Raw genomic sequence first — 57,671 nt, 5'->3', positions numbered from 1 at the left:
CGGGGGCAAAAACCGCGAGAACTTATTCGACTGGCTACACGACAGGAGAATAACTCCATGGACACCTTTATCCTTAACGCAAATACGGCGTGCGGATGCCCCGCATGTTTTCAGAAAAAGGATCTCGGCCGTTTTCCCAGGATATTTCTTCCTTAAGGCAGATTTCGAATCACAGAAAATAGATATGATTCGGGCGCACTCTGCATTCTGCGACTTTGTGAAATTCGGCAGTAAAATTGCCCCTGTGAATACAAGGGTAGTCGAAGCATTAATGAAGAAATACCCCGACCCGACTCATCACCCTGCTGCAAGAGCTGAACTCGAAGCGGCATCAGATATCTGGCTGACAAAAAGCCAATACAAACGCCTTACGCAGTTAGATAAAACGGATCATCCCATATCCCGGACTGCAATGCTGTTCGATATGATCACCCATGCTGATGCGTGGGGATTTTAAAATGTACTTAACCGAGCCTCTTAAGCTGGTTCAAACCAGTTTTACACCATCCCTTTAGTTTCCCCCGTTCACGGGGGCTTTTTTTCACCGTTTTCCGGCAATGACGTCTGGGCTGGCCCTGCCCAATGAACACCCTCTGTTCCTGTAGCCAGCCTGCTTTCAGGCTTCTTTCATTCTGGCGGAATGAAGGTACAGACGTCATTGCCAGAAACCGGAACCAGAGAGAGACAAACCATGCAATCCACCCAGGAACAGGTCAGCCATCTCTTGTGGTGCATTCTCGTAGCCTTACGTACGGCAGTCGAAAACCATCACATAACCTCAGAGCGTGGCAAACGTAGATTCATCACAGAATGGCTAAGCGGAGCACGAAGAATACCAACATTCAAAGGGATGAGTAGCGAGTTTATGACTATCCGGCAGTTGCTCGAAAACGAACGAAATCGTCCCATTGATGACGTCCTGACTGCGCTCTGGACCAACGCTGTTTCAACCGGGAACTGTGATCTGTTTCGTTTTCGGGCAGTTCTTAATTCACTTCTCGGCCTTGGCTGGAAGCACTGCCTTTGCCCCTGGCCTGAGCAGGTTGTAACTGAAATCATGGAACGCCAGCGAAATCGTAAGAACCACATCCTACAGTTCACCCGTATGGAAGAAGCATTTACCGCGACAGGCTCAATGGCTTCCCCCGTCACGCTTCAACTCCTCCTGAAAAAAAATGAAGATGATGAGGTAGAAAAGTCTTTCTATCTCGATCGTTTCTCTGTTGTCCGTGGCCGCGATATCTCACTACCCAAAGCCACTCTTCGCACACTCTATATCGGACATCACACACTGCCGGAGTCAGCATGGGGTGCCCGTGAAGGCGTCCGCTACGGAGATGTATGGCGCCCTGACCTTCATTAATCTTTTTGCCGAGGCTTAATCATGAAAACGCATACATTGGGCGTGCTATGTTCCCTGCTGGCGTTATATGGCTGCAACGGAGCTACTACTTCAAACCAGGCTCATCACCGTAATGAAATCGGGCAGTATCAGAAAAACGAAACTGCATACATTCCTGTCAGAGCCAGTATTTACGAGCTTTCCACTCCCGTAACGCCTGAACTAAAGGAATTGCTTGAACAGCCAGGTGCAAAAATATCTTTAAGACCGGTCAGCGCTTCACTGGGAGACGAACTCACGGAACTGGTCGCTAAAGGGGACGTCAGACTGCTCTACGATATGTCAGGAGTCACAACCAACAACAAGGCATTACTTTTCTCTGTTTCAAATTACTCCGCTCAACAACACGCAACGACAGGGGAGAAGAAGAAAGAAAATGTCGTGGATGATCTCTCATTAGTGATAACGCCGGCTCTTTCCGCAGACTCTGCATTAATGCAGATGACCGTAGAGCTTTCCCGGACCACTGGCAGCTCAAAAAATGAATATTCCCGTTACGCTATCAACTTCCGACAACTTCTCAGATTAAAAGGTGGACAGAAGCTCAGTGTTGCTCTTCCCCTCAATGACGAAACGAACCGCCTCATTATCATCTCTCAAAAAACATAACCGTCCCGACTCGTCACTTCCTGCTCCCTTTCATACCTGTATTTCACTAACAACTAACTCCGGAGTAAAAAACATGAAACATATTACCCTTGCCGTATTGCCGCTTATCCTGAGCGCCTGCTCATCCTCACAGCCCGATCAGCGTATTGACATTACTCACGGCAAACCAGCCTCTGTCCAAAAAGTGGTTTCTCTCAGGATGGATGCGCCGCTCAGCCAACCTGTTACTTTCGACAACTCAGACAGCGTACGCTATGTAAATTCGGTCACTACGGAAGATGGGAAAATCGTCAGTAAGGAATACCGCACTCTCTCTTATGGAACCACGGTCAGGGCTGTCGTCAGCGATGCAGGGGATGACAAACAACTCGTTTCACTGGCGGTACGACACGCCTGCCATCCCGAATTATCAAAACTCTCAGCTGGCTCAGCCGAGGAAGGGATAGACCTGCCCTCGCAAAATTACATAACTCAACAGCAAAAAATTCTGATAGCGCGCGGAGACGATGTTCTGATCAGCGGTATCGGTTTTGACGCGAACTGTGCTTTTCCACGTATTACCGTTCACCCCACCGAATAACCCCGGGGATCATCATGAAAAAACTTGCCCTGCCCCTGTTAATACCGTCGCTGTTAAGCAGTTGCGCGGGATTTAATAACCGTAACATTGCTCCTGACACACCTGCGCTCGTGTTTGTCGACGGCCAGATCAGCGATAGTGCCGATATCATTACACAGACACAGCGGCGAATTGCGCCTCCGGCGGCCACTCCCGTTCCCGTACGCCAGCCGACATCTGTAGCGGTAACATCGCAGACCTCCCCGCTGCCGCAACCAACAATGATGGCCTCCTCCGCAAAACAAGTCAGCTCAGTGAGCCCCATCATGAATCCAGCGCTGCCGGCACTCACATTTACCGGCACACCAGGTCCCGTTGCCGTTCTGTCATTATCACAGGTGCGTAACCTCACTTTCGAACAGTGGGTCAGGCGCATCATTCCGACTGGCTGGACGCTGAACTATGAGAATGCCCTGCGACCTGTACTGAATACCCGTATCGTCTCGGTCGACACCAATGACCAGTGGACCAGGGTGCTCAACCGTCTGCTGACAGAGCAATCCATCCAGGGTCAGCTGGACTGGGATCGTCATGCCGTCACATTGCAGCGAAAGGGGCAAACCGCTCAGATGACCGTCCCTGCACTGTCCACTGGAAACCTCCCTGCGCCGCCACAGGCGTCTGGCGCGCCGAGAAATCCGTTCAGCGGACCGGAGGTGACCCAACCCATACCGACGGCAGCGGTTAAAACCAGCACATCCTCTGTAACAACAAAACCGATGAAGGCACCAACAGCGGTAGTTAAAGCACAACCAGCCACCGGGGAACCAGTCGCACCTGTGGTTCAGGGTAAAACCTGGCTGGCGCCATCGGGAACGACTCTTCGGGAAATGTTGATGAAATGGGCGCAGGATACCCGCTGTGAATCAGGCGCATCATCGCACTGGACGGTTATCTGGCCAGTATCCGTGACGGATTATCGGCTTGACGCACCACTGACCTTCCGCGGCTCATTTGAAACCATGCTCGGTCAGATGTTCGACCTTTACCGTTCAGCACAGAAACCGCTTTATGCTGAAGCTTCCCGCATGCAGTGCGTGGTATCTGTCACAGACACTCCGGCAGGTCGGTGATGGGCTGGGTCATACTGGCAATCAGCATGATATTTTTCCTGATTGTCGGTGATATAGATTCGCAACAAAATCAGACCAGCCGGACTGCAATACAGACGCAGAGCGGCCAGCTTTATGCCTCCCAGATCCTGACTATCGCCAACCGCGTTAACGACTGGCGTTACAAAACTGGCCAAACGAATGGCACAGTTCCAGTTGACCAGCTGGGTCTTCCCTTTACTCCCGACGCCCGGATCCAGTACCGGTTACTTCAGAGTAGATTGTGGGTCTGGATGCCGGAACAAGCTGGACTCGTTGATGCCTTACGGGCACAGAGTCGCGGTTCGGCACTCATCGGCACCATGAGAAGCGGCCAGTTAATCTGGCTTTCCGGTCTGGCCACCGGGCTCACGGCTCCACAGGGCGTTCCTGAAGGCGCTGTGGTTTACCTCAACTAATCCGGATTTCCCCCATGAAGAAAACCCTTTTGCGGCGCCTGCTGATGGCGTCCTGCTTTGCCATGCTCGCAGGTTGTACCTTCTCTGAAATCAACAAAATGCAGACTAAGGCACAATCTGACGCCACGGTAGCCCGCGCACAGGCACAGCTCCCGCGAACACAACATCAACAACCACTGACCTGGACGGAGCGTCAGTGGATTAATCCGAGTCCTATCCCGGTCGCCGTTCGTGAACGGAACCACCAGGCTCCGTCATGTAATATCACCCAGGCAAAAAATACTATTACGCTACAGGAACTGGCACAACGCATCACCGCGCTGTGTGGAACCCCCGTTATTTTTACTCCTGACGCCCTTGATATCAGCCAGAGCAGCGTCAGTACCGGCGTCACACGCCAGATGAGTGGCACACTACCACCACCTGATGACAGCGGTCGGACGCCACTGGCCAGTCTGGGGGGCGTAACTTCTTTGCCGACTGGAGGAACCAGCCAGCCCCTGAACCTTACCGGACTGATGTGGCAGGGAGACCTGGGCGGACTTCTGGATCTGATGGCCAGCCGTAGCGGTCTCTACTGGCGAATGGATAATGGAACTATCGTGTTCTATCTGATGGAAACCCGGACCTATTCGCTGGCCATGCTGAACACTAAAACGTCCAGCACGTCGAGCGTCAGCTCAGGGACGACCAGCAGTATGGGAGCCACCAGTGGTACAGATAACTCCGCCTCCGGCGAATCCACAACCTCCCAGAGCACAACCACGGGGCAGGAATACGATTTGTATGCTGATCTGCGAAAAGCTGTGGAGTCGATGCTGACCCCGAACAAAGGTCGCTACTGGCTGTCCTCCTCCAGCTCATCACTGATTGTGACAGACACGCCGTCAGTACAGGCCGCTGTGGCCCGTTATGTGAACGAGCAAAATCTCATCATGAACAGACAGGTAGCCCTGAATGTTGAAGTCCTGAGCGTCGGTAACTCACGAAACGAAGATTTCCGGATTGACTGGAACCTGGTGTACAAGTCACTGCACTCTGCTGGCGCCACGCTTAACAACGCGACAGGGGATCTCACTGGTGGTATTTCTGCCGGCGCGTCCATTCTTGATACCGCTACTGGTAATGCCGCGAAGTTTGCTGGCTCCAGCCTTCTGCTGAAAGCATTGTCAGAACAGGGCGATGTCAGCGTCGTCACTTCTCAGTCCAGTACCGTGACTAACCTGACGCCCGTGCCTATTCAGATGGCAGATCAGACGGTCTATGTAGCGCAGTCGGCTACAACGACAACCACCGATGTCGGCGCCACCACAACGCTGACGCCTGGGATGATCACCACCGGTTTCAACATGACCCTGTTACCGTTGATTCAGGAAACAGGTAACGTTCAGCTACAGGTAAACTTCAACCTGTCAGATCCACCGACCATCCGTAACTTCACGTCAAAAGACGGGAACTCTTACATCGAGATGCCATATACCAAACTGCGCTCTCTGAGCCAGAAGGCAAATCTCCGGGCCGGGCAATCGCTGATCCTCACTGGTTTTGATCAGAACAATACCTCCGTCAATAAATCCGGCACCTTTACGCCAGGGAACCCGCTCCTGGGCGGAAGTCAGTCAGGTAAAAACGAACGGACCACTCTGGTCATCGTGATCACACCGACATTCCCGCAAAGTTCCGGAGGCTGAAATGAAGGATGAGGATTACCTGTTTACAATCCGGGATGGAAAATCCCGCAGCCGTTACTGGCTGGCGGGGATGGACTGGGCGCCAACGGAAAGACAAAAATTTCGGCTGCCGCCATTTCAACCAATAAAATCACGTTCCGGAAGAACAGACGGCATCGGCGTCCACACCTCAACAGGACAGTTCAATAAACGGGACACAGGGCAATCAGTCGCTGGGAGTGGCAGATTGCCCGTCCGTCATCGCCGTCACCAGCTCTTTTCGCTGGCACTCGCGTTCTGTGCCAGCACACGAAATGGATACGGCATTTATCGGTTGAGTAGTACCGACTTCGTGTTTCTGGCCAGTATTAATGGTGTGCCTGCCGTCACTGCCGATAAAACAGGGAGTGCGGACAAAATGCAGGGGCTGCTGACACTGTTCCTGAGCATGAACGAACCGCCCCCAGAAGGCTGGGTCTGTCTGGCATCAGTGGAAAACCCCCTTGATGCTAACAGCCTCTTTGCCGGACTATCTGCACGCAGGCGACAGCAATGCCGTGTGCATGTAGATGGACTCCGGAGGCAGCGCTGGTTACTGGCTTGCGCGATACTGCTGCTCAGCACAGGCGCCATTGCCTGGTGGCAGACGGCCACACCACCGGAGGAACCGGTACTCACCGCTGAAGAAATACAGGCCAGGGCGCGCGCAATGTTCGCCAGTCAGGCAAAACCTAAGGTTTTGCCTCATCCCTGGGCACGCGAGGTAACAGCCCAGGCTCTGATTGATGATTGTCAGAGAAAGACCGATCCGGCGCTACATGTTCTGGGGAGCTGGAAACTGGCATCCGGGACCTGTTCTCCTGACGGTATAACCCTTTTGTACCAGATTATGCCCGGTGGCACAGTCGAGGGGTTTCTCGCTCGCAGTCAGGAAGTCTTCGGTGTCACGCCAGTATTCAATCTTAAGGAGGGGGGGCGGGAAGCCCGAATTTCATTACCGCCCCCGGACAGACCACTCAGGGATGAAGCAGTGCCTGACAGTTCATTGCAGCTCATCCGCATCCTATCCTGGTTCCAGCGTCAGCAAATCACACTCAACATCACCGATGTAGCCATGCCTCCAGTCCTGCCGGGGTCGAACGGAGAACCGCCTCCTGTGCAGGACTGGCAGGAATACGCGTTTAGTTTTTCCGCGCCCCTCCCCGCCATCATCTTATTCGACGGTCTGGATGAAACTGGTATCCGACTTACCCGTTTAACATTCGAGCTGAACGGAAGTGCGTTCAGCTATACCACTGAAGGTAAAATTTATGCGTCAGCAAAGTAAATTTCTTCGGCAGGCGACACTCTGGCTCCTGCTGCCAATATTCGGGCCTTTACCCGTTCAGGCCTCTCAGTCCACGAACCAGCAGGTATCACCGCCAGCAGGGAACGTGATACCCGGTGTGACAAAGGGACAGCTTGAACAGCTGCATATCCGAAACGTCATTCTTCAGGCAGAAGTTCAGGGCGCGCAACTGCAGCGCCAGCTTGAGGAAAATCAATCCAGCGTCGGCACTCCTGCCACCGCTCTTCCCGGTGCCTCCTTCGGCGATACTTCACTGCCTGGCCAGCCTGCACGTCCGGTTACTGTGAGTAATCGCCCTGTCGTGCTGGAGATTAACGGCCGCGATAAAAACCTCCGCGCCACACTACAACTGCAATCAGGACTGTCATTGGTCGTATCACCCGGAAGCCGTATTCCAGGAATGGAGAGCACAGTCAAAAGCATTACCTTAGCCGGAGTCACACTCAGCGATGGCACACTGCTTGCCTTTGGGGACTAACCATGAGCGCTATTACTGCAGAATCTCTTCTGCTGTTTGATGACGGTGACAGGAAAGAAATCCTCATTGATACCAACCAGCGAGTCGACCCAGGTGTACAGGCCGCGCTGATGGACTTAATGAACAAACATCCGGGGATCAAACATCGGTTTGTCACTCTCTCAGACTTACGAGAGGCGCGAAAAAAGCAGGAAGCTCAACCTCAGGCCAGCGATAAGACAGGATTAACTCTGGCAGACCTGGATGGAGACAGCAGCCAAAGTGAACAACGGATCCTGAACTATTTTTCAGTGGCCAAAAAGCTCGGTTCCTCAGATATTCACTTTCTCATTTCAGATTCACTCTTCCAGGTCAAAATGCGCGTCCACGGCTATTTGCATGTGGTGGATGAACGTCGGCGGGAGGAAGGTATATCCCTCTGTGCCACCTGTATTCTCTCGATGTCGGATGTGTCAGAAACCAGCTTCTACCCACACCGGGAACAGGATGCACGACTCTCCCCGGCAATGATGCGGAAAATAGGTCTGTTTGGTGCCCGCTACAGTCACCGCCCAACTGGCGATGGGCTGATTGCGGTTATGCGACTTATTCCGGATGACGGTAACAACGTACCTGACTTCCTGCAACTGGGTTATCTACCCGAACAAATCAAGCTGCTTAAACGCATGATTGACCGACCTGAAGGTAAGATCATCCTCTCGGGGCCAACTGGTTCCGGTAAATCCACCACGCTCCGTACCGCCTGCCGTGAATATCTGGATACCAACCCCGGGCAACACCTTCTGACCATCGAAGACCCACTTGAGGGGCAGGTCGTGGGAGCTGTTCAGACGCCAATCATCTGCGACAAATCAGATGAGGAAGCAGTACGTATCGCCTGGGGAAAAGCTATCTCGTCAGCGCTGCGACTGGATCCGGACGCCATTATGGAGGGTGAAATGCGTGACCTTGTCTCGATGCTGGCCACCATTTATGCCGCCCAGACCGGACACCTGGTGATGACAACCCTGCACACAAACTCAGCACTCGGCATCCCGGAGCGTATGGTTACGCTCGGTGTTAACGAAAATCTGTTGTGTGATGCCCAGCTTTTAATCGGATTAATCAGTCAGCGTCTGGTACCCACACTATGTCCGGAATGCCGTATATCCTGGCAGGATAAGGTCAACACCTTAAGTGACGAGGAAAAGAACTGGCTGGAGAAATACTGCAATATTGAAGGCGTCTGCTCGACCGACAGGCTCTATTTCCATAACCCGGACGGGTGTGAAGCATGCACACAGGTAGTGGAGATCAACGGCCAGGTGCGTGGCAAAGTCGGTCAGGGTATCAGGGGACGTACCGTCATTGCCGAGGTTATCGAGACCAATAACCGTCTTTTTAAGCTGCTGAAAACTGACGGCAAGGTTGCGGCTCGCCAGTTCTGGATAAACAACATGCAGGGGATCAGCCGTGTCCGGCACGTTCTGCATAAAATCAACGAGGGGCTGGTCGACCCGCTGATGGCCAACCGGATCATTCCACTCGATGAAGATGAACGTCTGGAGGTGGATGATGCGTGAAATGCACTTCCTGAAACGACTCCGATATAACCTGGTCCGTAAGACGTTCAGCGGTCAGTATCGTGTTCAGTTCTATGATGCGCTGCGGTTTCTGATTGAAAACCGACAGAAACTAAAGCCTTCACTGGAGAAAATGCGCAATGCATGGACGAACTTCGGCCAGAACTGGCATCCCTACGTTGAGCTGACGGACGACTGTATTGATGCGTTAAGGGAAAACAGCGGCGAAAAAACGCTGGAGCGCACCCTCACCCGGTGGCTACCTGCCGCAGAAGCTTCCGTTATAAGCGCCGGCATACGCAGTGAGTCACTTCCACGCTCACTAAGATACGCCTGTGCCCTGACCCACGCGGGTAAGCGTATTCGCGCAGCTGTATGGCAGATGGCCATCTATCCGATTGGTTTTGCCATCATGTTGTCCAGTTCCATCTATGTACTGAATGCCGAACTACTTCCTACGCTGACAGAAATCAGCCCGCCAGAGAACTGGACCGGGGCGCTAGGGTTTCTTTACGGGATCTCAGTGTATTTCAGTGAGTATGGAGTGATAACCGGCATCGCCGCCACCGCTTTAATTATCTGGACGGTCTGGTCACTCCCGCGCTGGCATCGCCCTGACAGGCTTCGTCGTATATTCGACGGGCTGATGCCATGGTCGGTTTATAAGGATATTCAGGGCGCGACCTTCCTGTTGAATATCGGTGCACTGCTACAGTCCGGCGTAAGAACCAAAGACGCGCTGGAGATCCTGCTGGAAACGGCATCCCCCTGGCTTGCTGTGCGTATTGATGCGATTACCGAACATGTGCGTGAAGGTAAACATTTCGGACTGGCCCTGAAGGACTGTGGTTACGATTTTCCGTCGCAGGAAGCGGCCAACTTCCTCTCCCTTTTGCAGGGTGATGGAGACGATGAAATCATCATTAACTACGGACAGCGCTGGCTTGAACAAACCCTGGAGCGCGTAGCAAAGCGCGCTGTTGTAATCCGCGGACTCATGTTCCTGGCAATGATCCTGATGCTTCTGCTTCTGGTCCTTGTCGTTATGGATATTAATGCCCTTAACAGCTCGTCGGGCTCTTTTTAAATGAGGAAACATCATGCAATTTAATTCTGAACCAACTTCTCAGCCATACAAACCAACTAAGGCGCTTTCGCAACACCGCGGCTGGGGCTTCCTGGAGCAGGGCAGCATCGCGCTAATCGTACTGGTCGTCATCGGGATCGTCCTGGCGGGATACTTCGCCCTCAAAAATAACGTCAACGTAGGTAAGGAGTCGTCGAACATTCAGTCGCTCATCACAAGCACCCAGAACATGATGAAAGGAGGAGATGGATACACATTCACTTCCGGTGCCAAAATGATGGGCTCGCTTATCCAGATGAAACTTCAGCCTAAAAGTATGACTGTACGTGGTACCCCCTCTTCCGGCACCGCCACGCTTTATAATGGATGGGGTGGAGCCGTGACACTGTCACCTGTCACAGTCTCCGGGTTCTCAAATGGATTCTCTTTGACCTACGAAATGGTTCCTCAGGGTGCCTGCGTCTCGCTCGTCACAGCACTCAGTCGCGCCAAAATTGCTGATGCGATCACCATCAACTCCACGGCGCACAGTGATGGGGTTGTGACAACTGAAGAAGCCAGCGCGCAATGCACAGCTGACAATGGCAGCACAGGTACCAACAAGCTGATCTTCACGATGAACAGCTAAGGAGACAACATGCGGAGAGAACGCATTCTCTCCTGCCGCCTGGTAATGACGCTGCTCATTCTGTCCTTTTCCTCCGGCCCATTGATGGCCAGCACGAACTCCCCGCCTGCGACTTTTGATGCCTGCTTTAACAATGCCGGTGCCCGATACCAGATCGAGCCACTGCTGCTTAAGGCAGTGGCCAAAGGGGAGTCTTCGTTCCGTCCATGGGTCACAAACACCAACCGGGATAAAAAGGGTAATCCGGTCAGCACGGACTATGGGTTGATGCAGATTAACTCAACCCATGTTCCTAAGCTCGTCCGGATGGGTGTCATCCAGGGGGCAGAAGACCTGCTGAAGCGCCCCTGTCTGAACATTCAGATAGGGGCGTGGATCCTGGCCAGCCACTTTCAGGTATGTGGTGTGACCTGGAATTGCCTCGGGTCTTACAACGCTGGATTCCGTAAGGATCGGCACGAAACCCGTGAGCAATATGCCAACCGTATCTGGGGGTTCTATCTGGAGCTGAAAGGTCTTCGAGTCTGTCGACAGGTGAAAGGAAAGCGAATATGCGAACCATCATAGTTACGAGTCTGACGACAGCATGGAGTCTGCCGTTACTACTGGGGTTCGCAATCATTGGCAGAGTCCTGATGTGCCGCGTGCTCGAATTTCTGGAGGAGCACCCGATAAACGTTAAGGAACAGAAAACAACCTTGACGGCAGGGATTTGGTTCTTCGCTACTTTCAGTATGATCGCTGCCCTTGCACCGGTTCCTGTTGCTGATCGGGCAGCTGCCATAGTGATGATGGCCTTCCTTCTTCAGGCCGGGAGCACAGACGCAGTCAGTGGATATCTGCCACGAACCTTCACAGTACGGCTGTTACTTGGGGGATTGCTCTGGGGAGCAGCATCAGACGTTTCAGTTGAAAGTATATCTACACAACTGGCGGAGATCGCAGCAACAGTCAGTCTGATGGCACTACTGAGTGTCCTGGTAAACCGGGGCACTCAGCGTCTGGGTCAGGGGGATTTATGGCTGATAACTGGCCTGACTGCCTGGATGGGTGGGAAAGATGCTGCACTGGTCACTCTGTTTGGAGCAGCAGCCTTTGTTCTCTGGCTGCTAACCTGGAATGTATCGGGGAAAAAAGAGGGACCGCTGGGACCCTGGCTTTGTCTTAGCGGGAGTATTTTCCAGCTCACTCTTCTGTATCAACCTGTATGGATATCGATTCTATGAAAAAGCATGATCGTGGCTGGGCAAATCTTGATGTCGCTCTGTCGCTCCTTGTTGTGATGGCAATGGCCGTCTTTGGACTCACTAAATACAAGGACTGGCAACAGGAGAAAAACTGGCAGGTTGAAGCAGCCCATATCAGTACCTACGCAGCAGCTGCGCGTGGCTACGTCGGGCGAAACTATGCCACGCTGTTAAGTGCAACCAGCACTACCGCGCCGACAGTGATCACCACAGCCATGCTTAAAAATACCGGTTTTCTGCCGTCCGGTTTTACCGAAACAAACAGCCAGGGTCAGCGTATGAACACGTACCTGGTCAGAAACGGGCAAAACACGGAATTGTTGCAGGGAATGGTGGTATCAAGCGGTGGAAGTGTATATCCGGCCAAAGCATTGAGGCTGATATCGAGGGACATCAAAACCGGATTCGGAGGATACATCGATGACGGTAAAACTGCCACCGGTGCCTTGCGGACTTGGAAAATCCCGCTGAGTAGCTACGGAGCTACTTCCGGAAATGGACATATCGTCGTGCTCCTCTCAACAGATGAGTTATCTGGTGCACAGGAGGATAACGACAGGTTGTACCGTTTTCAGGTTAATGGCCGCCCCGACCTGAATAAAATGCACACAGCAATAGACATGGGGGGAAATAATCTGAACAGCGTCGGTACCATTAATGGTAAGACAGGAACATTCAGCGGAAATGTGAGTGGTTTAAATGGTATTTTTTCCCAGAATATTACAGCGGGAGCACAGGTAAAAGGAGCTACAGTCCGTGCTGACAGTGACATCAGCGCCGGACGCAATATTACGGCAACAAACGAGGTCTCTGGTGCCACAGTTAAAGCAACAGGCAACCTTTCAGCTGGCGGTGTTTTGCAACTGGGTCAGGTAAACGTTGCAGGTATAGCCTGTTATCCGAATGGGCTGATAAGCCGTGATGCCAGTGGTGGCGTACTTTCCTGTCAATCCGGTGTGTGGAAGGGTACAGGCATAACCGAGGGTAATTACACTGTTCTCGGGACATTTAAAGGTTCTTACTCCGGTACGAATAATACAGGAAAGCAATATCGCCTGTACGTAACAGGCGGCAATCCACCTAGCAAAAAAATCAACTATGGAGATGCTGATAACTGCGTTAATACATACTCGCTCGTCGCTGAAGTTGGGGGGCTGTACGTTGCAAGAGATTTAAATGGCAACTCTCAGTGGCAAAAATCAGGGACAGTGAACTTTGAAGTCCCGGATGGGTCTTCATTTTCTATTGTCTCAAATGGAATGATGTCTTACGGCTGTGACTACGGATCGTTCACTGTCTTTCGTTTCCAATAACCTTGACAGTCTGATATGAGAAATGTGCTGGTTGTGTAACGTGTTGCAGATTATTTACCTGTACTCTGTCGTCTTAGCTTACCAACAGTCAAACTCCACAACTCTGAATGTTAGTGGGATTTAGCGATAAATAACGGCAGTTAAGCAGCCTTTTGATCAGTGGTAGGTGACGAGATTGAAACTCCCAGGTGAGCATCCGTAAGAGGGTAAGGGGTTTGACGTTACACTAAACGTCGATCCCGCTGGGATAATGAAGTTTATAGTTCCGGATTTACTCCAATCTGAGTTAGCGGTACCAGCCGATGTAATGATACGTCCGTCAACCATACCTTTAAGATCCCATGTATTACGGCAATTGTCACCGTCTTTAATTCCTCTATCTATAGTGGAAACGCCGCCGGAAGCGTAAACCGTCATCGGGCGGCCAGTATCGTTAACCGATGTGTAAGTGGAAACAAATGCCCCTAGCGAAGAGTAACTACCGTTATAAATGGAGCCGGAAATCCACACACCGGATTGACAGTGTTATTGCATTTTTCGCACAAGGCTTTATTTTCTTCGCCTTTTGGGAGTAATGATGTCTTCTGTTGCGCGTATTAGAAAAATGTCTCTCAGTCGGGGCCTCGATAAGTATTACGAGTCGGTATCAGTTCACAAAAAGGGACATCTTCAGGAATTTTACCGGGTCAACGTCATTAAGCGTCACCCACTGGCTAACCGGAACATGGATGAGATCACCACAGTTGATATTGCAGCCTACCGTGATGAAAGGCTGATGCAGTTCAACCCAAGGACTGGGAACCCTATCACTGGCAATACAGTAAGGCTTGAACTGGCGCTTTTATCATCTCTATTCGGGATCGCTCGCGTGGAATGGGGAACCTGTCGAAGCAACCCAGTCGAACTGGTACGTAAACCTAAAGTATCCAAAGGTCGTGATCGCCGCCTGACATCCAGTGAAGAGCGCAGACTGTCCCGTTATTTCCGGGAACGAAACTTAATGCTGTATATAATTTTTCATCTCGCGCTTGAGACAGCCATGCGGCAGGGTGAAATCCTTAACCTGCAATGGGAATACATCGACCTGCAGCACGGCGTAGCACATCTGCCCGATACCAAGAATGGCTCATCACGAGATGTTCCTCTCTCACGTAAGGCTCGTAACCTGCTTCAGATGATGCCGGCCCAGCTAAAAGGTAAGTTGTTTTCCTATACGTCATCCGGTTTCAAAAGCGCCTGGCGGAATGCCCTCAAGGAACTCTCTATCGAGAATCTGCATTTTCATGATCTACGGCACGAGGCCATCAGCCGTTTCTTCGAACTCGGTACGCTGAACGTTATGGAGGTCGCAGCTATATCAGGCCATCGCTCGATGAATATGCTAAAACGCTACACCCATCTGAGAGCTTACCAGCTGGTCAGCAAGCTGGACGCGCGACGGCGCCAGACTCAAAAGATCGCCCCCTACTTCGTGCCCTATCCTGCCCAGGTCGAGCAGGACAGCGAAGAATCAGGTGACATCAAGGTAATGCTATGCGATTTCGAAAATCTGACAGTATCAGCGCCGACTCGCGAACTTGCTTTGGCCCGCGCCAGCGAACTGCTACTGCGGACACTGGCTCTTGCAGCCCAGCGCGGCGAACGAGTCCCCGCGCCGGGAGAGCTTCCTGTCAGGACAAACAATCACATCATGATATGTCCGCTTAACCCCGACCTGGCACTGTCGGCCCAGGTATAACTTTTCTTCTGGAGGGGCTGTGTTTCTGATTTTCCTTTCAGCAGTACCACTAACGCTACTGCTGTATTGCCCGATAATGACAATCGTCAGTGCCGTGACGCCCTGGAAAGGGTTCCGAACGGCCTTGGTTCGACATCGTAAGAAGCATTACACAACCCTGCATCTGTCGACATTTGACCGGGTTGGCCATCTTAATCTCCGGCGTGCGGCACGCTTTCACCGGAGCTTTCTGGTCACGTTGCAGCTGGCGCTACAAAGAGACAGCTCGCCGGTGTACTTCACATCCCATCTGATGCGACCGGCACACCTGAAAAGCATGACTATCCTGATGTCAAAAATGGGGGAAACGCACCGCTGGCGCTGCACCACAGTCACGATACCTCCAGCCATCAGAAACGGGATACGGCTGCAAACATTTTTACAGGAATGGCGCTGGATAACCGTACCTGAAACCGGCGTGCTTGTACTCATTCGGCCGCGCCGGAAAGCTCGCTAAAAAAGCAAATACACAAACGTAATTAAAACGAACACGCAAACGCAGTCGATCTACACGATCGAATTAACTCGTTATACATACGCGTCACGATTAATTATTCTTTAACCCACTGAGTAACAAAGTTTAATTTCACTTAAGGGGGCCATGTGGCAAACAGTCTCACAGCAATTTTCACCTCGCTTCTGGCGCTCCCCGACCTTGATCGGAACAGGATTGCAGAACTGCTTCAGCGCAATGATAAGAAGCCCATGCAGACCACATCACTTCGGTTGCGACCTGGTACCCGTCAACTGATTGATGAGCTGTCAGGCAAAATTGGAATTTCTCAGTCAGAGTTGCTGAGTATGGTAATTGAAGGCTCTTTTCGCGATATCTTCCTGCCATTCAGTAATACTGCAATCAGCGTTATAGACCGCTTTGAGCTACTGATGCAGTCACACGAGCTTAGCCCGACAGACATCGCAGAACTGCTGTCGTCATGGAATGTTCGGGTTAGTGTGCTACAGGACAGGGAACGTACAATGGACTATCTGTCCACCCCGCTTCTCCAGGCGCTCGCTGACTGGTTTTTCGTTTCTCCTGGCTGGTTGCTTGGAAGCAACGTTCCCCCTGTCGACACAGGCAGCGCGAGTCATCAATGGCCACAAACGGAAGAAAATTTCCGGGAGGTAATTATTCCTTCAGCCGAAAATAATAATGACAGCATTATTTTCTGGAAGACTGAAAATACAACTGAGGATAAAGATCAGGAACGAAACGGCATATTAATTAAGAAGAAAATATCTTCATCTCAGCTGACATATTTTCCGGTGCTATCCATTATTACGCGCACCCTGAATACAGAGCAGGAATGCTGGAAAGAGCGACTCCTCAGGGAACACGCAGCAACAGGTACTATCCGCCTCGTCACCTTAGGTGCAGGGCTGGCAACAGCACTTGAACACGGAACAACGTTACCCGTACTTATATTCAGACAGCTTTAAACCACGCTGAAAATCTGAATTAAAAAAGAAAAAGGAAATTTTGATGCTGCCGCATCAGGACCTACTTTTGCCCTAAATCCAGACAGGACTACAGGAAATTTACTTATGAAAAAGACTCACATTGCAAAAACACTGATATCTTTCGCCGTCATGATGGCATTTCATGCGGGAGCTGCAACCTCTTATATGGAAGCCCGCAGCGATGCGATGGGCGGGACTGGCGTAGCTTCCGCACATTACGGTACAGCTGCCTTATCCAACCCGGCACTCCTGACGAAATTTGGCGCGAACGATGACTTCAGCCTGGTGCTGCCGTCCGTAGGTGTCCAGGTAGCAGACCCAGATAATGCCATCGATAATACCGATGACGTAAAGGATCTGTGGAACAATTTTGACAATGCAGTTGACCGCCAGAGCGGTGTCAGCGAAAGTGCAGCCGCATTACGCAACAAGTTGGAAGACCTGAAGGACGTAAAAGCAAACGGACAGGTCGGGGCATCTGTCATTGCTACCACTCCTAATAAAGTGCTTCCATTTGCGGTTGTCGTGAAGTCCTGGGGCACCGTTTCCGTAAACGGCAAGGTCAGTGATCACGATCTACAGTATCTCGATAATATCGCCAGCGGCGCCATCCCGTCAGATACGGTAGACAAGGATGCACTAACGTCCCGCGCTTATGGTCGGGCTGCCGTTATCACCGATGTCGGTGTGGCTATGGCGCACGAATTTGAAACAGCGGGACATAGCTGGTCACTGGGGATCACGCCCAAGTATCAACGCATCGATCTTTTCAACTACAGCGCAAAGGTAAACGACTTCGACAAAAATGACCTGAATTCGGATGACTACCGCAATACTAAAACCGGATTTAACGCCGACATCGGTCTGGCAACAAACCTCGGCGACAACTGGATGCTGGGTCTCGCGGTACAGAACATCATCGCCCGCACCGTTGACACTAAAGCAGTGAATGGTGAGAAAGAAACATTCAAAGTAAAACCACAGGCCACTGCAGGCGTGGCATGGAGTAACAGTATCCTGACCACCGCTCTCGATGTGGATCTGACCGAAGCAAGCCGCTTTGAGCGGGATGACAAACGCCAGTTCGCCAGTGTGGGTGCCGAACTGAATGCCTGGAACTGGATGCAGGTACGCGCGGGTTATCGTCAGAACATGGTCTCCAGCGAGGGCAACGCTTTCACTGCGGGTCTGGGCTTCTCTCCTTTCGACGTAGTACATCTGGACCTGACCGGTATTGCAGGAACCGATCGTACCTACGGTGCGGTCGCACAGTTGCAGTTCACGTTCTGATAGTTTAGGGGAAGCCCGCAATGGGCTTCCTCTGCCGTTTCTTTGTGTGTTATCCCCTGTGCACTGGCTGTAATCCCCCCGAACTTTCTCCCGCTGAGACCGTTGAAGATGAAATCTTTCCGATATGTACATGTATTGCATCAGATCAGCAGTGTTGCTTTCAGCAGCCTGATAACTGCGCCAGCCACCGGTTTTTTTATTCTGTTCATGTTATTTGGATTCAACCACTCGCTCGCCGACACCTTCCTTGAACAGGCCCGATCACTTACCGGTGATGCACCACCAGGCATGGTAAGAGAATGTAAACAATCAAACGATAGCGGCCCGCCATCTCCTCTTGTAATGCCTCAGGTATGCAAAACGGTATTAATTGATGAGGATGACTGGAAAGAGCGTGTTGACGATACCATCAGGCAGTTTTATCTCACTTTCTCTGTATTCGGACTTTTATTCTGGATGACCGCAAATAATCAACCATCTGAATTAATTAGCTGGATACGCAGGAAAAGTAAACATCAAAATTAACGGCATCATAAGCCTCGCCCACTGAATCTTCTGGCTTTAATCTCCGTCGCCCCCCGGCAAGGTAACTACCATGAATTGTTTAATGCTTCCCGGCGTGTTGGCCATCTCCCTGCTCGCCGGCTGCCAGTCCTGGACTACGCCATCAACGTCTCCAGTTTCTCCTTCCCCCGACCGTTACGGCGCGGCCTCATCCGTTTCCGTTACCCGTCACACACAGTATCAGATGTGGAATAACGGTGTCTGGTCCGGTTCGAAAACCGCGCCATCATCCATGGAGATCGTTCGCTCCAACAGCGCTGACGTCTCTTTCGACTGGGAAGGTGATGCTGTGGAGCTACTGGATGAACTGGCGCGGGCACGTGGCCTGCAGTTCAACTACAGCGGCGTTCGCCTGCCCTTGCCCGTAACATTGCACGTTCGTGGCATGACGTTCAGCAATGTGTTGCGCGTTATCGAAGCGCAGACCGCATGGCGCGCAACCCTGAATCAGTACCCTGGGCTGCTCCAGCTCAACTTCATGCAACCGGAGACCAGAAAGAAATGAAATGCTTTCTCTTGTTACTATTCCCTGCTCTGCTCCTGACTGGGTGTGCAGGAGAGCGGCCGGCTTCACCGACAGATACAGGGGCACCACCTCCGGATATGCAGGCCTGGCTCAACCCGGAGCGACAAAGACCAGAAGGTCTGTCCGAAACGCGCTGGCAAATGCTTACTGATGCTGGCAGAACACTGGGATTCCGGGGAGGAAAATCCCAGCGGGCATGGGAGTTAACCCAGGCACTCAACGCCCGCGAATCCACCCTCAATGCCCTTTACGATTTCCGTCCACTTATCAGCCCTGAAGGCTGGCTTCCTCCGGTTATTGATGAAGCGCAGGACGTAGCACACATCACTCCTGATCAAATTCGCACAGCCTCAAAAGTCTGGACCATCATCCGACCGGAGCGATTCGTCAGTAACCCGCCCAGCTGGCGCAGCTGGTTACTACGCGGTCTGGCCACCACGGCAACCCCTGGCACAGAAGGTCTGGTTGTGCCGGAAGACAGCGCCCAGAGAAAGGTCTGGGAAGACGCACTGAAAAAAGGCTGGCAGGAAGGTCGCGAAAATGCCGATCTGACCTTTGAGGCCAGCATGAATCAACTCACCCGGGACTATCGCGGCATGATGCTTTATTCCCTGCTCTGGCGACGGGGCATGATTTCCCGGCCGGAAGTCACCGAGCAGCAGCAGACTGTTACTGGCAGTGGTCAGAAGCTCGTTACCGGCGATCGTGTTCGCCGACTCAAATCACATGCATCGTTTGAGCTACAGAAATCACGCTGGCGCCCGTCCGTTACCATCCAGTAAGGAGTTTTCCTCGTGAACATATCAGCTATCCCTGACTCGTTCGGGCTTTTCCCGTTCAGCGGTGCCTATACCGCCGACGAGTTCAGGACATTTTTTGCCTGGTGTTCGGCACATGGAGTCAGTGATGTGGATCTGGTTGGCGGCTCACCAGTTTCAGTGAGTCGTTATGGCCGACGTGAGAGAGTCTCAGACACCATACTGCCGAATATCATGCTGGGAAATATGCTTGACGACCTGCTGGGGCCAGAAGTGCGCCCCCGAGTGCAGGGTGGAAGACCGCTGGACAGAGCCATTCAAATCGACGGCGACATGCATGGGCGATATGGCCTGGAAAGGGGGGAACGCGTGCGGCTACGCGCGCACATCATCCAGGGGACATCTGCCCGGGAAGAAAAGGCTCTCTCCGTCACTCTGCGTGTGATCCCCCACATCATTCCCGATTTTCTGAAGCTGGGTATCGAGCCCGATCTGGCGGCGGCAATGCTGCCAAAAACCGGGCTGGGTCTTATTTGCGGTGAAACGGGTTCGGGTAAATCAACGTTGCAGGCGTCGTTGTATCGCCACTGCCAGGACACACAGCCCGATCGCAAAATTGTGACCTACGAAGATCCAGTAGAGTACATTCTCGGCCGCCCCGACGACCTTCTGCCGCCGCATCAGGCTCAGGTAAGACGTGACGTCGCAAGTTTTGCAGATGGGCTTCGCTCCGCAATGCGCCGAAACCCGGAGGTCATCGGTATCGGGGAAATTCGTGACACGGAAACAGCAGAGGCTTCTGTCCAGGCTGGTGAAAGCGGACATTTAACCATCGGTACACTGCACTCTAAATCACCAGGTGAAACCCTGAACCGACTGCTTGGTCTGTTTCCGCCTCAGATTCGTGATGCACGCGCCTGGGAGATGCTTGGGATGTTACGGTTTATCGTAGTCCAGGTACTTGTCAGAACGACAGACGGCAAACGCCGGGCTCTCCGGGAATACATCGTCTTCGACGATGAGCTACGCGATGCACTACAGAATCTCCCGTCAGAGAAGTGGCCGGCCCACATCGATAACATCCTGAGACTGGAGAAAAGGCGCATTATCGATCAAGTGCGTGAAGGTTACGTAACGGGTGATATAGACAGACACGAAGCGGCACTCTACCTACCGACACAGGAGCTTAGACATTGAAACGAGAAGGATTCTGGCGCTATGCCACACCGCCTGTCACCTTTTTTGGTATCCCGCTGCCGTTCCTTTTGCTGTATCTGGTCTGGTTTCGCTGGCCGTCCATGAAGACGCTGTATATCTGTTCCGCCATTCTGGGATTCTTTGTTGCCCTGAATTTCTTTGGCTGGAGTGTACGGGCTATCTGCCTGCGCGTAATAAGTACCTTCAGGGGAAAGATTGCCTCCGGTCGCCCCTGGTGGTACCGGCATTTTGTTGAAAAACCACGAGACTGGACTGGTCTCTGAACCCGATGTAACCCGTTCGTTCCCCATAGCGCTCCCGCGCTACTCCCTCAATATCTTCCAGGAATGTGACCATGCAAAAAAGTCACCGCGTATGGCTTGCCGTACCTCACGAAGAGAAGGACGACGCCATCAACGCCCACCCGCGTCTCAGCGATGGGCAGAAAGCCCTTAAATGGGACGATGAGCACCGCCTCTGGTATGCCCGACCAGGAGCCGACCTGACCAGGTTCGAGCGATGGATGCCCCGCCCCCATGAACTGTCGATGAATGCGGACGATCCGGTAACAGAGTTTGCTCAAAAACTTGAAGAAGCAGGGCTGCTAGTTAAGGGGCTCCCCGTGATGGATGGAAGCCTTCAGCGCGTACCGACGAAACAGGACAAGAAAGGTTCGAAAAGCGGAGCTTACAAGGCTTACCTGGACGGGCGCCCTGCCGGATGGTACCGCGATTATCGCAGCGCCGACGCTAAACCGACGCAGTGGGTGTTTTCAGGTGGTGGCGAGATGGATCCGCTTGCGCGTCTTCATCTCCGTGCACACGCCCAGCAAACGCGTGAAGACAATGCCCGTGCTCTGGAGCAACAGTACAACCGGCAGGCGGAGTACGCCGCCCGATATGTTGACCGCTACCCGCAGGCTACAACGAACGCCTATCTGACCCGTAAGGGTGTGGAGGCTGCGCCGGGTATAAGAATCAACGATAAGCAAGAACTTGTGATCCCCTTCAGCAATGCGCATGGCGACATACGCTCTTACCAGCGTATTCCGCTCACCGGCGGAAAAGACGCCCGCATCCTTAAAGACAGTGAAAAAACAGGTAACTGGTTTGCACTGGGGACGCCACAGAATGGCCTGCCTTTGCTGTTTGCTGAAGGATATGCCACAGCAGCCTCTCTGCATGAGGCATCAGGTCTGCCGGTACTGATGACGGTTGATGCGGGAAACATGATTGCCGTTGGCCAGAATGCTCGTGCCGTTTGGCCTGACAGTCCTTTTATTTTCTGTGCAGACAATGATCATCAGCTGAAGAATGCGCAGACAGGACAACCTGAAAATAAGGGCATCCTGAGCGCTGAGAAAGCGGCAGAACTCACGGGCGGCAGAGTCATCGCCCCTGATTTCACCGAAGAAGAAAAAGCACGCTTGCTGACGGACTTCAACGATCTCGATATCAGCAGGGGCAGAGAAGCCTTCCGTGAGCACATCAGCGACCGCCTCAGGTCTGCCGGCATCGATATCCGGACAGACTACGCACCCAACGATGCACAATTTCTCTCACAACAGGACCCAAAAATGGAAAATCTGGAAAGTCAGGAATCCGGCCAGTCTTCGATTGCCCCGGATGAACCTGTCGTTATTCCGTCTGAAAGCCACAGGCAGGATGAGTCAGTAAACCCAGCGCCTCCCGCCCCGCCTGAACCTGAAATAATCTCTCCGGCAGCGGTGATGCCGCCCGATGAAGCCAGTATCAGTGCGGCACCGGTTGAGAATAAGGCTGAACACGATGAACCCGCCCCCACGTCCCTGCGAGACGCTGATGTTTTAATTCCTGATACGCAGAGCACCACGGACGTGACGATCGCGACATCTTCTGCGGATGCCGGTCAGCGTAGTCATAGTGCCATCGAATCAGGATCGAATATACCGGTCCCTGGCCTCGATGATTATGCAGACATACGCGCGCAGATGGACGACCCACAATTTGCTGAATGGGTGAACAGTCAGTCTGATGACATTCCCCATATGCCTGCTCAGGAACGACAGACAGACCATGAACTGTCAGAAACGGGCAAACAAACCCTGAAGCCTGAGGCTGCGTCACATGAAACAGACGCTGAGTCTCCGGAGCCGATCGTTCCTGAATTACCAATCCCTCCACAGTCCCCCGGAGCAACATCAACCGGGCAAAAACAGGAGCAGACGCAAACTGCCGATGTGGATCCAAACACGTCAGAGCCCTCCCCGGGCAGGAAGGAAACGGCAGAGAGTGAGATGCATGAAGCGGATGGGCTTGTCTACGGACCGCGAAGGCCGGAACCGCTTCAGCGAGAAGATCTCGATGAAATCATTAAAGCCCTGTCAACGGAAGAACAGCGTGACAATAAGGTGCTTTACCGTCTCGACGGGGAAGATGCGTTTCACGATCTCGGCAACCGTCTCGAAATGTGTAACGGTGCGAGTGAGGACAAGCGCAAGGTGCTCGCCGCGCTGGCCGTGGCATCACGCTATTACGGCGGTGTGGTGGAGCTCACCGGCAGTACGCAGTTTAAAGAGCAGGCCATGCGGCTCATTATTGAATATGACCTCGATATCCGAATGAAGCTGCCTGCGCAGCGCGCGCAGCTTGAGACTATGCGGCAACAGTTTGGGGCAACCAGGGATTCAGTCACAACACATATTCCTACGCCGGATCTGAACCGACAGACTCCATCACCTGATGCCGCATCGCCAGTGTCACCGGCAACAGCCGCCCCCGAAGCTGTTACCCCTGACGCTCCGGGCATACCCGTGCCCCCCGTATCACCCACGCCGTCAGCACAGGCAACTGCCGCAAAGCAGCCTGCCGTTTCACCCTCAACAGAGCCTGTAGCGCCTAAGCAGGCCGACAGCATCCGGGTCCCTGATATGCCCGCTGAGCCCGCCCCCTCTGCACTGAAACCAGGCCAGAGCGTCACGGCGGTCCTCAAGAACTTTGGTGAAGCGATGTACGAAAATAAAGAGCAAAAGGGCAAGAGCTTCTTTATCGAGCTACAGAACCGCGGTGGAAGTCATACCTACTGGGGGCAGGATTTACGGGAGTTGATCGCGCACCACAAAACCGGCGATGTGGTCACGCTGACGCTCAATTCCCGTGACAGCTGGCAGGTACCTGGTGAGGAAAAAGAGCGCGTAAAAAATAACTGGTCATTGACGTCCGCCTCAACAGGTCTTGCCGTGGCACATGATCGACCGGAGCAGGGACAGCCTCTTCAGGCTTTCCCGGTCGATACGTTTGGCCGCCTCACACAGCAAATCCGACAGGCTTGGCCTGAGTACACCACAGACCTGAAGCTGCCACCTCGCCTGGAAGAGCGTCAGTTTTATCTGGGCGAAGACAGGCATCCTGTAAAGTCACCGGTAGCCGCGGCCAGCATTTCGCCACCGTCCACGGAAGCACCAGACAGGCTGGTACCCGTCATGGCCTCTATGGACACACAGTCAAACCAGTTAGATCTGCTGCTTGTCCAGTCTGCGGGGGAACACCTGCAGGGGATGGTTCGTCTGGATGGCACGCTGTATCCGGCACTGGCCACGCCAACCACAGACAACAGTCAGCTGGTTATTAATGCCATCACCGATGACGGTCCCCGCTTTGTAGGCTACGGACAGGCGGTGAATTTCGAACCCGACGGCACCACCCGTGCCGCACCTCAGCTGATGACGTTCCACCTGAAAGGTCGGGAAGAGGATACACCGCTTCCCGCCCGGCTCTACACACCGGAAAAACAGGCAGATACCTTGTTCCAGCGCCTCGGTTTTGAACAGACCTGGAAACAATGGGATGACGCCCGAAAGCCGGAGGGCAGACAGGAAAAAGCGCTTCATCAGGAACACTCCCACAGCCCCGGCCGCTAAGCCGATAAGGAGAGAGAATGCGATATCACATGCTTAAAGCCGGACTTTTGTCCGGCTTCATGCTTTTTTCTGCCGCCGCTGCGGCGGCAACCTGCCGAGCAGGAAGTGCTGCTGAAGCGGGTAGCCAGGCTGGTTATGAGCGAGCCAGGGCGGCCGCAACAGCCTGGGAACAGCGCGAAAGCAATGTCTCATCCTCCCTGCAGTCCTGTCTGTCCCGTATCAAGAACGTCAAGGTGACCCTGCCGCAATTCCCCGGGCTCGATGAAATCATTTCGCAACTGGAAAATAAGGTCTGCGAAGCGGCCCTGGATAAAGTCAACGAACAGATCCCAGACAACATCGATCCCTGGAAAAACTTCAACTCCTGAAACCTATGACAAAACAGACACAATCAGCCCCCCCTGCAAAGGGGCGGGCCCCCTCCCCTGCGGAGGATCCGCTGAAAAACGCCGTGAACATGATGAAAACGGCAGAAAAACGCCAGAAAATGGCACCAGAGCTGATGAAGAGTAACCTCCTGCTGGGGAGTGGCCTGCTTATCAGCATCATCCTCAATGCTGGCCTGACCTGGGCTCTGATACAACAGCCACGGGATTACTTTGCCACCGACAGTGGGCGCCTGGTTCGCCTGGCTCCCACTTCCGAACCAGCATGGAGCCAGGACGATGCCATCGCCTTTGGCAGCAAGGCTCTGATGCGGGCCTTTAACCTGGACTTCGTTCATTATCGTGAACAGGTATCCTCTACAGCATCGCTGTTCTCTGAAGCAGGACACGCCAGTTACATCCAGGCGCTAACCAACTCCAATATCTACGATGCCCTGAAACGCGAGCGTATGAATCTTACCGGTTCCGTAGGGGCTGGTGTCGTCATCCGGCGTGGGCGTCTGTCTGACGGAACCTGGTTCTGGACAATGCAGTATCCGGTACGTTTGCGCCTGGTTGGGCAGACGACCAGCAAGCCTGAACAACCGTTTGTTTTCGAAATTACCATCCAGCGCGTAGATCCACGACAGAAACCCGTCGGGATGGAAATCCGCCAGATGATCTCACGCAACGCTCCCCGCAATCTCTGAGGCTCCCGCCATGAAACTTCGTTATCTCATGACCACACTACTGCTGTGTGGTCCGGCCCTCGTAGCCGCCGCTGACAATACTGGCTGGCAGGATGCCAGGACGCCTGGTGCAACAACTGCCGCCGCTCCTCAGGGGGCAGAAGCGCAAACAACAGGTGTACCGGCAACCCGGATTAGTGGAGAGCTCCCGCCCCCGGAACAAAGCTCGCCGCTGGTAGATGAGGCAGCAGGTTTAGACTCGCCTCTGTCAGCGGATGAGATACGCGAATTGAGGCTTCGACTGACCGACAACGAGCGTTCTGTAAATGCCCCAATGATAAGCGTGGTTCCGCGTATCAGTTCATTAACCCTCAATCTTTCTCCAGGCGCCAGTATCCCGCTGGTACGCACGGCCATGAATAACCAGAGCGTCGTCACCCTGACGGACATCAATGGCGCACCGTGGCCACAGTCAGATCCGCCAATTAATGCCAGCCCGAAGAGTTTTGATGTGAAGTTCAATGCTGGAACCAACATGCTGGCCATAACACCACTGCGCCCGTGGGCTGCGGGGAATATTTCCGTATATCTGAAAGGGCTTGATGTTCCAATCATGATCAATGTGACAAGTGGTGAGACAGACACCCGTACTGCCAGTCAGGAGATCGACAGTCGGCTGGATTTACGCGTCCCGCGTCTGGGTCCTGGCTCAGCAGCCCCGGGCGTACCCGTCGATAAAATCGCACTCCACAGCGCCACGTTGCAGGCTTTTCTGGATGGCACACCACCAGAAGATGCCCGTCGCCTTAAATTCCAGGGCAACGTCCCTGACACTGCGATCTGGCAAAGCGGTGATGATCTGATGGTCCGTTCCCGCGCAATGCTGCGCGACGAGTTTGAACAGACACTCTCTTCAGCGGATGGTACGCATCTCTGGAAACTCCCCGTCACCCCGTTACTGACCTTCTCAGTAAACGGGAAATCCGTTCACGTCACGCCGGAGCTTCAGTAATGAGCGCAGAACAGGATGCCGGTAAGAACGGCAAAAAACTTTTTTCAATAATTGGATTTAGTGCCCTGGTTTTAGTGACCGCGGGTTATCTGGCCATGTCGTGGCTGACACATGACCCTTCAGGAACAGATTCTGCCGTCAACCTTAACGGTACGGCCTCAAGTGCCGTAACCACCACGACGGAGAGCCCGCGTTACCGTGAACTGCTTAAAGCCTCAAACGATTTAGGCGCGCAGGAAGCCGCACGGACCGATTCATCCTTCATCGCCAGTCTCCCGGTCGGCCTTGAAGTCACGGAACCCCCTCCGGATAAGGTGCCAGAAACAAAACCGGTGGACCTGCCACCTCCGCCGCCAGCAGCATCACGCCATGCGGAAAACCCGGCCGGAGAAGAGCAGGCAAACGAAAAGCGCCAGGCTCAACTGCAAAAACTGCTTAAGCGGATCAGTGACGCACAGACTGGCGGCGATGCACCGGTGCTGGCAACTGCCCTGGCAAGTGTTACGCAGACATCGCCAGCGACTGGCACAAGAAACCTGGCAGAGACAAAAACTGAAACAGAGAGTGCACAGGTCTTCATCCACGCACTTACGCGTGCGGCCGGTTATATGGAGACTGCCGTGGATTCAGATAACCCCAACTCAGAGGTTGTTGCGGTTATTCCTGCCGGGCCGCTGGCTGGCGCAAGACTTCACAGTTCGTCAGCAAAACTTGCCGGCAATGGACTGGATATCAGATTTACCAGTATGAGTTGGAACGGCATGGAGCTGAACGTCAATGCAAGCGCACAGAGTGAGAAAAACCTGATGTCTTCTGTGGCCTCCGATGTTAACCATCGATGGGGAACACACATCGTTCTGCCCGCTGTACTGGGAGGTCTTGGTGATCTTGGCGGTCTGTACAAGGATGCTAACACTCAGGTTATGCAGTCCAGTGTCGGTACCGTCACCGGACGAGTGGGTAAACCTGATGGCAGCACAGTGGCTGGTGTAATGGTTGGCGGCACAGCCCAGACCGGGGCGGAAGTCATCAAACAGGAGATGGCCCGTGAGCCGTTCCGCCAGGTCACCGTGAAGCAGAAAGAAGTTATCTCCATTCTCTTCGTTGACTCGGTTACTTCTGACGACATTGTCAGCAGTAATAAAGCGGCTCGTCCCGCAATCAATAGCACCTTATCAGCACCCGCTGCCGCAGAGCAGCAAACCGAAACCCGCCTGCAGGAAGCCATCGCGCGCCGCCAGGCTGAAATCCGTCGTCAGTATGGCGATACCGTACCCGTGAGGAACAATGATGAACCAGAAAATTGATATGCCTGAAGAAGAAACACTGGAAAGCGAGGATGATTTTGGCGCGCCAGATCCTCGCGAGAAACCGCCCTTCTGGAAGCGAGACCTGCTGTTTGGCTATTCTCTGCCGTGGCTTCTCGGGATAACGCTTCTGGCAGTGGCCAGCCTCTGGTACCTGTTCGGTCCATCACTGTCATTGACGAATAATACGCCGTCTGAAACCAGCTTCAGTGAAGTTGAAAATACACTCGACGGTGCACAGCATAGTACGGTTGAGTCTGTTCCGCAGCAGGCTGTCTCGCCAGCCGCGGCGCAACCGGCGGCACATACGTCCCTGCCAATGGCTCAGGACGACAGGGCGAGCATGATGACGGATATCCGTGACGAGCTGAACGATCGTGACCGCAAGATAAATGACTCTCTGACGTCGCTTAAAGACAGCGTTACGCGCCTGTCTGATGCTATCAAAAGGGATGAGGCTTACGCAGTAGAAACGCGTGCACAGCTTAATGAGCTGACACAGAAGCTGGCTGTTCTGGAAACCCGCGTAAGCACCTCTGATGCCTCAAAAACAGCTTCCCGGCCCCAAAAACGGCAGACAACCAGTGCTGTTGCAGGCATGAAAATCATGTCGCTGGAAGCAGGAATGGCGTGGATCAAATGGCAGGGCAGTACCTGGTCAGTCCGGGAGGGGGATACGCTGGGTAAAGTCACTATTCGTCAGATTGATCCTGCCACGCGCTCTGTGGTGACAACCGGAGGAACCCTGCGCTAATGGCACTGGATGCCGTCACGCTAATAGAGAATCTTGCTTCGGGCATCTTCACCGCTGGGCTGGATTTATTATTCAGCTGGTCCGAGATGATTGGTTTTTTTGGCCTCATCGCACTTCTGACCCGGCAACGTTCCAGTCGAAGTCCATTGTCCCCGGGCAAGTTTGCTATTGGCCTTTTTTCCTGCGCCGCGCTGGTATCTCTCCCCTCCATCATTAATGCCAGTGGTGCGCAGCTTGGCTTTGGCGCCACATCTTTTGATGCAATCGCGTATGTGCAACCCGCCACCTACGGCGTTGCTGCCGGGGCTGCTAACGCCGTACTTTCTCTGGTCCGGCTAGCAGGAGTGGGGTTTGTCTATGCGGCACTCGATATGTTTCGACGATCAGAGCTTGAGGGGCACACCGCACTCAGTTCAAGTGAAAGCATTCGCGCTGCGACAGTAAAACTGTTTGCAGGGACCGGTATGGTCTTTTCACCTCAGCTCATCGATGCCGCACTTGCCACTCTCGGCCTCTCTTTTTAACACACTTCGTTTTTTTATAACCCAAGGAGACACTATGTCACTTTTCCGTGCTATTTCCGCGCGTCTTTATGCCGTCGTTATTTTCTGCCAGCTGACCATGATGCAGTGCCGCGAGCGCATGATTCAGGGGCTGTGTGCTCTGGTCACGTTCCTGTTACCCGGCATGGCCTTCGCTGATGGCGATCTCGCCGATATGTTTGGTAGCGCCGCCTCTGGTGCCAAAAGCGGTAAAACTTCCGGCCTGGAAATTGCCCAGGCGATCGGTGTGTTCATCTTCATCGGTTCCCTGCTGTCCTTCAAAAAAGTGGGCACCAATCCGCAGATCACTGTGGGCCGCTGCTGTGCAGGTCTGGCCATCGGCGCACTACTGGCCGTAGTCCCTGAAATTATGGGACGAACCCAGAAACAGCTCGGTACCAGCTCTGTCAATATCAGCTAACCACAGGAAAGGGTCGGTGTTTACCGACCCTTTCAGGAGAAAACGATGAGCAAAAAGAAAAAGACACCTGACTGTCCATGGCTACATCCGCTTCCGGTTCCTGATGTTGTCCATTCCACAGCCCCTTTACTTCCTCCCCCCGAGAGCGTTTCTGGAGGGCGGTGTTATTGCTGTAGTGCTGACATGAAACATCTGTTTGTGTTACCGGAATCCCTGCCATTATCCCGACTTGCGGAAGACGCGCAGGATGCCAGGACCCGACTTGTCAGAGCGAAAGACACGCTGGCTCAGCTGGAGTCACGTCCCACCCCGCAGGTACCGGTTGAATATGAGAAACACGCCCGGGCTCTGAAAGCTGCCCGGACCGGGATGCAGCACGCATCACTTGCCGCCCGCCGGATTGCTTTGCGACACATCCCCAAAACACTGCTGACCGACACCAGTCTGCTGTCTGACATCGAACATGCTGAATTAGAACGGCTCACGACACCGTTTCACCTCTGTTACCTCTGCCATGCCTGGCATGCCCTCAACGGATTTGCTGCTGCTCAGGGGGTCATGGTCTGGCTACCGGACCTGCACCCACGTAATGTTGTTGCCCTGAACCGAAAAGCCCTGCAGGCCGTCTTCAGCACCAGACCAGGCGAGGTTCGGGAAGGCCGTCGGGTACTGTCGGAACTGACCCGCCATCGTCTTCCTCTGGAAGAACGTTTCGGGGGATGGCGACCAGCTGACTATGCAGATGCGCTTAAACGTTTCCCGCCAGTCATGCGCGATGAAATGCGACAAAAAATGAACGGAGTGGCGTTGATCCTGACACCTGATTCAGTGACGGACAGTGACGTTCTGTCAGGAGCCTCGCAGACAACAATATTATCCTCACAGTCATCTGGTACCACTGTCACGTAAACCTAACGCAAGCCTTATCCCGCAGATGCGCCCACAGAAGCGCCTCGCCCATCAATACACGCCATTCCGGTGGAGTCTTCGCAGCTATGAATATCAACCGCCTTGTCTTCACTATTGAAGACGTTATGAATACCTGTTCCCGTTTCGCCGTCTCTGCTGACTTTGTCGACTACTGCGACATTCGTACGGTGATCGGACTGGACAAACAAGATCTGGAGCTCAGACCCTGGCTGGAAGCCCCTTATATAGGTGTCACCCATCATGGCTATTTCCTTTCTGTATTCGAAATATCCGGGGCATTGCGTGAAATGTCGGAAACAGCCTCAGACGATCATCCGGATGCGTTTGAAGGAATGATCGCGCACCTCGCGTCCACGCTCAGCACCACCTGGAAAAATATCGGCCATAAACTGGCCTTCATTTTCGAACGTGACCCGGAAAAAGGGCGTGACGAAGTCAGCGCCATGATCGCCCCGCAAATGCGTTCAATTCAGCACATCGGCGTCCAGCTGGATGACCTGCTTAATGAGAAGATCAATGTCATTTCTCCGTGGCTTGTTCGTGAGCGCTGCTGGCTTGCCGTCTGGAGCTCTCCGACACTGGTGAGTCATCAGGAACGAACCGATTTTAACGCCACCGTTCGGGCCATTCAGGATAAAGCACCTGTCGCGCGCTTTGGTCAGGAGCCCTGGCGCTGGCAAATGTCTGGTCTGAAGATCCGGCACGACAGCTTTATCACCACTCTTGAAAAAGCACTCGTACGCGGTGGAGACGGCTTGCTTGTCCGCCTGCTTGATGTGCCTGAGTTCTGTAATGAAATCAGACGTGAAACAGCACGCAACAGCACATCGGCCGCATGGCGCCCGGCATTACCGGGGAAGGCTGCGCCAGCGGGTGCGCTTCAGGAGGGCGACGCTACAGCACTGCTAGCTCCCTTCCTGAATCTTCAGGTATTTGGTTGTACGCCAGAAACAGAAGGTAATCTGGTGCATGCAGGGGGGCTGTGGCACGGCATGGTGGCCATAACACTTCCGCCTCAGCATCCCCGCCCCTTCAATGAGCTTGTGAAATTGGTTCCACGTTCCGTTCCCTGGCGCATACGAATCGACATCATGCCTGGCGGGATGAAAGCGCTGGGCTGGAAAAAGACTATTTCATCATTTGGACAATTTATTCCCTCTATTCGCCCACTTTACGACGCTTTCACACAGCTGGCTGCAACGGATGAACGCGATCCGGTCTGCGTGATGACCATTGTGGCGTCCACCTGGGGGCATACCCGGGAAATATGCTCCCGTAATCAGATGCTGCTTGAATCAGCGTTGCAGGGTTGGGGAGTCTGTAACACGACCACCACATTCGGTGATCCTCGCAGGGGATGGGTCAACAGTATGCTGGCCGCGTCAGCGGGCTCCGGCCCTGTTCCGCTTTACCCGCCACTCTCCCATGCGCTATCGATGTTGCCCTTCAACCGACCAGGTACCGTCTGGCGAGGGGAAGGCAACCTGATGCTGCACACGGAAGACGGATGCGCCTGGGAAGTCGGGCTGGGGTCTTCTCGACAGAACAAGCATACCGAACTTGCCCCTGGCGATTCGGGTCTGGGTAAATCGGTACTGATTAATACCCTGACGGAAATACAGGTATCTTCCGCCCAGGTTTCGCTTCCTTATGTGGCTCACATTGATAAAGGATTCAGCGCGATGGGGTTAATCCAGCTGATACGTGACAGTCTGCCAGAAGAGAGAAAGGACGAAGCAGTCGGCATCATACTCAGCAACGACCCGTCTAAGTCACGCAATGTCTTCGACATCCTGTACGGCGCTCGTAAGCCAGTGACACCAGAGAAGCAATTTATCGCGTCCATGTTGACGGCCTTCTGTATCGAACCGGATAAAGGGACCCCGCCTAACCCTACAGATACCCGGCAAATAGTGAATCGCCTGATTGATCTGGCGTATGACATGCGTAGTGGTATTGAGCCAAACATGTTCCGTTCAAACGTAGAGCCAGAAGTGGATGCGGCACTGGAGTCATCCGGTTTGTGGGGTGAGCACGATCCGGAGTGGTGGACCGCGACACCATGGTACGAAGTACGTGACCTCCTGCATGAACGTGGACAGTTATCTGCAGCTCAGCGGGCACACTACCAGGCGGTACCAGAACTTGCTGATATGCCCGCGCTACTACGCAGTGAGGTTATTCAGGAGACTTTTGGCCGAATACAGCGTAACGGCTCACAGGAGCCCCTGGTGGAGTACATTGAGCGCTGCATGATTCAGGCCCGACAGGACTACCCGATGATGGCCAGTCGGACTCGTTTTGCGCTGAACCCGAACACACGCATTATTGCCGTAGACTTAAACAACGTAGCCGGCGATAAGACCCCGGCAGGCAGACTGAAAACCGGCATCATGTTCCTCTTTGCTGGCCACATCACTGCGGGTGATTTTTTGCTGCCGCAGTATCAGGATGAGGTAATGCAAATACTGCCGGAAGCCTACCTCCCGGGCATTATGCGACGCATCAACCAGCTCGATAGTGAAATGAAAACCAAAATCTATGACGAACTGCACAACGTCAAAGGCATTGATTTCATCTTCGAAGCACTGGATACGCAGGATCGTGAACAACGTAAGTTTGGTATCCGCACGGTGCTGAGTACCCAGTTCCTTACCGACTATCCGAAAAGCCTGCTCGACTCTGCCAACACCCTCTGGCTGCTGCGCTTCCGCCAGGAAGATATTCCACTTTTACGGGACAGTTTTAAGATCCCCGAACACAATCTTCATGCATTCCTGCGTATGCCAGCTGGTCCGGCTGCAGACGGTAGTGGCGTACCGATGCTATGTATGATGCGCACAACCCAGGGGACGCTGGCACGGATTGTCCGGTTTACGCTCGGACCGCTGGAGCTGTGGTCGCTTAACTCAGACAAAAAAGACGGCGCGCTACGCAGAAATCTCTCGGATACGATCGGTACTGCCCGTGCCCGTCAGTTACTGGCGGAGAAGTTCCCTCGCGGATCCGCAAAAAAACTCATTGAGTACAGGGAGCGTAACAGTGGCGCCCGTGGTGATAAGGGCGTCATCGAATTGATGGCAGACGAAATGATAAATGAGCTGGGGTATGACCTTTGATGTGTTCCATCCACCTGACGCCACGCTGTCGCCGCCCGGTAAAGGGCCAGGTCAGTCTTTCCCGCCTGGTGATCGATGCCGACGGCGTGGAGTTCGTCCTGCCGTCCCGGCACTTCCGTACAGACAGTGCAGTGAACTCCCGGGCGGTATACGCGACCGATCGCCGGGCAACGCAAGAGGCCTGTGGCGTGCTTCTTTCACTCAAAGCGCGACCACGCCAGCTGGTCACAACAGCCATCTGGCAGGTCAATGAGCCAGGCGAACCGGTGCGGGAATCGCGTCATGTGGTCCAGTGGTTGCTACCTGAAAATACAGGGGCGGTGTTAACTGATGATACCTGGTTATGGCCGGAGGGGGCAGATACCCCACAACTCAGCTCGGGAGACTGGCCGGTACTGGATATCACCCCTCCAGCTCATGCAAGAATCACGCGTCGTGGGCTGACAATCATAGACACCCGCAGCCGGGAAGGACGTATCAGCAGACGCTTTCAGACCTTCCCTCTGGTCGCCCTCGCCCCCGGCACACAGTCAACCCGCCTTCCCGGCGTGTTTACCCCGCTCAAATAAACGGAGAATCTCATGCTACAACGTCATCTCCCCGCGCTGGCGCTGGCCATCGCGTCCAGCCTTCCCACTGTTGCCAGTGCTTTAACGGTCAACGTGAACTCCAGCGTTCCGATCACGACTCAGGTTCTGCCTGAGATGGCCACCATCCAGGCAACTCTGGTCGAAATACTACAGATGCAACAGGCAACCGGCACAGCCATCACACAGAACGCCGACAAGCTCGGCGCCCTGATTAATCAGGATGGGCAGGCTACTCGTCAGCAAATGATTTTCAATAATGAAACCCAACGTCTGGAGGAGGCACGGCAGAGTTTTTCGGTACCGGATTCGATCTGTAGTGATTCCGCATCCGGTGTGGCAGCACAAAGTAAAAGTGCATCAGGCAGCGCCGCGTCAAAACTCTCATCAGGCAAAGGTGTTTCCAGTTCAGCGGTGCGGAAGAGGATTTCTACAGCATCGGAAGAACAGGCCCGCGACGCTTATGACGGTGCGAACGTACATGCCGCGTACTGTACGGCAGCAGAATATGAACGCTTTGGCGGAACCGGTATCTGCCCTGCCGTCAGTAATTTGCCCGGAGGTGACAGTCAGGTACGCTCCATCTATGGCGGCGCGGGACCTGAAGGGCAGGCACCGGCACTTTCCTGGTCACAGGAACAGATTGATGCCGCTATGGCCTACATGAAAAACACGGCTCGACCTTCAGCAGGCCGCACGCCAGGCAAAGGTGAAGTCAACACTGTTACCGGTCGTACGTATGTAGGGTTGCTCAACGAGTACAACGGTATCATCGATGCCGCGTCTGAACCTCAGCTCTCGCTGATTGCCGACAGTAAGACCAGTGAAACCACCCGTGATGCCCTGAAAGAAGCACTGCAGTCACCTTCCGCAGCGCAGTATTTTGACAATGTGGCTTCGCCGGAGGCGAAGGCGAAGGGCTACATGAGCCAGCGAGAATTTGAATCGTTTGAGGCCGGACGTCGATATGCCAACACAGCCTATCTCTCCGACCTGCAGCAAATGGACGGAGATAACCTTATGCGCGAACTCATCCGAACTACGGCACAGATGAACTGGCAACTTAACGACATTAAAGAGTTGCTGCGCAAAGGGAACGTGATCGACGGCCAGCTACTCGCCGCCTTTGCCCGCCAGTCCTACGCCCCACGTCTGAAACAACTCGAATCAGCCATGAACCAGGGAGCTGCCAAATGACACTGGAAAAAACAGTCGCACGGAAAAAAGGACTACCTGGACGTATTACCCGGGGACTGCTGAGCATATTTCTGCCATTGCAGGAAACGAAGTGGTATTTGCGGGCTGCCCGGCACATGACATCACGAAATATTGAGCGAATGCGTGATGCTTTTCCGGAGCTCATTACTGACGACAAACCGCCGGCTTCTCCTGACTGGGAAAAAGCCGTTGCGGAATCAGGTTGTACCCCCGCACAGTTGGATGAGGGGTATGTGAGCCAGCGCAGGCGCTGGCGAGTGCTGTTCTGGCTTATGGCCATACCGGTTCCGCTTGCAGCACTGACACCATTCATTATTGGTGGGAGTATCTCCGCGCACCAGATCAGCACCTGTGTGGTGCTGTTTTCCGGTGCTGGCGTGGCATGGTCAAAAGCGCTAATCGTAACCTACCGACTGTGGCAGTTACGCAACCGTCGCGTAAGTCTTGCTGAAAGAGGCACCTTTCAGCATTTCATGGCGGAAACCCATGCCGTACGAGATGCCATTCTCGGGAAATAGCTGCCCTTCTCTGCCTCCTGCCGACATCCCGGCATTCATGCATTATCCGGAGTTACCGTGAAAAATCTCATTCGTGCGCTTTGTGCAGGGCTGCTTATCTCTGTTACCCCGGCACGCGCAGGTGTCACTTACGATGACATAGTCTCTGCTGCAACCAATGCACAGGACCTCTCCCGACAGGCACTGGTCACTATCTTCGGCGATGTGGTGCTGGACCCTCTCGCCGCCGGCAATACCACGATGATCGGGAATCTGTTTGCTCTGTTTAACGGAATTATCGCCGTCCTTGCCGTCGTCTGGTTTGTATTTATTGGTCTGAAGCACATTAATAAAACGGGGCATCAGGGCAAGGTATTCAGCGGGGATCGCGATATCACCAGCACACTGAGCACAGTGTCAGGATTTTTGATGATTATCCCGACCGCCAATGGCTGGAGCATGTCCCAGCTCATAATTCTCTGGGGCGCGTCGATTATGGGCGTAGGTTCTGCCAACCTGATGGTGTCCAAAGCAGCCAGTGATATTGCCAGCGGCTACTCCCTGACTGTCCAGCCCACACAGGCTTCGACCCGAACTTCTGCACGCGGTATTTTTGAGATGCAGCTTTGTAAATATGCCATCAATACTGCGCTGGACGATTACAACAGCACGGCAAATTCGACCACAGCCAGAATGGCAGGGGTATCCGGTTCTTCTGGAGGGAATTATACCTACCGGGTCACCAACGGCAGCGGTGTGTGCGGCACGGCGACGATACCGGAACAACAGAAATCGGACTCCTCGTCTGGTTCCGGAAGCTTCTTTAACCCCTTCAGTAACCGCGATACAAGTGAAGTGGTGGATGCGCAAAACAAAGCTATGGAAGCAATGATCCAGGATATGGACAGCGCGGCCAGCGAGTTTATGGCAGGGTTTATGAATAAACGAACAACCGGCAACGGCACACTCCCGGATATTGAAACCCGCATTCAGAGAGCAGCCAGTACGTACGAACAAACTGTTCAGCACGCACTACCGGCGCAGAGTGAACAAAATGGCATACAGGATGCTGTCAGGAATTACCTCGACACTTATGGTTGGGCGGCTCTCGGTGCCTGGTACCAGACTTTTGCAACGGCCAATCAACGCCTGACAGAAGTTGCCAGTCGCGCGCCGGCAACCAGTGGGATGTCATCCCTTGGGGAAATTGGCAGCGGAGACCTGTTCAGTGCGGTAATGAGCGCCTACCGTACCCAGTTACAAAACTCTAATTATGCACCTCCAGCAGGTACAGCAACATCACAAAACGAGTTAAGTGCTTCTGAAGGTAATGACCCAAATAGCATATTAATGAACTCGTTCGCTCCATTTTTCGTCAGTTTAACCAGCAACATCGCAACAAATTATAGTGGGACAGGAACCTCAACAGGGCAGGTAAACCCATTAGTTAAAATGAAAAATGTTGGAGATTACACGCTGGTTGCAGCGGAGGGAACTTTAACAGCATACACGGTCATACGGGCTGCTGTTGCGGGTGGAGAGTCATCCCTTCTCGGGAAGGTTGTCAATATGACAGGAGCAATTAGCGCTGTAGATAAAGGGCTTGATGCCATTTCGCCAGCAGTATATTTCTTGTTACTACTTATGTTTAGCGCTGGATTTACACTTTCAATCTATTTGCCATTTATTCCGTTTATCTTCTGGATGACTGGTATTGGTAACTGGATTGTCAGTGTTCTAGTAGGTTGCGCTGCGGGACCTCTATGGGGGGCAACTCACCTAGGTACGTCTCAGGATCGAGGCAGTCGTGCGGCTTATGGTTACATTTACTTTATAGATACCATGATTCGTCCCGCACTTATGGTTTTTGGATTTTTCTTTGCATCTGTTGCGATTGTTGCTACTGGCACTATCCTTCATGCACTTTTTGGTGTCGCACTGGTCAATGTTCAAGCCAACTCGTTAACAGGTTTATTCAGCATGGCTGGTTTTTTAATGATCTATGCTCGAATTTGCACGACACTGGTATCTAGCATATTTGCCTTACAGGCATATTTACCTGACTACGTCATTTCGTTCCTTGGCGGTAGAGATGCAGCAAATACTCTTGGAAGCATGGCTGGTTCTGTCAAAGATATGTTCGTAGCCGGTGGGAGGAATATACGGCATACCCCTGGCGTTAATACGAAGGGTATGAATGGTCCAGGGGAAACAAATAATGATGGAATAAAAAGTTGAGATGTGGACATCTATCCAGTAGTGCTATAACATTGAGTGAAATACCTAAGGAGGGTTTACTGTGAAAGATAGATTCCCTAAGTGGTGGGTTTTATACTCTGTTGCAAAGTCTTTATTTTTAAAGTTCGGTATAATCTCTTTCTTGCTGATTTTTTTTCTATGCTCCATTTCAATCATCATGGATGAGTACGTACGCCCGGAGGCATATCTATACGCCATAACAAGTTGCTTACTGTTATTCGGTCCATTTGCCATCAATTATGTTATAGCCAAGAAACGCAAAAAAAAGATCCTTGCTGTTGTTGAGAAAATCAAGGAGACGGGTCATTTCAAACCGGAAAGCGGTTCTGAGGGCTGGCTCTTCTGGAAAAGTACCTACCTGGGTTTCGACTTTCAGCAAGGAACCTTTTTGTACGTCCGAATCTACCCGGGCAATGTCATGGATGTCATTGGCTTCGATGCTTACAGCCTGACACGTACAGAGGTTGAAGATTCAAAGTTGCGTCTCTTCACAAGGTTCACATCATTGCCGATGATTCCTATCGATACCGGTGCTGCATCCAGTATTGCTAACCATCTGCATGCAATGAACAACAAAGGATACACCTATAACTTCAACTTTAACGATGTCGTGAATAAAAAACGTGCCGAGATCGAATCTCTGACAGGGCTACCTGTTCCCGTTCTTGCCTGAAACACATCCAATACCCTCCAATAAATAGCCGGTTTAATTGCCGGCTATTTTCATTGATTTCATTAACGCAGATCATCGCTCTGAAAATTCACTTTAAAACAGATGATGATAATAAAAACCACAACCCATCTTATTAATGACCCTCACTAAAACAAAGGAGATCCGTATCAGATCCTCAACAATCTAATATTTGACCAATCAATATAATTTCACCTGCCGTTATCACCAGTAAATACGCTTGCTAACTTTTCGTAAGCTCGGGCTCTGCTGCCCTCTTTTATTCAGTTAGTCTTCATCGTTTTTATTTAGGGAGCTTTTCCATGACATCCGCTCGCGCGGGAACGACTGATCCGCTTGAATTTCTTGGAGCCCTCGCCATCCTGGGCATTATGCTTCTGCTTGTTGCATGGCTGTTCTTGCCTGAGTTTGTGTACTGGTCATGTTTCATTTTGCATACCCTGTGGGGCATGGCTGATTTTGGCCCCTTCCACACCTGGGCCGCACCGCGTTATAACCTGCTGGCCGTCACCGCCAACAATGCCGAAAACATCACTTACGATCAGTGGATCAACGTGATGAAGCAAACGACGGTGATCCTGATGATATTCCTCATTCCCCTGTCTACCGCTTCGCTGTGGAGCTGGTTATGCCATCCTGCACGAAACTGGCAAACGCGACGGGTACTCAATATCAGCACGCTGCCCTTCGCTATGGAAACCATTTCTCCTGCAATTGCCCCCATTCTTAATGAGGGGAATTCCAGTCGCCTGTTGCTTGATAAACGTCGTCAAGAAAGACGTCCGGCACAAAGCCCTGAGGGTTTCGCTGAAGAGCATGAACTCATCAGTAATATGCAGCTCGATGTTGCCCGCTGCAGGGCTGTTTTTATGGCCCAACTGGGGCGTCCACTTAATGGATGGAAAAGTCTCGCCCCTCATGAAAAGGCATTATTCGCAATATTCGGCCTTCAGTTTTTCCTGGACGACCGACCGGCCGCACGTCAATTAATGGATGCCCTGAACCGCTCCTGTCGGATAAAAAGCCGCCGTGATAAGGGGAAATTCTCAGTTCCGGTCTATGCGCTGGCGAGAACCGCTTTTAAGCGCGTCATCCAGAGCGAAGGCGCGAAACAGTGGTTGCGTGAGCACCGTTACGTCAGAAGTGGTCTGGTCTGGCTGTACGCACATGATTTACGGCTGACACCACCTAACTGGCTATGGCTAAAGGGGGTAGACCGCCCACTCTTCTATGCCCTGCACCGGGCAAACACCACCAAAGGATTTATTGAAGGTGCAGGTATCGTCGCCGTCGCCCGCACCGAGAGTGAGGCTATCCGACTTGGCCTCCCCTGCCCGCAAGCCTGCGTCGATGAAGCCATTGAGGGATTGCGCATCGATATGCTGTCCCTGGGGCTAATCTGGAACGAACCTCAGCCAGACCGCGACCGCAAGCGTCGCATCCGGACCAACTGGTCACTCACGGAAGACGTCATCACTCGCCCGGGTGACGATGACGATCTCATCTTCTGAAATTTCGCTCATTTCTGACGCTAATTATCTTACTGTCTACTGGAGTCTCATTATGTCGCTGGAAAGCACCTACACCACCTTTCGTTGTAACGACACCATTGTGGTTTTACATCAACACGGACATGGTGTTCCTCAGGCTCTGTTCACCTTTCGTGAGCCTCAGCGTATGGCCATCCACGATAAAAAGCTCATCGCTTTTTATCCATATTCAGCAGAAGCCGTGACACTTCTTGATGACCCGATGCACGATGCAGCGGAAGTCTTCAACACCATAGCGCGACACCTCAAAACCCAGAGTAAGGCAATAATGAAACGCCGTATGAAGTCCCTTGCCCTGTTTGTGAGCGGCGCGCTGATAGCATCTTCGTTATGGCTCCTGGGTACGGACAACCATTTCTCACTCAATGTGGGAAACCAGACACTGACTATCCCGGCAGAACCAGGCGCAATCGCACCGGCCCGGCCGCGGCAGACTGCCGCTGTTCAGGAGCCAGCCAACCCGGCGGCAGGCAATACAGTCATTCAGGCTGCCCAGGCTGAATCCGACAACATGCAGAATATTATGAAGGAAAGTCATAAATCCTTACCGGCTTCGCCTTCTGAAGCCCTGAAAACAGCACCGGCAGCGGTAACGTCAACCACATCAGTAAAAAAAGAAGCGACGGAACAGTCAGCGCGACAGAAGATGGTGGAAATACTGAAGCGCAGTACCGATCGAGGTCTGTTCACCATCCAGCTCTCAACCGGGCATGAGCGTACGCTGTATGCATTCCTCGATCCAACCTGTGCGGTCTGCAGAAGTATGGAGCCGGCAATCGAACAGCTGGCGCAGCGTTACAACGTTGTTGTATTCCCTGTATCAGTCGTGAATGACGGCGGCGATGCTGTAGAGAAGATCATTCCGGTTTTATGCGAGAAGGACCAGACAGCTCGTGCTGTTGCATGGAGTGTTCTTTTCCGACCGGACGCAGGTATGCTGGTTCCGGGACAGACAACACCTCCACAGGTGAGCTCAGACTGTTCCGCGTCGGCTCAGGCCGTAGTAGCCGTAAACGATACTGGCTTCCGCACCTTTGGTTTTTCAGGTACGCCGACAGTGCTGACTGACACGGGCATTCGCCTGGCAACGGGCATGCTGACCGCGCCGGATAAAATTGATCACTTCCTGAAAATTACAGATCCAATGTCACCAGAACAGGTCGACCGCTTTGTGAGTTCCCTCAGTATCCAGGAGTAAACCATGAATTATACGCCCGTTAACCAGGCGCTCATGAAGCGCAATGCCTGGAACTCCCCTGTTCTTGAGCTTTTGCGCGACCACCTGCTGTATGCCGGAATTATGGCAGGAAGTGTGGTGGCGGGGTTTATCTGGCCACTCGCCATACCGCTTTTGCTTTTGCTGGCCATCGTGGCCAGCATCAGCTTTGGAACACACCGCTGGCGTATGCCCATGCGAATGCCTGTCCACCTGAATAAAGTAGACCCCTCTGAAGACCGGAAGGTACGACGCAGCCTGTTCAGAAGGTTTCCCTCACTGTTTCAGTATGAAACAACGCAGGAAAGTAAAGGTAAGGGAATATTCTATCTCGGCTACAGGCGAATGAATGATATCGGTCGCGAACTCTGGCTCACCATTGATGACCTGACCCGTCATGTGATGTTCTTTGCCTCGACCGGTGGAGGGAAAACCGAAACCATCTATGCGTGGATGCTCAATTCATTTTGCTGGGGTCGGGGCTTCACCTTTGTTGACGGTAAGGCGCAGAACGACACGGCGCGCACCTGCTACTACCTGGCCCGCCGCTTTGGGCGTGAGGATGATGTGGAATACATCAACTTCATGAATAGCGGCATGTCCCGCAGTGAGATGATCCACAACGGTGATAAAAGTCGGCCACAGTCTCACCAGTGGAACCCCTTCTGCTATAGCACTGAGGCCTTTGTTGCTGAGACGATGCAATCAATGCTGCCGACCAACGTACAGGGGGGAGAATGGCAGTCCAGAGCAATTGCAATGAACAAGGCGCTGGTTTTTGGCACAAAGTTCTATTGCGTCCGTGAAAACAAAACCATGTCGTTGCAGCTGCTGCGCGAGTTTATGCCACTGGAGAAACTGGCAGAGCTTTACTGCCGTGCCATAGACGATCAATGGCCAGAGGAAGCTGTCTCTCCGCTCTATAATTATCTGGTAGACGTACCGGGTTTCGATATGGCCACCGTTCGCCAGCCTTCAGCCTGGACAGAAGAGCCGCGCAAGCAGCACAGCTACCTGACTGGGCAGTTTCTGGAAACCTTCAACACATTTACGGAAACGTTCGGTAATATCTTCGCTGAGGATGCCGGTGACATTGATATTCGCGACAGCATTCACAGCGACCGGATACTCCTGGTCCTTATCCCGGCAATGAACACCTCTCAGCACACAACCTCTGCACTGGGGAGAATGTTTGTTACCCAGCAGAGCATGATACTGGCCCGGGACCTGGGACATCGTCTGGAAGGGCTAGATTCCGAAGCTCTCGAAATCACCAAATACAAAGGCCCCTTCCCCTACATGAACTATCTCGACGAGGTGGGAGCCTATTATACCGAGCGTATTGCCGTTCAGGCCACACAGGTACGTTCCCTGGACTTTTCTATCGTCATGATGAGCCAGGACCAGGAGCGCATTGAAAGCCAGACCTCAGCCACAAACGTTGCCACCCTGATGCAAAACGCCGGCACTAAGGTTGCGGGTAAAATCGTAAGTGATGATAAAACGGCAAAGACAATCACTAATGCCGCAGGACAGGAAGCCCGGGCGAACATGGTCAGCCTGCAACGGCGTGACGGTATCATTGGTACCTCCTGGATCGATGGCGACCACATCAATATTCAGATGGAGAACAAAATCAATGTGCAGGATCTGATTAAATTGCAGCCAGGTGAGAACTACACGGTGTTTCAGGGCGATCCGGTTCCGGGAGCATCCTTCTACATCGAGCCGCAGGACAAAACGTGCAATGCACCCGTCATTATCAACCGATACATCACGATTAACCCACCGAACCTTAAGCAACTACGTAAACTTGTTCCACGAACAGCGCAGCGACGTCTTCCTGCTCCGGAGAACGTCAGCAAAATCATTGGTGTTCTGACAGAAAAGCCCTCGCGTCGGCGTAAAGCGGCAAAAGCTGAACCCTGGAAGATAATCGATACCTTTCAGCAGCGTCTGGCCAATCGCCAGGAAGCGCATAATCTGATGACTGAATATGATACGGACCACCGTGGACGGGAAGAAAACCTCTGGGAAGAAGCGCTGGAGGTAATCAGAACAACCACTATGGCAGAACGTACAATACGGTACATCACGCTTAATAAGCCTGAATCGGAACCGACGCAAGTAAGCGCTGAAGAAATTCAGCTCGCACCAGATGCGATACTGAGAACGCTGACACTCCCGCAGCCGGCTTATATTCCTCCTTCCAGATATCGAAACGAGCCATTTATCTCCCCGAAACTGCCTGATTCACCACATCCGGATATGGAGTGGCCAGAGTGATAGTTCAAAAAAATTGTCTTGTTTCAGGAACAGCTGCCGATAAACAAAATGATATAGAAATGAAGGAAATGAAATGAAGAAACTACTATTTGCCGCCCTCTTTGGTTTTTCATGCGTTGCCGCTGCAGCGCCCCAGCCCGTTATCGACACCGATGCCGTGGCGCAGCTGACTGAAATCCGTAACATCCTCCTCACGAACCAGCAGAAGGTGTACGCCTGCTCCGATGGCGAGAAGCTTTATACTGTTGGGTTGCAGATAAAACACGATGGTTCTGAATACAAATGTGTTTTAAAGAAAGACCATGCTGAATGGGAATTAGTCCCACGCATCGCATTCAACTAAATAAGGCCGCGAAAGCGGCCTTTTTTTTGACCTGATTATGCTACCCTCCGGATTGGGCACAGATTCACACTATCCCGTTCTGCTGGCAGTACGAGAAATTGATAAGTATGATTGATAAAACAGGGGGCAGAGAATGAACATTCCTAAACAGACACTGGTTTTATCTATTGCAGGTTGCTCACTTCAGTTATTCTTTATTTTCGCTTCTTTCATAGGTGCTGATGATAGTTTTGCTGTCTTCTGGACATCATGCGGCTTTGCCTATGTATTGCTTGCGTTCCATGTAGTCACGGGCGTTGTCGCTTGTTATGACATAAAACATCCTCTAAAAGTTTAAAAGGCCGCATTTGCGGCCTTTTTTATTTCTTATCTGCGGGCTAAATTCCATCTGGTCCCCGAATGCTTATAACGGTGAAGGTGGTTTCCAGTTTGGTCCTGACTCATTGCGCACAGCTTCTGTATTACTCCCCTGATTCGTCATTTCAGCAAAGCGCATCTCGCTTTCAACACGCACCTGGTCGACCTCCGGTCGCGAGATCTGGTATTCACCTTCATCACGGTGGTTCACATTGTGCCATGCCACCATTTTGGCAAAAGCTGTATTGAACTGTTCATTATTCCCTTCCGGAGCCATCGCGACGCTCGGAGAACGGCTGAAGAGAACCGGCGCGACTTTGACCATATCCCGCTTAAGCGCATCGTAATCGCCACTGTTCCGGAAAATAACCCTGTCGCCATAGTCGGTACAAATATGGCGGCCTGTCTCCGGATCGCGGAACTGGACGCGACCGTTCTTCTTCAGTGAAGCCCGCAGGCCAGGAACACCGGAATACATCGGCGTTCCGCCTGGCTCACAGATAACGACACATCGGTTGTCTGTTGTAGATTTCACCGCATTACCACGACGATCCCTGTAATCCCATCCTCTCAGCTGCGATATCGCAGCCTTGTCACCTTTCACCGCTTCAGCTTCAACCCACTGCCGGTAAGACGGCGGATACCATTTCCCCTGCCCGATAAGCTCAGCTCGTTCAGCCTTCATGGTTTCTTTCAGCGCAATCAGTGCCTGCATGCGCTGAAGCTCTGCAATATGATAATGCAGCTTCCTCACCAGAGGGTCACGATGTTCGATACGGATGCGCGCTTTACGTATCCTGCATTCGTCATGAATCGCCTGGTAACGTTCACGGCCATGCAAATCAGGGCGCTGCCAGTTAGCCCGCCAGGCTGCATAACGGGCTTTCAGATCTTCTCGCGCAGCTGCGCGCGCTTCGCGACGCTGGCGACGCAATTCAGGATCACGCTTCATACCCGGAATATCGCGGTCGCTCACGGCCAGTTCCGGATTGTAACGGCTGGCCGGCTTAACACGTTCAAAGATGTCTGCCGGCACCGAAACAAACGAACCAGCATGGGGTTCCGCACGCGCAAGCGTCAGATCAGGATGAACGTGGCTGGCCTTTACAGGGGTCTGTTCGTGATTGTAAGCGTCCATCACAACCAGGCCCTGCTGCTCGCGCATCAGCAACAGCCCCTGACGCGCCAGTAGCTCATGACAGCGTTCCCAGGTAAATTCACCACTACCGATAAGCGACTCAATGTCCTGACGGCAGTGTGAAACCGCATAGCCCCAGAGGCTTTCCTTATCAGAGAAAATCTCACGTTTCAGCGCCCCCTGCGGGCCCGAACCTGTTCGCAGTTTTCGCCATTCCCGGTCGGATACTGGGGTGGCTTCCAGACTGCCGCCGGTGAACTGTTCCGCAGGGGGAACCTGCTGGAAAATGTCTTTCGGTACCGGCTGCCAGCCTCCTTTATACGAGTCCAGAATAGCCTTCGTTAGCGCAGGCCACACACGTTCCGCCCTGACAGGTGTACGCGTTGAGTCATACCCGTCACAGATAACCAGACGGTCATGCTGTTCTTTCAGATACAGTCCAGACTGTGCCAGAAGCGTATGCACTGACTGTATGGTTCGCTGCGTTGGATCCTGATCAAGTGCAATCAGCGGCGCCCGTAAACGTGCGATCGCATAGTCCGATAAGGATTCTTTCTCTGTCATCCGTTCAGGGCGAGACGGCATAATAATCTTGTCTGGTTCATAGCGGCCGACAGCCGGAACTTGCGAGAAAATGTCCTGTACAGGAGGAACAAACTCACCCAGTTTACGAATAAGTTTATCGGTATCAAAGGCGTGTCCAAACGCAGAAAGCGTAACGCCAGGACGTTCACTGTCCCAGCCATCCTTCACTTTTAGCTCGCCGCTCTCCTTTGTCAGGAACAGGCCTTCTTTCGCAAAACGCTGATGGAGAGAAGACCAGTCGGTCACCGGTGACTCCCGTAAACCAGCTATTGCCGTGTCAGCGATATATTCTCTCAGGCTCTGATTACGGCCACGTTTCCAGGCACTTTGACGATCGCGTTCAACAGAGGTACGACGAACAATACGATTATCAGGGGCAATCACATAGCAGCCATTGTCAGGTGAAAACCCATGTTTGAGCTCCAGTTCACGACAGGCCTTACTCAGTTTTTCCTGGCTGTAAGCAAGACGGTTAAGATAACCAGTCTCCGGATGTACGCGATTTACAGCGATGTGAACGTGGAGGTTATCCGTGTCAGTGTGAACGGCAGCAACGAACTGATGGCCCGCTAAACCGAGACGGGAAAGTGTATGGCTGACCGAATCGTAAATCTGTTCAGGGCGCGGACTTTCGTGCGACTGCCAGCTCAGAATATAGTGGAATACAGGGTCGCTTTTGTTATGGGCAAACTTCGTTTTACGTGCGGAGAACTCCATTTCTTCAGCTGCACTTTCAATTGATGTGCAATTGTGGAAACAGGTCACACCGTAAAAATTCACCCATTCCCCGCCGTCAGGCATCACGTCAACCAGCGAGATAAACGACTCATCACGCAGTTTAGTAGCGTAGTCAACCAGACGGGAAAAGCGGCTGCTGTGCGGCATTTCTGGCTTTGTTCCGGAAGCTCTAACGGCTTCCATTAAATCATCATCGCGCGGCTCATCACGAACAGAAACGTACGAAACCAGGTCCCCAAAGGAGGACTTGCCGTCTTGTCGTTTCGGTGGAATAACCGGGATCATGATGTTGTTCTTCTCTCCGTGCTAACCGTTGTTCATGAGTTTATTTCTGAGCGTGGTCGACAGTTCTGTTATTGCGACAAGGACCGTGGAGTATTCCTTATCACCCACTCGTTTCCCTTCAACAAAGAGATGCTTTTGCAGTCTCCCCAGCCTTAAAAGCTCGGTCATAAAGCTGTCGTCGATGAGTGAAATCATCTTTCTGTTCATCGCTGCGTTACGGATATAAGCCGATACGCTTTGCCCCACTGCTTCCGCTTTCTGTTCAATCTCTTCGATTTCATCCGGCGTGAATCTCAGGGTCTTGATTACGGTTTTCTGCCGTTTATCACTTCCCCTTCGGGATGCTTTGTCGCTCATGTGTGCTCCTTACTCGGGTGTCGGGGCGGAGCCCTGACCAGGTGGCATTTGTGATATCGTGCGTGCGCGGTATTACAAATGCACATCCTGTCCCGTCTTTCGAGTCATTATACGCTTCGCTGGCTGTTTCGCCTAGTGGCGATTTGACGGCATAGGCAGTGCGGAGCACTGCCACTTTTGAGTGGTCAATGTTATGATTTGGATGACAATATTCTGAAAGGGGTAAGAAGATGAGTAAGAAGGCGTTTTATTCAGATGAAGATATCGAGCTAGCAAAGGTTACTCTGGCTGGTTTACCGGATCTGACACCTCAGCGCAAATCACAAAAGGAATTTCTGGATGCAATCCGTGATGACCTGTTAGCACTGGTAAAAACCAAAGGTTACACGGTCTCAGACATTAAAGAGACACTAAAAACCACGGGGTATGAAATCAGTGAGAGAGCACTTCGTGAAATCGTTCGTGATGCTGATAAAAACAAACCAGCCCGTAAAAATCGCAGGTCGACGGCAGAAAATTCGTCATCACCAACGAAATAATTCCTGCATCCTGAAGATGTGATGTACTGAAATTTTTCTTACCAGGATGAAATATTTTTTCAGCCTGGTAAGAAGGGAGATGATATAGAAATTACCATTCAAAGGTCGGAACGTCTGCCAGCATTTCTCCCCATGAAGTAAAATGAACCATGCTGATGTCAGCCTTTATCATGGCAGTGTAAATCACTATTCTCGCCGCTTTTGAAATACCATGATGTTTCAGAATGAGAAGCGGATAACTGACGGCATCAACACGAATGATGTAACCCAGATCGGATTCATGGATCCATTCGCTTTCATACTCGGCGTGACATAGTTCGCTCAGAATCTCGCTATCCCTCCGCGTAATATGGCTCAGACTACATTCCAGAACAGAACGCAAAACTTTGTGATTAAGTTCAGTACGCTGTCCCCATCCGAGCGATGCAGTAACATCCTCCCATGTCCATTTAGGGTTATCAGGAACCTGAGCAGTAAGCTGTTTAAATGGCAAGCTAAGTGCCGTCGACAGGTTCAACCCTGATGCAATAATACGCGGATAAAGTTCACTGGCTGTACATGAGGAAATCAGTTCTCCATTCACAAAGAGAGCTTCATCACCGTTATCAAGACGGATACAGGTGACGCCATGAGGCGCACGGGATATGTAGTGTGGCATGTTCCATTCCTTCCAAAAATGTGCCGGATAATACTCCGGCACTGTGTTATTAAATTACCGCCCCGTTGCAGGGCGGTGGTTATCAGGCGTACGCGCGGGAAAGCTCAAGCGTACTCAGGACGTGATCCCATTCAGCCCCGTTAAGTGCTGGAATATGGATCGGTTTATGAATACGCCCGCAACGGACAAGTGATGTCCCCAGTTGTTTCAGATGTGGCGCGATAGCGTCTGGTTTCAACGTTTCGCGGATTTTCCGTGGATGACGGGTTTTAACCCGCTCCTTTACAAAGTATTCGCGACATGCGACGATGAACTGGTCTTTCATAGTGCCTCCTCAGAGTCATTGTGATAACGAGCTGTTACAGCAGCCCGTGTAAACAGGCAGGGCACCCGCCCTGCTTTTTTATTGCCAGTCTTCCGGCAATATCCTGCGCGTCTTACGACGCAAATCTTGCAGGCCATCCGGCCTTTTCTGCCGTCGTCCTTTTCCGTTTTCTTGCAATGAGGGAAATGCCTTCATTACGCTAATGCCCTGACAGGGTGACGATGGAAAGCAGGGGTGAAGGACAGATTATTTGGAGCCTGCGAGAAAAAATCTGGACGGAAAGCGTCAGCGTCCCTTGCTGAACAGAGGCGCTCTGTCAGAGTGCATAAGTAATGAAAGGCTTTCACGGCAGAAACGGACAGGAAGGCAGAAGGCGCCGGTTAATCCGGCGTTCCCTTGCGGCCGCCGTGGCGGTCAGTGGGAGCGGCGCTGCCGGAACGGCAGCTGCAAGCGGGATGGGTTCAGGTATCGCTTGCTATCCGTCAGGACGGAGACGCGTGCGGCTCCGCGTAGCGCGGTGGGCGTACGGCCACCACGCGAAGTGCAGGCGACGACCCGGCAGCGACGGGGAGCCGAAGGTACCCAGATGTCAGTCCTGACAACATGCTTTTCGTCGTCATTTAGCATCACATTAATCCACAAAAAAAAATCAATAAAAGTGCAGAATCTGCACTTTATTCATATATACTTTCCCACAAAAAAAACACTAAAATAAGTGCAGAATCTGCACTTATTTAGGTATCAGAAAATGACGGGTTACGAACTTCGTTTATGGCGAAAAGGTATGAACTGGAGCAGTGACAGGGCGGCCGAAGAGCTTGGAGTCAGCCTGCGAACATGGAAAGTTTACGAGAAGTCGGAAAAGGTATCGCGGGTAGTAGAGCTGGCAACCGTAACACTTTCTATCGCTGCTGCTGTTCCTTCCTTCGGACACCGGAAAAACACCAAAGAAAAGATAATTACCATGATCCAGACTCTAACCGGAGCAGCTGGACTCATCGGGAGGCGCTGAGCACCTCCCCTGCCCGTATCAGGCGGCTTTCGATAAATCGCACATAAAGTCCATCATGGCTTTAAGTCTGCGCTGAGTGTTCAGCTTCGCTTCAAAGTCGTTGAGATAGTAAACAGGCGTATACCGTACACGATTGAACTGCATCGTGAGCGTGTTCCCTGTCACCACCTCCGCCGCAATCCCCAAAAGAGACAACTGGATAAATGCCATATCGGCAGCAACCGGATCAATATCGATGCAACTGGCGAACAGGTGCGCGGACGGATTGATATCAGCCTCAAGTAGACATTCAGCATAGGCAATAATCATTCCTGCCGAACCGCAGGCCGGATCGCTTATCGTCGCGATACCCTCCCGCGTGACCGTCTCTTTGATGCCGGAAACCAGCATTCTGGCCATCATTGACTGGACAGAATAGGGGGTAAAATATTGCCCCATACCTCCCGACCCCAGCTCAAGCTCCATAAAAATTGAGCCGATGAAGTCATGGAATTTAGCCTCCAGCGCGCAAACCATCAGACGGAACAACTCATGAAAATTGCGGATATCGTCCGCATCGTATCGCGCGCAGATCTTCCGGCAGTTTTCCGCGCTCTCTGGCGTTCTCACCCGCGCAATATCCAGTTCGCTCGCGGCAAGTCTGACAAAATCGCTGAATACATCCCAGCGGTGAAGGTGGCGGGCAGTCTGGTTAAACAGACTGATAAACTGCTTACGCGCAGTGTCGATGCTGATAAGACGCGGGGGGACTTGCTCTGACTGGACAGCCGGAGCCGTCTGCACGACAGGGCGGGCGGCTCCGCGCCTTTTTGTCTCATTGAAGAAATCGGCAAAGCTAATCTGGGTCATGTTTTTTTCTCCTGTCGCCCCGTCAGGGGCGGCGTTGTTGTCAGTTACAGGCGCGGCTCAGTTCAAGCGTGCGCAGCACATGACCCCACTCGCTCCCGCGCATGGCGGGAATACGTACGGATCGCCCCTTTTTCCGGCAGTGCGCAATATGACGCCCCAGTGCCCGCATTTCCGGACTGAGGGCATTGCAGGCGATTTCACCGCGTTTGATACGCACCTGCTTTTTCACGGGCGCGTTTTGAGCCTCCTGCATCTGGACATAGAGGGCGGTTGGTGTAACAATCGAAACTTCACTGAATTGCATGGGTTTGTTCCTTTTAGTGAAAGCCGGATTTTTTCGTTGGAATCGCTCAAATCCGGCGTGGATGGAGCAGGTGTAAGCCTGCTTTTTTCATTTCTGGCTCTGGCTCTCAGGGCTGAATGCTGCTTTCACCTTCGCCACGATATCGGCGTGATTCAGGTTGCTGTAATCACGTACGCGGAAATAACGCTTTCCAATACGGACAAAAATGTCCGTCACGTTCATACAGATCATCTCTGCCAGCATGAAGGTTTCAGTGTCCTGCGCGGTGTCACAACGCCAGTTGATCATCGGTGGGTGCATTCCTGCCGCATCGTGGAATTTGTTCACATCGATTTCCACGGGGGCGATCAGTGCGGACTTTTCACGGCTCAGCCAGTAGGCCATTTCCGATTCGGCGCTGGCGCTGGAATCAAGAGAAGCGAAAGAATCAGTCGTGTGTAAATGCATGGTTTATCTCCTTTTATCAGTACATGCCGGATATCCGGCGTGGGGTTACAGCTGTACGTATTGCAGGTTGCGTTTCAGTTCAAAAAGAAAATCAGGTTGAAACGACCAGGCGCGCCAGTTAAGCGTTCCGTTGGTGCGGATCTCCACCTGCACATCGCCGTATCGGGACACATCGGACACGGTGACAGTGACGCCCTCTTTCAGCGCAGTGGCCTGAGCCACCCACTCCTTCGCGACAGAAACAGGGTTTTGTTCTTCCTCCATCTTCCTGGAAGATTCTTGAGCGGCGGTTTTGACGTTGACGTTTCGTGTGTGCATCCTGGTTTTCTCCTGTGGTGATGGTTGCCCATCTCCCTGGTGAGTTCTCTCGCGGCAAAGGGCAAAGGAGCGACGGCGGGGCGGCAGGAAAAGGGCGCAGACAAAAGTTTTTGCAGTCCCTTGCAAAAAGTTTTGGCGGCGTTCATTTAACCCTTTGGATGACGTCCTGACGGTGCTACGACCAGCCCTCCGCGTGAGGACACACGGGGGATGGACTCACGCGGGTGAACAGGAGTGCACACACCCGACACGTCGGAACGGCGTGTCGCCATTAGAGCGACGGCTTCGCCGGCGCGGTGAAGGCGTTCCGGACGGTACGGCCGGAGAAGCCGCAGTTGTTGACCTTTGCCATCAGACCCTAGCGATAGCCCGAAACCGCTTGCGGGTTCGGCGGAGACTGGCTGGTGCGTAAGCAGCTGCCTGGCGGAGTGGGGCTCGACGACTGGACCGCCACGCGGGCCAGGAGCCGAAGGTGGCCATTGCCCTGCCCGTCTTTCTGGCTCTGCCCATCACGGAACTGCAGCGAAGAGAACTAACCAGCAGGATATCGATCAAAACAGACAGGATGAGGCACTCGGAAAAGTCCTTTCTGAAGCACAGCTTCAGCAGACTAATCGCAACAGCGTGAATTAATAGCAGCCAGGAATTGATTGATTGAGCGAGGACAAACCAGAGGGAGCAGAGGGGCAGCGCCGGAGGCGCGCCCCGCTTCCCCCGAACCCCGCAGGGGTACGGTCCGTCCCGGAAGTTCAGGCGTGCGGTCGCGTCGGGATGGAAAAAGGGGCTACCGGCGAACCGGCAACCCCTTCATAAAGGCGCTTCAGGCATGTCAAACCAACTCAGCCCTGAAAAGGCGGGGTTTCCCCCGCCTCCAGGTTGCTACTTACCGTTGGATTCGTAAGCCAGAATTGCAGCGACCTCCCGTTGTCCGTCCCTCAGGCGAATTTCGCAAAGCGATTTTCGCGTCAGGTAAGTGAATATCAGCAGTGTGAGACACACTATGAGTACGCACCAGATAACGGTACTTCGCGGCAGTTTCATGGTTTACTCCTCCTTGCATTAAGCACGGTAAGAGGCCATACTGTTGTTGATCAGACATACAGGGGGCCTCGTGGGTTAATGAAAATTAACTACGGGGCTTTCTGCTTTCTGCCACACAACACGGCAACAAACCACCTTCACGTCATGAGGCAAAAAGCCTCAAGCGCCATCGCCATTATATCCCGACGAGCCGATTCTGCCCAGGAATAACAGTCTGATTACTGGATAAATCCTGACCTTTACCTGATTTACTCAGGATCACTTCTGCCTGTGGACCAGTTATGTATCTGTTCGTCGAGCGCTTCAAGATGCTGATCAATGCTTTCTGCGAGTCGCTCACTTTCAGTCTCCAGCCAGCCGCTTAATCCGTCCCACTCATAGCACATCTCTTTCAGCTTTTCCGACATAGTCCGAAGTTTATTGCGCTGGCTGCGGGCAACCTTCAGCTCCGTTTTCCACGGATTGTTTCTCACGGCCATATAGACCTCAGCGTGATTTTGTTCGGTACCATCCAGCGCTCCAGCTCTTTCTCCGCCGGTGTTGAGGATCCCGCCACATCATGTACATCGAGAACAATGTCTTGCGCACGGTCGTAGTAAGCCTTCACCAGATGAGACAACGAGGGGCTGCGTTCCGTCCACGCCCACAACATTCGCTGGATGTCATAGTCCCGTATATCCTGCTGGGACCAGAACTCATACCATGCACGCAGTGTCTCCGGTGTCTGAAATGCCAGGTCGATTTCAGCCTGCCCCACGCGGTTCTGGTACTTCTCTTCCTTTTCACGGTGTCGCCGTGATTCCTGACGGGAATAAAGATTATCCTCGCGCACTTCCCGCTGCGTGTGGCGCTCTCTGATGCTGAACGCCTGCTCCGGAAACAGGTTCTGCACCATGTTGGTACCGAGCGGAGGGTAACACAGGCGACCGCGGCTACTGATCAGTATGTCAAACGCCTCTTCATATCGGGCCAGAGAAATTTTATCGCCCTTCAGCCAGTACGCCCCGCGCACCTGGTTGATCGCCTTTCCACTAATTTTACTGCTACCAGTCAGGAACCGGAAAAATGCTCTGGAATAGGGATACGGCTGCGGGTGTCGGCTTCCGTACCGCCCGCCCCCCTCTTCTACGGCAATAATGGCTCGTAACGCTGCCTCACGCTCCGGCAGTTGCGTGACAAGAGAAAGGTGACGAGGGATCATCAGGCCACCTCCATGCGCAGCGTTGAGAGAATATCGAATATTGAGTATCCATCACTGTCCAGCCTGCTGGTCAGGCTCAGCACATGGTTTATCACAGCAGCGTCAGATTGTGGGCATGAGCGGATACAGGATACTTCCTGCCCTTTTCTCCAGACCAACAGCATGATCCAGTCCTGACTAAACTCACCAGGACTACACAGAACCACTTCAAATCGGCCATGAGTGGGCGAAAAACGGATCTGCACGGGAAATAAGCCCCCGAACTCGCTACGATACTCCCCGTTAACATCCCAGTTTTCAGGCGCACTCAGTGCCCCCATAACAGCGTGTGTCATCTCACGGCGGTAGGAGTAACCAGCGGCGCGGCAGGTTTCGAAATCTTCACCGATCATGGAGGAAAGCTTAAAGTTTGGCATATTCATCAGATATCTCCTTATTGCCGCCCCGTAGGGCGGCTATCCTTATCAGGCGGCAATTGCCGCGTTGTCAGTGTCGGTATCGGTGCTGTCTTTTGCATCAGGCTGCGGTGACTGTAACCATGCAGGAACCCAACGGTTCTGCTTCATAAAGAACTCCGCATGCACTGCCGCGTCGCCTTTCTTCATTTTTTCTGCGTCAGCAGCGGCACCAGTCAGACCTGCATCTTTAAGTGAAGTGACTATCTGTGAATGTTTCAGGCTACCGAAGTAGTTCTCTTTTGTAGGCTGCCACCAGTCGCGAAGGTGAAAACCTATCGCGGCCTCAACCGTATCGAGAGGGCTACGTGATGTGTGTCCATTATCACGCGTCTGTACACCATCTACGGAACAAGCCGCACAGAAGGCCAGCAATGACATCAGTACCTCTCCGTTCAGGGCGAAGAAGGTCGTGAAGTCCTTCTCCCATCCTGCTGGCAGCAGGGTTTTCAGGCGCTCTTTTTCGGTCATCAGGGCTTCAAACGCTGCGCCTTCTTTACCGGATGGGGCGTTCTCAGTGAGGCTGCTGTGAGAAACGGTCAGGTTGATACGGAACGGATGCGGCGTGGTCACACATCCAGCAAAAACGCAGGTACACATACGCCAGACCATAAGCGCCACAGCCTTTTCAGGTTGCTGCATTAGCGCGGCCTGTACCGCCAGAGTGCGCTCGGATGACATTTTGGTGAGCAGCGGGATGCTGATCCCTTCTGCTGCATCAGGTCGATGCATATGAGTCACGGCAGGAGACTGCGCGGAATCCTCTCCGTTACTGTCATGGTCAGGTAAATCAGACATGCGGCATATACCACGCTGAATACGAAGCGCACCGTGCATGTAGCTCACCACCACGCCTGATTTTGCTTTCAGATCTTCTGTCCACCCACGAAGCTCAGCGGCATGTTCAATGAGGGATATTTCGCTGCTAATGGCCTCGGCTTCATCACTGTCAGGATCCAGAGCGTTAAATTTGTCGGACAGTTCATCGATACGGCGGCTGTCATCTTCGCTGTAGATTGCATCTGGCTCCGGTAGAATGCGGTAGTCCTTTCCGTCAGGTCCGTAAAGGTTAATTGCAGCCAGACGTCCGGTACCCCACATCCAGCCCTCTTTTTGATGGATTTCCTGAGCGATCAATTCAAGTTTTTCCAGTACCAGACGTTCAACAAGCAGACTGTCTACTGTTCCGTCCCCTTCCTGCTCACTGAACAGATCTTCACGGACAATTCCGCCTGCGGCTTCATAAACTTCCCGCCCGATAAATGCGAAACGTGGATGCGAGACAGAAATTTCACTTTCCGTAATACGATTTTTAAGTGCGTTTACGGTAGTGCGTCCCCATTCCTCCTTTACGCTTTCGTAAACAGCAACCTGACGCTCAGGATCGCTTTCAAGACACAACACCTGACACTGTTCAACATCAAGCTGACCTTCTGCCAGAAGTGCAAGCAGTGACGGGGCAAGACTGGCAAGTTTGAGCATGCGCTGGACGTGGCGGGAACCGTACCCAAGCACCTCACCAATCTGCGCGGGAGTTTTTCCCTGCGCCGCCAGTGTACCAAACGCTGTGATCTGCTCGGCAGGGTGCATGGTTTCAAGCTCGTTGTTCTCGGCGTAAGAAGCCTCAACAGCAAGCTCGTCGCTGACACGTTTAACCGGAACCTGATAATCTGGTTTGATACGCCCCATTTCAGACATGAGCGTCAGCGCAGTCAGACGCCGACCACCTGCTGCCACACCGTATTTTCCCTCGGGCAGGGCATGGACAACCAGATTGTGAAGCAGTCCGAGGCTTTCAATGGAGTTAGCCAGTCGCTTAACGCTCTCGGTGGTGTAGGGCATCGTGCGTACGTTCAGCGGTGATTTAATGAGATCGGTCAGCGGAACATACTCAATGACTGCCGCATCGAGGGCTGTTTTCAGCGCCTCGTTTCCGGCAGTTTTATTCTTACTGGTTTTTTTTGGTGCTTTTGATTTAACATCTGCAACTGTCATGATTTAGTACCTCTCAGTATTAATGATTGTCTTGCCCTGCGGAGTGACAGCTCCGACAGGGCCCCTTCTTACTGCTGTTTTCTGGCTCTGTAACTGGCAAGAGCGCGGTTAAGCAATGCCCCCACGTCGTTCTCAAAGTTCCACGCGCACTTCGTCAAAAACCCTTCTTCACCCCGCACAACAAGCTGAAAATAAGTACCCTGATCGTTCTCAATACTGACGTTGGTGTACTGCGCCACCAGAGCGGTCGCCTCTTCACGGGTAAACGGCCCCTGAGGCAGCACCACGGGTGCAGTGACAGTACTGCCATTCAATAGAGCCGCCAGTTCGTTTTCTT

59 protein-coding genes and 1 pseudogene (1 of these 60 running past the window's edge) are annotated in these 57,671 nt (G+C 52.8%); 45 read left to right on the top strand and 15 right to left on the bottom strand.

Annotated features, from left to right (window positions below; translation table 11 throughout):
• From V1587_RS22230 to V1587_RS22015, 44 genes are all read left to right on the top strand, one after another.
• On the top strand, positions 1-457 hold the 3' portion of the coding sequence (locus tag V1587_RS22230; protein ID WP_032623570.1) for a transcription termination/antitermination NusG family protein. The gene continues 53 nt to the left of window position 1, outside the view; only the last 457 of its 510 coding nucleotides appear in the window; its start codon lies off the left edge, out of view; it ends in the stop codon at positions 455-457.
• A 234-nt stretch (positions 458-691) separates the two neighbouring features.
• A complete protein-coding gene (locus tag V1587_RS22225; RefSeq protein WP_022650066.1) occupies positions 692-1,363 on the top strand; it encodes a hypothetical protein in 672 nt (223 codons plus the stop codon).
• 21 nt (positions 1,364-1,384) lie between these two features.
• Positions 1,385-2,011 carry a hypothetical protein gene (locus tag V1587_RS22220; RefSeq protein ID WP_022650067.1) on the top strand — a complete coding sequence of 209 codons (627 nt, stop codon included), beginning with the start codon at positions 1,385-1,387 and terminating at the stop codon, positions 2,009-2,011.
• A gap of 73 nt (positions 2,012-2,084) precedes the next feature.
• Entirely contained in the window at positions 2,085-2,591 is a 507-nt protein-coding gene (locus V1587_RS22215; RefSeq protein WP_022650068.1) for a hypothetical protein, read from the top strand.
• A gap of 14 nt (positions 2,592-2,605) precedes the next feature.
• Complete coding sequence (locus tag V1587_RS22210) at positions 2,606-3,703, top strand: toxin co-regulated pilus biosynthesis Q family protein (RefSeq protein WP_032623573.1); 1,098 nt, start codon at positions 2,606-2,608, stop codon at positions 3,701-3,703.
• On the top strand, positions 3,703-4,140 hold the full coding sequence (gene pilM / locus V1587_RS22205; RefSeq protein WP_022649971.1) for a type IV pilus biogenesis protein PilM: 438 nt from the start codon (positions 3,703-3,705) through the stop codon (positions 4,138-4,140). The genes V1587_RS22210 and pilM overlap by 1 nt, the downstream gene beginning before the upstream one ends.
• Before the next feature lie 14 nt (positions 4,141-4,154).
• Positions 4,155-5,831 carry a PilN family type IVB pilus formation outer membrane protein gene (locus V1587_RS22200; RefSeq protein ID WP_022649972.1) on the top strand — a complete coding sequence of 559 codons (1,677 nt, stop codon included), beginning with the start codon at positions 4,155-4,157 and terminating at the stop codon, positions 5,829-5,831.
• 1 nt (position 5,832) lies between these two features.
• Positions 5,833-7,137 carry a type 4b pilus protein PilO2 gene (gene pilO2, locus V1587_RS22195; protein WP_022649973.1) on the top strand — a complete coding sequence of 435 codons (1,305 nt, stop codon included), beginning with the start codon at positions 5,833-5,835 and terminating at the stop codon, positions 7,135-7,137.
• Positions 7,121-7,636 carry a type IV pilus biogenesis protein PilP gene (gene pilP / locus V1587_RS22190; RefSeq protein WP_022649974.1) on the top strand — a complete coding sequence of 172 codons (516 nt, stop codon included), beginning with the start codon at positions 7,121-7,123 and terminating at the stop codon, positions 7,634-7,636. Before pilO2 ends, pilP begins: the two co-directional genes overlap by 17 nt.
• Positions 7,637-7,638: 2 nt before the next feature.
• On the top strand, positions 7,639-9,198 hold the full coding sequence (locus tag V1587_RS22185) for a GspE/PulE family protein (protein WP_022649975.1): 1,560 nt from the start codon (positions 7,639-7,641) through the stop codon (positions 9,196-9,198).
• Positions 9,191-10,285 (top strand): type II secretion system F family protein, encoded by a 1,095-nt coding sequence (locus V1587_RS22180; RefSeq protein ID WP_032623575.1) that lies wholly within the window; start codon positions 9,191-9,193, stop codon positions 10,283-10,285. The genes V1587_RS22185 and V1587_RS22180 overlap by 8 nt, the downstream gene beginning before the upstream one ends.
• A 13-nt stretch (positions 10,286-10,298) precedes the next feature.
• Positions 10,299-10,913, top strand: coding sequence for a type 4 pilus major pilin (locus V1587_RS22175; protein WP_022649977.1), 615 nt, complete (start codon positions 10,299-10,301; stop codon positions 10,911-10,913).
• An 84-nt stretch (positions 10,914-10,997) separates the two neighbouring features.
• Positions 10,998-11,480: a lytic transglycosylase domain-containing protein gene (locus V1587_RS22170; RefSeq protein WP_045261878.1), complete on the top strand. Its 483-nt coding sequence runs from the start codon at positions 10,998-11,000 to the stop codon at positions 11,478-11,480.
• Complete coding sequence (locus V1587_RS22165; protein ID WP_022649979.1) at positions 11,465-12,139, top strand: prepilin peptidase; 675 nt, start codon at positions 11,465-11,467, stop codon at positions 12,137-12,139. The genes V1587_RS22170 and V1587_RS22165 overlap by 16 nt, the downstream gene beginning before the upstream one ends.
• Positions 12,136-13,473, top strand: a complete 1,338-nt coding sequence (pilV, locus tag V1587_RS22160) for a shufflon system plasmid conjugative transfer pilus tip adhesin PilV (protein WP_022649980.1) — start codon at positions 12,136-12,138, stop codon at positions 13,471-13,473. Before V1587_RS22165 ends, pilV begins: the two co-directional genes overlap by 4 nt.
• A 574-nt stretch (positions 13,474-14,047) precedes the next feature.
• The gene (locus V1587_RS22155; RefSeq protein ID WP_301741653.1) at positions 14,048-15,211 is read left to right on the top strand and encodes a site-specific integrase; all 1,164 of its coding nucleotides are present in this window, start codon (positions 14,048-14,050) and stop codon (positions 15,209-15,211) included.
• Between the two features lie 19 nt (positions 15,212-15,230).
• Complete coding sequence (locus tag V1587_RS22150) at positions 15,231-15,707, top strand: hypothetical protein (RefSeq protein ID WP_022649982.1); 477 nt, start codon at positions 15,231-15,233, stop codon at positions 15,705-15,707.
• Positions 15,708-15,853: 146 nt separating this feature from the next.
• The gene (locus V1587_RS22145) at positions 15,854-16,690 is read left to right on the top strand and encodes a hypothetical protein (protein WP_022649983.1); all 837 of its coding nucleotides are present in this window, start codon (positions 15,854-15,856) and stop codon (positions 16,688-16,690) included.
• A 105-nt stretch (positions 16,691-16,795) separates the two neighbouring features.
• The gene (locus V1587_RS22140) at positions 16,796-18,001 is read left to right on the top strand and encodes a conjugal transfer protein TraF (RefSeq protein WP_022649984.1); all 1,206 of its coding nucleotides are present in this window, start codon (positions 16,796-16,798) and stop codon (positions 17,999-18,001) included.
• A gap of 108 nt (positions 18,002-18,109) precedes the next feature.
• Entirely contained in the window at positions 18,110-18,526 is a 417-nt protein-coding gene (locus V1587_RS22135; protein ID WP_123839394.1) for a hypothetical protein, read from the top strand.
• Between the two features lie 70 nt (positions 18,527-18,596).
• On the top strand, positions 18,597-19,070 hold the full coding sequence (locus V1587_RS22130) for a DotD/TraH family lipoprotein (protein WP_022649985.1): 474 nt from the start codon (positions 18,597-18,599) through the stop codon (positions 19,068-19,070).
• Complete coding sequence (locus V1587_RS22125; RefSeq protein ID WP_022649986.1) at positions 19,067-19,873, top strand: type IV secretory system conjugative DNA transfer family protein; 807 nt, start codon at positions 19,067-19,069, stop codon at positions 19,871-19,873. The genes V1587_RS22130 and V1587_RS22125 overlap by 4 nt, the downstream gene beginning before the upstream one ends.
• A gap of 12 nt (positions 19,874-19,885) precedes the next feature.
• Complete coding sequence (gene traJ / locus V1587_RS22120) at positions 19,886-21,046, top strand: plasmid transfer ATPase TraJ (protein WP_022649987.1); 1,161 nt, start codon at positions 19,886-19,888, stop codon at positions 21,044-21,046.
• Positions 21,043-21,330, top strand: coding sequence for a hypothetical protein (locus tag V1587_RS22115; RefSeq protein ID WP_022649988.1), 288 nt, complete (start codon positions 21,043-21,045; stop codon positions 21,328-21,330). The genes traJ and V1587_RS22115 overlap by 4 nt, the downstream gene beginning before the upstream one ends.
• 71 nt (positions 21,331-21,401) lie before the next feature.
• A complete protein-coding gene (locus V1587_RS22110) occupies positions 21,402-24,944 on the top strand; it encodes an LPD7 domain-containing protein (protein WP_032635082.1) in 3,543 nt (1,180 codons plus the stop codon).
• A gap of 17 nt (positions 24,945-24,961) precedes the next feature.
• Complete coding sequence (locus tag V1587_RS22105; protein ID WP_022649990.1) at positions 24,962-25,312, top strand: hypothetical protein; 351 nt, start codon at positions 24,962-24,964, stop codon at positions 25,310-25,312.
• Between the two features lie 89 nt (positions 25,313-25,401).
• The gene (locus tag V1587_RS22100; RefSeq protein ID WP_179297403.1) at positions 25,402-26,019 is read left to right on the top strand and encodes a DotI/IcmL family type IV secretion protein; all 618 of its coding nucleotides are present in this window, start codon (positions 25,402-25,404) and stop codon (positions 26,017-26,019) included.
• Between the two features lie 10 nt (positions 26,020-26,029).
• Positions 26,030-27,010 carry a DotH/IcmK family type IV secretion protein gene (locus V1587_RS22095; protein ID WP_022649992.1) on the top strand — a complete coding sequence of 327 codons (981 nt, stop codon included), beginning with the start codon at positions 26,030-26,032 and terminating at the stop codon, positions 27,008-27,010.
• Complete coding sequence (gene traO, locus V1587_RS22090; RefSeq protein WP_022649993.1) at positions 27,010-28,317, top strand: conjugal transfer protein TraO; 1,308 nt, start codon at positions 27,010-27,012, stop codon at positions 28,315-28,317. Before V1587_RS22095 ends, traO begins: the two co-directional genes overlap by 1 nt.
• Entirely contained in the window at positions 28,298-29,071 is a 774-nt protein-coding gene (traP, locus tag V1587_RS22085) for a conjugal transfer protein TraP (RefSeq protein ID WP_123839398.1), read from the top strand. Before traO ends, traP begins: the two co-directional genes overlap by 20 nt.
• Positions 29,071-29,595: a conjugal transfer protein TraQ gene (gene traQ / locus V1587_RS22080; RefSeq protein ID WP_022649995.1), complete on the top strand. Its 525-nt coding sequence runs from the start codon at positions 29,071-29,073 to the stop codon at positions 29,593-29,595. Before traP ends, traQ begins: the two co-directional genes overlap by 1 nt.
• 34 nt (positions 29,596-29,629) lie before the next feature.
• Positions 29,630-30,034, top strand: a complete 405-nt coding sequence (locus V1587_RS22075) for a DUF6750 family protein (protein WP_022649996.1) — start codon at positions 29,630-29,632, stop codon at positions 30,032-30,034.
• 183 nt (positions 30,035-30,217) lie between these two features.
• Positions 30,218-30,943 carry a hypothetical protein gene (locus V1587_RS22070; RefSeq protein ID WP_063864836.1) on the top strand — a complete coding sequence of 242 codons (726 nt, stop codon included), beginning with the start codon at positions 30,218-30,220 and terminating at the stop codon, positions 30,941-30,943.
• A gap of 86 nt (positions 30,944-31,029) precedes the next feature.
• Positions 31,030-34,083 carry a hypothetical protein gene (locus V1587_RS22065; protein WP_022649998.1) on the top strand — a complete coding sequence of 1,018 codons (3,054 nt, stop codon included), beginning with the start codon at positions 31,030-31,032 and terminating at the stop codon, positions 34,081-34,083.
• The gene (locus V1587_RS22060) at positions 34,083-34,652 is read left to right on the top strand and encodes a hypothetical protein (RefSeq protein ID WP_022649999.1); all 570 of its coding nucleotides are present in this window, start codon (positions 34,083-34,085) and stop codon (positions 34,650-34,652) included. Before V1587_RS22065 ends, V1587_RS22060 begins: the two co-directional genes overlap by 1 nt.
• Positions 34,653-34,664: 12 nt before the next feature.
• Positions 34,665-35,867, top strand: coding sequence for a conjugal transfer protein TraW (traW, locus tag V1587_RS22055; RefSeq protein WP_022650000.1), 1,203 nt, complete (start codon positions 34,665-34,667; stop codon positions 35,865-35,867).
• A complete protein-coding gene (gene traX / locus V1587_RS22050; RefSeq protein ID WP_022650001.1) occupies positions 35,864-36,406 on the top strand; it encodes a conjugal transfer protein TraX in 543 nt (180 codons plus the stop codon). Before traW ends, traX begins: the two co-directional genes overlap by 4 nt.
• A gap of 57 nt (positions 36,407-36,463) precedes the next feature.
• Entirely contained in the window at positions 36,464-38,623 is a 2,160-nt protein-coding gene (locus V1587_RS22045; protein WP_022650002.1) for a DotA/TraY family protein, read from the top strand.
• 61 nt (positions 38,624-38,684) lie between these two features.
• Positions 38,685-39,317, top strand: coding sequence for a plasmid IncI1-type surface exclusion protein ExcA (gene excA / locus V1587_RS22040; RefSeq protein ID WP_022650003.1), 633 nt, complete (start codon positions 38,685-38,687; stop codon positions 39,315-39,317).
• 320 nt (positions 39,318-39,637) lie between these two features.
• The gene (locus V1587_RS22035; RefSeq protein ID WP_022650004.1) at positions 39,638-40,846 is read left to right on the top strand and encodes a hypothetical protein; all 1,209 of its coding nucleotides are present in this window, start codon (positions 39,638-39,640) and stop codon (positions 40,844-40,846) included.
• Entirely contained in the window at positions 40,827-42,083 is a 1,257-nt protein-coding gene (locus V1587_RS22030) for a hypothetical protein (RefSeq protein ID WP_126530067.1), read from the top strand. The genes V1587_RS22035 and V1587_RS22030 overlap by 20 nt, the downstream gene beginning before the upstream one ends.
• Before the next feature lie 3 nt (positions 42,084-42,086).
• Entirely contained in the window at positions 42,087-44,387 is a 2,301-nt protein-coding gene (gene trbC / locus V1587_RS22025) for an F-type conjugative transfer protein TrbC (RefSeq protein ID WP_022650006.1), read from the top strand.
• Between the two features lie 73 nt (positions 44,388-44,460).
• On the top strand, positions 44,461-44,730 hold the full coding sequence (locus V1587_RS22020; RefSeq protein WP_022650007.1) for a hypothetical protein: 270 nt from the start codon (positions 44,461-44,463) through the stop codon (positions 44,728-44,730).
• Between the two features lie 133 nt (positions 44,731-44,863).
• Entirely contained in the window at positions 44,864-45,067 is a 204-nt protein-coding gene (locus tag V1587_RS22015) for a hypothetical protein (RefSeq protein WP_123839396.1), read from the top strand.
• 66 nt (positions 45,068-45,133) lie between these two features.
• Here the strand turns inward: V1587_RS22015 and V1587_RS22010 are convergent, their stop codons facing one another.
• Together V1587_RS22010 and mobA are read right to left on the bottom strand one after the other, a co-directional pair.
• Positions 45,134-47,833, bottom strand: a complete 2,700-nt coding sequence (locus tag V1587_RS22010) for a relaxase/mobilization nuclease domain-containing protein (protein WP_022650008.1) — start codon at positions 47,831-47,833, stop codon at positions 45,134-45,136.
• A 21-nt stretch (positions 47,834-47,854) separates the two neighbouring features.
• Complete coding sequence (mobA, locus tag V1587_RS22005; protein ID WP_022650009.1) at positions 47,855-48,190, bottom strand: plasmid mobilization protein MobA; 336 nt, start codon at positions 48,188-48,190, stop codon at positions 47,855-47,857.
• A 230-nt stretch (positions 48,191-48,420) separates the two neighbouring features.
• Between mobA and V1587_RS22000 the strand changes: the two genes are divergently transcribed.
• Complete coding sequence (locus V1587_RS22000) at positions 48,421-48,729, top strand: hypothetical protein (protein ID WP_022650010.1); 309 nt, start codon at positions 48,421-48,423, stop codon at positions 48,727-48,729.
• Positions 48,730-48,820: 91 nt separating this feature from the next.
• Here V1587_RS22000 and V1587_RS21995 read toward each other — a convergent pair whose 3' ends face one another.
• The 13 genes and pseudogenes from V1587_RS21995 to V1587_RS21935 all read right to left on the bottom strand — a co-directional run bounded on the left by V1587_RS21995 (position 48,821) and on the right by V1587_RS21935 (position 57,648).
• Positions 48,821-49,387, bottom strand: coding sequence for a DUF5983 family protein (locus tag V1587_RS21995; RefSeq protein WP_022650011.1), 567 nt, complete (start codon positions 49,385-49,387; stop codon positions 48,821-48,823).
• An 82-nt stretch (positions 49,388-49,469) separates the two neighbouring features.
• Positions 49,470-49,712, bottom strand: a complete 243-nt coding sequence (locus tag V1587_RS21990; RefSeq protein ID WP_022650012.1) for a hypothetical protein — start codon at positions 49,710-49,712, stop codon at positions 49,470-49,472.
• Between the two features lie 1,030 nt (positions 49,713-50,742).
• Positions 50,743-51,573, bottom strand: coding sequence for an N-6 DNA methylase (locus tag V1587_RS21985; RefSeq protein WP_022650014.1), 831 nt, complete (start codon positions 51,571-51,573; stop codon positions 50,743-50,745).
• A gap of 40 nt (positions 51,574-51,613) precedes the next feature.
• Entirely contained in the window at positions 51,614-51,877 is a 264-nt protein-coding gene (locus V1587_RS21980) for a hypothetical protein (protein WP_022650015.1), read from the bottom strand.
• A gap of 87 nt (positions 51,878-51,964) precedes the next feature.
• On the bottom strand, positions 51,965-52,324 hold the full coding sequence (locus V1587_RS21975) for a hypothetical protein (protein ID WP_022650016.1): 360 nt from the start codon (positions 52,322-52,324) through the stop codon (positions 51,965-51,967).
• 45 nt (positions 52,325-52,369) lie between these two features.
• The gene (locus tag V1587_RS21970) at positions 52,370-52,642 is read right to left on the bottom strand and encodes a hypothetical protein (RefSeq protein WP_022650017.1); all 273 of its coding nucleotides are present in this window, start codon (positions 52,640-52,642) and stop codon (positions 52,370-52,372) included.
• Positions 52,643-53,521: 879 nt separating this feature from the next.
• Positions 53,522-53,644 carry a type I toxin-antitoxin system Hok family toxin gene (locus V1587_RS21965; RefSeq protein WP_176483648.1) on the bottom strand — a complete coding sequence of 41 codons (123 nt, stop codon included), beginning with the start codon at positions 53,642-53,644 and terminating at the stop codon, positions 53,522-53,524.
• Positions 53,592-53,702 (bottom strand): annotated as a pseudogene (locus V1587_RS21960) (DUF5431 family protein); the annotation flags it as partial. The pseudogene V1587_RS21960 and the gene V1587_RS21965, both read right to left, overlap by 53 nt.
• A gap of 229 nt (positions 53,703-53,931) precedes the next feature.
• Positions 53,932-54,162: a hypothetical protein gene (locus V1587_RS21955; protein ID WP_022650019.1), complete on the bottom strand. Its 231-nt coding sequence runs from the start codon at positions 54,160-54,162 to the stop codon at positions 53,932-53,934.
• Complete coding sequence (locus V1587_RS21950) at positions 54,153-54,884, bottom strand: plasmid SOS inhibition protein A (protein ID WP_022650020.1); 732 nt, start codon at positions 54,882-54,884, stop codon at positions 54,153-54,155. Before V1587_RS21950 ends, V1587_RS21955 begins: the two co-directional genes overlap by 10 nt.
• The gene (gene psiB, locus V1587_RS21945) at positions 54,884-55,306 is read right to left on the bottom strand and encodes a conjugation system SOS inhibitor PsiB (protein WP_096149266.1); all 423 of its coding nucleotides are present in this window, start codon (positions 55,304-55,306) and stop codon (positions 54,884-54,886) included. Before psiB ends, V1587_RS21950 begins: the two co-directional genes overlap by 1 nt.
• A 42-nt stretch (positions 55,307-55,348) precedes the next feature.
• Positions 55,349-57,334, bottom strand: coding sequence for a ParB/RepB/Spo0J family partition protein (locus V1587_RS21940; RefSeq protein ID WP_022650022.1), 1,986 nt, complete (start codon positions 57,332-57,334; stop codon positions 55,349-55,351).
• A 68-nt stretch (positions 57,335-57,402) separates the two neighbouring features.
• Positions 57,403-57,648: a DUF905 family protein gene (locus V1587_RS21935; RefSeq protein ID WP_032623592.1), complete on the bottom strand. Its 246-nt coding sequence runs from the start codon at positions 57,646-57,648 to the stop codon at positions 57,403-57,405.
• Between the last annotated feature and the right edge of the window lie 23 nt (positions 57,649-57,671).

The organism is Enterobacter sp. ECC-249, assembly GCF_043965265.1.
GTDB classification, from domain to species: domain Bacteria; phylum Pseudomonadota; class Gammaproteobacteria; order Enterobacterales; family Enterobacteriaceae; genus Enterobacter; species Enterobacter quasiroggenkampii.
The sequence above is the reverse complement of the archived record's forward strand: the minus strand, read 5'-3'. Positions and strand labels throughout refer to the sequence as shown.

Bases quoted from the DNA above. Each gene is read 5' to 3' on its own strand.
- V1587_RS22225 (WP_022650066.1), top strand. From the start codon at position 692: ATGCAATCCACCCAGGAACAGGTCAGCCATCTCTTGTGGTGCATTCTC.
- V1587_RS22220 (WP_022650067.1), top strand. From the start codon at position 1,385: ATGAAAACGCATACATTGGGCGTGCTATGTTCCCTGCTGGCGTTATAT.
- V1587_RS22215 (WP_022650068.1), top strand. From the start codon at position 2,085: ATGAAACATATTACCCTTGCCGTATTGCCGCTTATCCTGAGCGCCTGC.
- V1587_RS22210 (WP_032623573.1), top strand. From the start codon at position 2,606: ATGAAAAAACTTGCCCTGCCCCTGTTAATACCGTCGCTGTTAAGCAGT.
- pilM (WP_022649971.1), top strand. From the start codon at position 3,703: ATGGGCTGGGTCATACTGGCAATCAGCATGATATTTTTCCTGATTGTC.
- V1587_RS22200 (WP_022649972.1), top strand. From the start codon at position 4,155: ATGAAGAAAACCCTTTTGCGGCGCCTGCTGATGGCGTCCTGCTTTGCC.
- pilO2 (WP_022649973.1), top strand. From the start codon at position 5,833: ATGAAGGATGAGGATTACCTGTTTACAATCCGGGATGGAAAATCCCGC.
- pilP (WP_022649974.1), top strand. From the start codon at position 7,121: ATGCGTCAGCAAAGTAAATTTCTTCGGCAGGCGACACTCTGGCTCCTG.
- V1587_RS22185 (WP_022649975.1), top strand. From the start codon at position 7,639: ATGAGCGCTATTACTGCAGAATCTCTTCTGCTGTTTGATGACGGTGAC.
- V1587_RS22180 (WP_032623575.1), top strand. From the start codon at position 9,191: ATGCGTGAAATGCACTTCCTGAAACGACTCCGATATAACCTGGTCCGT.
- V1587_RS22175 (WP_022649977.1), top strand. From the start codon at position 10,299: ATGCAATTTAATTCTGAACCAACTTCTCAGCCATACAAACCAACTAAG.
- V1587_RS22170 (WP_045261878.1), top strand. From the start codon at position 10,998: ATGGCCAGCACGAACTCCCCGCCTGCGACTTTTGATGCCTGCTTTAAC.
- V1587_RS22165 (WP_022649979.1), top strand. From the start codon at position 11,465: ATGCGAACCATCATAGTTACGAGTCTGACGACAGCATGGAGTCTGCCG.
- pilV (WP_022649980.1), top strand. From the start codon at position 12,136: ATGAAAAAGCATGATCGTGGCTGGGCAAATCTTGATGTCGCTCTGTCG.
- V1587_RS22155 (WP_301741653.1), top strand. From the start codon at position 14,048: ATGATGTCTTCTGTTGCGCGTATTAGAAAAATGTCTCTCAGTCGGGGC.
- V1587_RS22140 (WP_022649984.1), top strand. From the start codon at position 16,796: ATGAAAAAGACTCACATTGCAAAAACACTGATATCTTTCGCCGTCATG.
- V1587_RS22135 (WP_123839394.1), top strand. From the start codon at position 18,110: ATGAAATCTTTCCGATATGTACATGTATTGCATCAGATCAGCAGTGTT.
- V1587_RS22130 (WP_022649985.1), top strand. From the start codon at position 18,597: ATGAATTGTTTAATGCTTCCCGGCGTGTTGGCCATCTCCCTGCTCGCC.
- V1587_RS22125 (WP_022649986.1), top strand. From the start codon at position 19,067: ATGAAATGCTTTCTCTTGTTACTATTCCCTGCTCTGCTCCTGACTGGG.
- V1587_RS22110 (WP_032635082.1), top strand. From the start codon at position 21,402: ATGCAAAAAAGTCACCGCGTATGGCTTGCCGTACCTCACGAAGAGAAG.
- V1587_RS22105 (WP_022649990.1), top strand. From the start codon at position 24,962: ATGCGATATCACATGCTTAAAGCCGGACTTTTGTCCGGCTTCATGCTT.
- V1587_RS22100 (WP_179297403.1), top strand. From the start codon at position 25,402: ATGATGAAAACGGCAGAAAAACGCCAGAAAATGGCACCAGAGCTGATG.
- V1587_RS22095 (WP_022649992.1), top strand. From the start codon at position 26,030: ATGAAACTTCGTTATCTCATGACCACACTACTGCTGTGTGGTCCGGCC.
- traO (WP_022649993.1), top strand. From the start codon at position 27,010: ATGAGCGCAGAACAGGATGCCGGTAAGAACGGCAAAAAACTTTTTTCA.
- traP (WP_123839398.1), top strand. From the start codon at position 28,298: ATGATGAACCAGAAAATTGATATGCCTGAAGAAGAAACACTGGAAAGC.
- traQ (WP_022649995.1), top strand. From the start codon at position 29,071: ATGGCACTGGATGCCGTCACGCTAATAGAGAATCTTGCTTCGGGCATC.
- V1587_RS22075 (WP_022649996.1), top strand. From the start codon at position 29,630: ATGTCACTTTTCCGTGCTATTTCCGCGCGTCTTTATGCCGTCGTTATT.
- V1587_RS22070 (WP_063864836.1), top strand. From the start codon at position 30,218: ATGAAACATCTGTTTGTGTTACCGGAATCCCTGCCATTATCCCGACTT.
- V1587_RS22065 (WP_022649998.1), top strand. From the start codon at position 31,030: ATGAATATCAACCGCCTTGTCTTCACTATTGAAGACGTTATGAATACC.
- V1587_RS22060 (WP_022649999.1), top strand. From the start codon at position 34,083: ATGTGTTCCATCCACCTGACGCCACGCTGTCGCCGCCCGGTAAAGGGC.
- traW (WP_022650000.1), top strand. From the start codon at position 34,665: ATGCTACAACGTCATCTCCCCGCGCTGGCGCTGGCCATCGCGTCCAGC.
- traX (WP_022650001.1), top strand. From the start codon at position 35,864: ATGACACTGGAAAAAACAGTCGCACGGAAAAAAGGACTACCTGGACGT.
- V1587_RS22035 (WP_022650004.1), top strand. From the start codon at position 39,638: ATGACATCCGCTCGCGCGGGAACGACTGATCCGCTTGAATTTCTTGGA.
- V1587_RS22030 (WP_126530067.1), top strand. From the start codon at position 40,827: ATGACGATCTCATCTTCTGAAATTTCGCTCATTTCTGACGCTAATTAT.
- trbC (WP_022650006.1), top strand. From the start codon at position 42,087: ATGAATTATACGCCCGTTAACCAGGCGCTCATGAAGCGCAATGCCTGG.
- V1587_RS22020 (WP_022650007.1), top strand. From the start codon at position 44,461: ATGAAGAAACTACTATTTGCCGCCCTCTTTGGTTTTTCATGCGTTGCC.
- V1587_RS22015 (WP_123839396.1), top strand. From the start codon at position 44,864: ATGAACATTCCTAAACAGACACTGGTTTTATCTATTGCAGGTTGCTCA.
- V1587_RS22010 (WP_022650008.1), bottom strand. From the start codon at position 47,833: ATGATCCCGGTTATTCCACCGAAACGACAAGACGGCAAGTCCTCCTTT.
- mobA (WP_022650009.1), bottom strand. From the start codon at position 48,190: ATGAGCGACAAAGCATCCCGAAGGGGAAGTGATAAACGGCAGAAAACC.
- V1587_RS22000 (WP_022650010.1), top strand. From the start codon at position 48,421: ATGAGTAAGAAGGCGTTTTATTCAGATGAAGATATCGAGCTAGCAAAG.
- V1587_RS21995 (WP_022650011.1), bottom strand. From the start codon at position 49,387: ATGCCACACTACATATCCCGTGCGCCTCATGGCGTCACCTGTATCCGT.
- V1587_RS21990 (WP_022650012.1), bottom strand. From the start codon at position 49,712: ATGAAAGACCAGTTCATCGTCGCATGTCGCGAATACTTTGTAAAGGAG.
- V1587_RS21985 (WP_022650014.1), bottom strand. From the start codon at position 51,573: ATGACCCAGATTAGCTTTGCCGATTTCTTCAATGAGACAAAAAGGCGC.
- V1587_RS21980 (WP_022650015.1), bottom strand. From the start codon at position 51,877: ATGCAATTCAGTGAAGTTTCGATTGTTACACCAACCGCCCTCTATGTC.
- V1587_RS21975 (WP_022650016.1), bottom strand. From the start codon at position 52,324: ATGCATTTACACACGACTGATTCTTTCGCTTCTCTTGATTCCAGCGCC.
- V1587_RS21970 (WP_022650017.1), bottom strand. From the start codon at position 52,642: ATGCACACACGAAACGTCAACGTCAAAACCGCCGCTCAAGAATCTTCC.
- V1587_RS21955 (WP_022650019.1), bottom strand. From the start codon at position 54,162: ATGGCCGTGAGAAACAATCCGTGGAAAACGGAGCTGAAGGTTGCCCGC.
- V1587_RS21950 (WP_022650020.1), bottom strand. From the start codon at position 54,884: ATGATCCCTCGTCACCTTTCTCTTGTCACGCAACTGCCGGAGCGTGAG.
- psiB (WP_096149266.1), bottom strand. From the start codon at position 55,306: ATGAATATGCCAAACTTTAAGCTTTCCTCCATGATCGGTGAAGATTTC.
- V1587_RS21940 (WP_022650022.1), bottom strand. From the start codon at position 57,334: ATGACAGTTGCAGATGTTAAATCAAAAGCACCAAAAAAAACCAGTAAG.